The organism is Campylobacter sp. FOBRC14, assembly GCF_000287855.1.
GTDB classification, from domain to species: domain Bacteria; phylum Campylobacterota; class Campylobacteria; order Campylobacterales; family Campylobacteraceae; genus Campylobacter_A; species Campylobacter_A curvus.
The window spans coordinates 228112-284592 of record NZ_ALJJ01000018.1 but is presented as its reverse complement, the minus strand read 5'-3'; the positions used below and the strand labels follow the sequence as shown (position 1 = coordinate 284592).

Here is a 56481-nt window from a genome sequence, read left to right as displayed (position 1 = left end):
CAACAAAACTATGCCAAAATAGGTGGTAAGTCGCCGATCTGCGAGCTCACTCAAGCGCTTTGCGATAAAATTTCAAGCCTTCAAGACGAATACGCGGTAGATTTTGCGATGAACTACACGCCGCCATTTACAAAAGATGTGCTCGCAAAATATCAAAATTTTGACGAAGTGATCGTTTTGCCGCTGTATCCGCATCACTCGGTGACTACGGTGGTCTCTAGCCTAAATGACCTTGAAAAAGCCTGTAAAAAGCTAAATTTTAAGGGCGAGATACGCGTGCTAAAGCCATTTTATGATGAGCAAAGCTACAACGAGCTCATCATAAAAAGCATAAAAGATAAAATTTCAGGCGTTGATATCAGCGATATGAGTTTGATATTTTCGGCCCACTCTTTGCCTCAAAAGATTATCGATAGCGGCGATATATACGAGGTTCACGTCAAAGAGCATGTAAAAATCCTCTCAAAAATGCTAAGCGATGAGGGCTTAAAATTTAAAGAGATCAAGCTAGCCTATCAGTCCAGACTAGGGCCGGTCAAGTGGCTGGAGCCGTCACTAAACGAGGCTTTGAAGGCTTGTGAGAGCAAAAAAGCGCTCATCTATCCGATTTCATTTTGCATCGACAACTCGGAGACGATCTTCGAGCTTGTCATAGAATATAAGCGCGTGGCCGATGAGCTTGGCTTTAGCTTTTACGATGTCGTGGAGTGCCCTAACTTTAGCGATGAATTTGTAAATTTCATCTTGCGATACGCAGTGGAATAAAATTTGCTTGCGTAAAGTATCTCATCTTAAAGGAGATACATGAGAGTCGAGAACAACGATATTGTTGATTATCTGCTTCAACGCGGTAAGACTAACGGCAAAAACAAAAGCAATAGTTTTGATGAAATTTTGAACCTTTCGCTAAAAAAAGTAGCTAGCGAGTCTAAAATTTCAGGCAGCGTCGAGGAATTCAAGCGCAAACTCACCGAGCTTGGAGCCTACGGATATCTCACGCAGCTAAACGCCGACAAGATAGAGCAGAAGATCCAGCAAAAGAAAAAGGAGCTCACCGAGCTTTTGGGGCTCAATGACGCGAGCAAAACGGATAGCCAAAGGGTCGAGCTCGCAAAGGTCGTAGACGAGCTGTTAAGTGAGTATCGCAAGGAGCTAAACGCCGCTATGACGAGCTCGACCTTGCTTGAGAGGCAAAAGAAGCTAGCCGGTACTTCAAGCTCGTCTGTTGATCTGAATTCCGTCCTTTCGGAGTTTGGGCTATTGTAGGCGATTTGGGCGTTGTCGTTTGATGGCGTCCAAATTTTCAGTCTAAAATTTGCTTTTGCGGCTTTGCTTTCTCGTCTTTTTGCTTCTCTTTTTTTGCTTCAAATTCAGCAATGACTTGTTGATCCGGCACGAGGTAGCCCTCTTCTATCATCAGGTCGATCGCTTTTTTAAAGGTCGGTAGCGCACTTTGCGCACCAAAGTAATAATACGGCTTTTTAGGATCGCGCGCTAGTACGCCGATGGTGTAGCTGTTGCCTTTGGTGTCGTTTGCAAAGCCAAAAAACGAGCCGTTATAAGTGTTGCTGTATCCACCTTTGCCGGAGGCTATGTGCGCCGTTCCCGTTTTGCCGCCCACTTCAAGACCCGGTGTCATCGCTTTTAGACCGGTTCCTTTTTCTACGGTTTTGATGAGTATCCTTTTCATGATTTTAGCCGTTTCTTGGCTGATGACTTGCTGGGGTTCAGGCTTTGGTAGCTCGAAGCGTTTGCCGTTTTTCTCCAGGAATTCGACTATATGAGGCGTGACCTCGACGCCTTTGTTATTGAAGGTGTTATAGGCTTTTAAAAGCTGCATGAATGTCGCTTGCAGGCCGTATCCGTAGCTCACGGTCGCTTTATAGGTGGAGGAATTCAGCTTATTTACCGTGGGCATCATGCCTACTTGCTCGTATGGCATATCGATGCCACTCTTTCTTGAAAAGCCGAAATTTAAAAGCCCTTGATAAATTTGCGGACCGTTTAATCGCTCTACTAGCTGTATCATGCCGATATTTGAGCTATGCACGATGACGTCTTCCGCGCTCATAAAGGGCTCCGGGTGAGTGTCTTTGATGATGCGTTTGCCAAGCTGATAGCGGCCGTTGTAGGTATTTACTAGCTCAAAAGGATTTACCTTTTTTTCTTGAAGCAAGAGGGCGAAGACAAAGGGCTTGAATACCGAGCCGGCCTCGTATGCGTATTCTGTCGCGGTAGAATTTAGCGCACCGTAGTCTTGCTTTTTGATATTTGAGGGATCGTATCTGGAGCTTGAGGCGAGGGCTAAAATTTCGCCGTTTTTGCTGTTCATTATGCAGATGACGAGCTCCTTAGCATCTAAAAATTCTCGCCTATCGTCTAATATCTGCTCGATCTTGGTTTGAAATTTCAGCGGTATGGAGAGCACTGCGTTGTAGCCGTCTACTCTGTTTGCCAGATTTGAGTCGCTTGTTAGGATTATGTTGTTGCCTATATCTCTAGGGCCTAAAATTTTGGCGTTTTGTATCGGTGCTAGATAGTCTTCGTAGTATTTTTCGAGCCCTTTTACGCCTTTACTTTTCGTGAGCGCGTCGCTCTCGGTTTTGTTGACGTATCCGATGACTGGTGTCAGCGCACTTTTTGACATGAAAAGCCTGTTTTGCCCACTTTCCATTATGCGCATACCTTGAAAGGAAGCCAGTCCCGTCTTTGGGTCTTGATAGGAGATCAAGATGCTTTTTCTGTTTAGCTTTCTTGAGAGCTCTTGAAGATATGTAGCGCCCTTTGCATCGATACTGTAAGATAGCGTGACAAGCCCTTTGGTGGCGTTTATTATCTTTCTTACTTTATCAGGATCGTCGCCGCTGTAAAGCGAATAAAGCTTGATAAACATCTCTTTTTTGTTAGGATCGATGTTTCTGGTGTCTAGCATGACTTTATAGAGCTTTTGGCTGGAGGATACGCTAAAGCCGTCTTTTGTTACGATATTGCCGCGAAGTGCGGTGTTTATCTCGCTAGTTTGGAGTTTAGGCAGTCTGCGTTCGATCGTCGCTCGGTAAAATACTACCGCGACAAAGATGATGATCCCAAATGTGATAAATAAAAAAAGTATGGTTATTTTTGATTTTTTGGGATTCATAAAGCTTTAAATTTGGGTTCTTGAAATTTCTTTATATGCGCTGAGCGCTTTGTTGCGGATTTCAAGCATGAGCTTCATGCTAGTCTCTGCTTTGCCGATGGCTAGAGCCGCTTGGTGCAGGTCTTTTACCTCGCCGGTAGCTAGATCGGCGATGGCTTTATCGGCATTTTCTTGGACTTTATTGAGCTCTTTTAACGAGTCGTTTAGCATGCTGGCAAAGTCGCTGCCATCTGCTGCCGGAGCTATCTTTTTGCTATTTTGAGAGCCGGATACGCCATTTAGTTTTTCGATATTATTTATCATGATGATTGTCCTGATAGAAGTGTGATAGCACTTTGAGCTATCGTTTTTGCGCTTTGGAAAGCGGCTACGTTTGCTTGATAAGCCCTGGTCGCTTCGACGAGATCGGCCATCTCGATGACCGGATTTATATTTGGAAATGCGACATATCCGTTTGCATTCGCATCCGGGTGGCTAGGATCGTATTTTAGCATAAAATCCTTATCGTCGCGCACTACTTTATCTACTACGACGCTCATTAGCGACGGATGCGCATTTTTGGGCGAGCTTGGATCGTCAAGCGGGTTTTCGTATTCTAGTAAGCCGCCCGAGTTTTTCATCTCTTCGTTCAAAATTTTATCAAAGTCAAATGCCTTAAAGACGACCTCTTGCCTTCTATACGGCCCACCCTCGGCGGTGCGGGTAGTTTGAGCGTTTGCGATATTCGAGCTTATCACGTTCATCCTGAAGCGTTGTGCGCTAAGTCCGTATCCGCTTATGTCAAAATCATTTAAGTATGACATCGTCTCTCCTAAATTTTGCTGCTTGCGTCGATGACGCTTTTAAAGATATTGCCTTGAGTCTTATATGCTCCGTCGATCGCACTTAGCATGATGTTGTTTTTGCTAAGCTCGGTCGTTTCTACGTCAAGATCGACCGTGTTTGCGTCGTTCCTAGCCATATGTCCGTCGCGTAAAAATACCTGCGCGCTATCGTTTCTAGGAAAATCGACCGCCGCAAAATGTGCTTCGTCGGTCTTTGCAAGCTCAAGCTTTTTTGAGCTTTTAGCGTTATAAATTTCGTCCGCTTTTTGCCTTAAAACACTTTCAAAATTTATATCTCGGGCTTTATAAAAAGGAGTATCGATGTTTGCGATATTGCCTGATATCAGCTTTTGGCGCATTTCGCGAGCCGCCATCGCAGCTTCTACCAAGGGGCGTGATTTTGAGGTTTGCACTACAAACATTGCTAGATCCTTTCTAAAATTTCAAATTTCTAAGCAAAATACGTTCCAAAACGGCTTAAATTTTAGTTTGAGCCGTATATCCTTTGCAGATCTTGCTTCATCCTAGATACTTTTATGCCACCAAGATAGTATTTGACGCCAAATTCTCCACTGTCTACGTCGGTGAGAATTTGATATTCGCCGTCTTTTATCACGACTTTAAAGGGCAGAGCGATCTCGTGTTTGTAGCCTATGTCGCGCACTATTTGCTCGCTTAGACGGTCGTTTATGGACTGATCGTTGGTTATGAAGTAATAAGCGTTATATTTTTGCACGAATTCTTTCAAGACGTAATCATCCGTAACGTTTTCAAAATGCGTCAAGCCTATAATGGTGAATTTATCGCTGTTTTCCAGTTGATATTTGGTGAGCTCGGCCGCCTCTTTTTGACAAGGCGGGCAAAATGTCCCGAATATATCTATCATCAAAATTTTACTCTCGTCGCCTTTTATGACAAAAGCGCCGTTTTTACGCACTAAAGTTATCGTTTTACCGTTCACGCCTTTTAGTGCGACCTCCTCGTTTTGTGAAAATTCTTTGAAGCTCGCCGTTTGGTTTTTCTCCTCTGTGCCACAGCCGGCAAAAACAAACAGCGCAAATATCAAAGCTATCAAATTTTTCATTTTTTTCCTTTTATATAAATTTTTTCATCGCTGCGCGCGCCTCCAGGTCGGCTTCACGCTTTTTGAGGGTTTCACGTTTGTCGTGCAGGTTTTTGCCCTTTGCTAGAGCCACGCGGGCTTTGATGATGTTTTTATCGTTTAGATAAAGTGCGAGTGCGACCATCGTTAGCCCGTCTTTGGTGACCGAGCCAAAGAGCTTGTCGATCTGCTTACGGTGCATGAGAAGCTTTCTAGGGGCGCGCTCGTCCGGACGAAAGTGCGAATTCGTAGTGTCTAAATGGCTGATGTGCGCATTTAGTAAGAAAATTTCGCCCTTGATGATGCGCACGAAGCTGTCTTTTAAATTTGCCCGTCCTGCACGCAGAGCCTTGACTTCGCTGCCTTTTAGCACCACGCCCGCCTCAAAGGTCTCAAGGATGCTAAAATCATGCAGGGCTTTTTTATTTTTTGCCAGATCTTTCATCGTTTCACCTCAAATGTCGTGCTCCCGCTACCACTTAGGAATTTATCTCGGTAAATTTTAAGCTGCGGATATAGCGCAAAGCAGGGCGCATAGAGGTCGTTTAGCTCGTAGTTTTTAAAATTTTCCAAAAGCTCGCGCGAGCTTAAATTCTTAAATTCATTCGCCATTTTGACGTTGATGTTTTGCATGAAGTCGCTTCTAAATTTCTTATAAACCTCGGGAGTCGAGCAAAAAACATCCGGAGTGAAAATTTCAAGACTTGGCACGTCGTCGTCAAATTCTTCTACCTTTTCGCCGATGCCGCTCACGTTCGCAGCCTTGAAGCCATGGATAAAAAACGCCACATCGGCGCCTATTTTCGCGCCTATTTCGCAAAGCCTCTCGCGTGAGAGCTTTAAATTTAGGCTCTCGTTCGCCATCACTAAAAAGCTGGCTGCATTCGAGCTGCCGCCTCCTAGCCCTGCGCCCATTGGGATATTTTTACGAAGCGTGATCTTGTGCGAGCTGAAAAACTCGTCTATCTCGTTTGCAAATCCCGCACGCGCAAGCTCATTTTTGGCCTTTAAAATGATGTTGTTTTCGATATTCACGTTACTTTCGAGGCTAAATTTAGGCGCTTTTTCAAAATTTATCTCGTCAAAGAGCTCGCCTAAAAGCACGAAACGCGATAAAATTTCGTGATAATCGCCGCGCACGCCGACGATCTTTAAAAAGATATTTATCTTTGCATAGCTTTTCATTTGCCGATTTTCTTTGCGAGTTCCTCGATGTCCGCGCTTGATGCGATCTTGCTGGCCTCGGCGTTCTCTTTTTTTATATCGCTAGCGAGCTCGCTGCGAAGTATCATCATATTTTTAGGAGCTTCTATGCCAAGCTTCACTCCACTTTTTGAAACGCCGACTACGACGATCTTTATGTCATTTCCGAGTAAAATTTCCTCGTTCTCTTTTCGTGCTAGTATTAACATTTTTCAACCTTATTTAAGCAATAGCTAATTGTATCGTTTTTAATCTCGATTATGCTTAGGAATTTATCGTATTCAAGCAGATAAGTCCCATCCTTTTGCGTGGTAAAGTCGCTTGGTTTCAGACTCTTACCGTCCATTATATCGGCAACATCGCCTAAATATTTATTGCGCGGCAAATTTAAAATTTCGCAGATATCCAGAAATTTCTCGTTCTCAAAGCGAAATTTCCCCTCGCTTATTCGTTTAAGCTCGCTTAGACATACGTCATATCCGAGCCTTTTACCAAAAAGCTGCGCATAAGAGCGCACGTATCCTCCCTCGCTTAGGCTGATGCGAAAGGTGAGGAAGGGGTGGCGGTAGCTTAAAATTTCGCAGCCAAACACTTCCATCTCCTGCTCTTTTAGGCTAAATTCCTCTCCTGTGCGAGCCAGCTTGTAAGCGCGCGTGCCGTTTATGTTTTTGGCGCTAAATTTTGGCGGGATGTATTTTAGCCGTCCAAGTAGGCTTTTGCGCGCTATTTCCAGGCTCTCGTCGGCAAAGGGCTTTAAAATTTTGACATCCGTGATGTTTTCATTGTCGCCGCTTGGGCTACTCGCGCCTATCCACATCGTAGCTTCGTAAATTTTAGGCATTTTGTCTAAAAATCTAAAAAATTTCGTGTAGCTACCAAAAGCCACGATGAGACAGCCGCTGGCAAAAGGATCGAGCGTGCCTGAAAAGCCAGCTTTCTTGACGCCGTATTTTCGCTTGAGACGGCTTAGAAACTGATTTGAGCTAAGGTCTGCCGGTTTATTTGCGACAAAGATCGCGTTCATACGGCTTTTTCCACGAAGCTTGACATTATCTCACGCACATTGCCTGCAAAATTTATAGTGAGCTTGAACTCTTTTTTGACCTTGCTTACGGCCGTCACGCGCCCGATACCGAAAATTTTGTGTTTTACCAGGTCGCCCTTTTTAAATTCATTACTCTCTTCGATGACGAGCGAGCCTTGCGTCGTGCCGCTCTCGCTTAAAAACCTACTCTTGTTCAGGCGCGTCCTTTGGCCTTTATAAAAGCGCGAATTCGCAAAGCTTAGAGTGAGCAGCTTTTTAGCGCGCGTGATAGCCACGTATGCCAGTCGTCGCTCCTCCTCGATGTCGCTACCATCGCCTATGAGTGGGAAAAATCCCTCCTCAAGCCCGATCACGAAAAGATACTCAAACTCAAGCCCTTTGCTTGCGTGCACGCTCATTATGCTGATAGCCTCCGAGCTTATGTTGTCCTGTTCGCTGACAAGAGCCAGCTCGTTTAGAAATTCCTCCAGCTCAAAGTTTGGATTTTGTTTGATCTGATCTTTTAACATAGCATAAAATTCGTCGATGTTGGCTGCGCGTTCGTTGCCGTCAGGTAGGCTCTCGTAATATTTTTTTATGCCGAATTTCGCCTCCATTTTATCGATGAGCTCGTAAAGCGAGTCCGTCTCTTGTAGCTCTTTTAAAATTTGCGTGAATTCCACGAGCGCCGTTTTTATCTTTTTGCTAAAAGCCTCGTCTTTGTCGTCGATATTTAATATCGCATCAAACATCGAGGTCTTGCCCTCGTAGGCCATTTTTTCCAGTTTATCGAGGCTGACCTTGCCAAGGCCACGTTTTGGGCGGTTGATTATGCGTTTTAGCGAAAAGTCATCGTTTTGATTTATTATGAGGCGCAGGTAGCTTATGACGTCTTTTACTTCGGCTCTTTCGTAGAATTTCACTCCACCGACCATTTTGTAAGGGATGCGCTCCTTTGTCAGGCCGTCTTCTAGTGAGCGAGAGAGGGCGTTTATGCGGTAAAGTATCGCGATATCTTTGGCTTGCGCGCCTTTTTCTAAGAGCTCTTTTATGCTTTTTGCTATCTTGCCGGCCTCTACGCTCTCATCGAGGCTTTCTAGTAAATTTACGCCTTCGCCTTCGCCTTTTACGCTAAGAAGCTTTTTGCCAAGGCGGTTGCGGTTATGATCGATGAGTTCGTTTGCAGCTTTTAATATTGGCGTCGTCGAGCGGTAGTTTTGCTCTAGGCGTATGATCTTGGTGTTTTTGAACTGATCTTTGAAATTTAGGATATTTTCTATCTTCGCACCGCGCCAGCCGTAGATGCTTTGATCGTCATCGCCTACGACGCAGATGTTTTCGTGTGTGAGGCAAAGCTTTCGCAACAGCTTATACTGAAGGTCGTTGGTGTCTTGATACTCATCTACCATTATGTATCGGTATCTGTTTGAAATTTCGCGTGCCAGATCCTCGTTCTCGTCTAAAATTTTATACGTCAGCACGAGTAGATCGTCAAAATCGACCAGGTTATTTGCCCGTAGATACTCTTCGTATTTGTCATATATCGCGGCGGCTTTTTGATAGAAATTTTCCTTGCCTTTTTCGTTCGTGAGGAAATTTGCGTTTTTATAGACCTCTTCGACGCTTAGCAAAGAATTTTTGTAGTTTGAAATTTCGCTTGAAAGTATTGCCGTGGAGATCGGGCTCTCAAAGCTTTTTATGATGCGCTTTTTATCATCGGTGTCGATAATGATGAAGTTGTTTTTGCGACCGAGCCTGTCGATATGGAATTTCAAAAACAAAAGCCCGAATTTATGAAACGTGCAAAGTAGCGGCGTGCAAGCTTTGCCGGATTGATTTAGCATGGCAAGAGCGCGCGTTCGCATCTCGTTTGCGGCTTTGTTCGTAAAGGTGAGCGTGAGCGTGTTTGCGGGATCGATGCCGACCTCGCCTATGAGGTAGGCAAGGCGCGTGGTTATCGTCTTTGTTTTACCGCTTCCAGCACCTGCTAGGATCAGCATAGGACCGTCTATGTGCCGCGCGGCCTCACGTTGAGCGTCGTTTAGGTTGTCTAGTAAATTTTCCATTTGCCACTTTTTAAATTTTCTTTTGATTTTAGCTAAAAATACTTAAAAATGGCGAATAAGGCTATTTTTTCTTTTTAAAGATATCCTTGTTTTGCGGGTTTGACATAAACGCGGATATCGATTTTTCAGTGTGATCTTTGTGAGCCGTTTTTGATTTATGTATCGAGAAATTTACCAAGATCGGGCTATTTTCGACCAAGATCTGCACTATCGCGCCAAGCGGCAAAGATACCAGCGAAGCGTAGTCCTGAGCGCCAAATCCGGCCTCAAAGCTGATGTTGTCCTCAGACAGTCTCGTACTCTCAAATGTGTAGCCCGCAAGCGTAAAGATGATGACTGGCATATTAAAACCGGCCTTTATCTCGGCAGGGAGCTCCGGCTCGAAGCTAACTAGCGGTAAATTCGCCATGATCGAAAAATTTATATTTCTTTGCAGTAAAAAGTCGATACACTCATACACGTGCATCTTCATCAAAAGTGCAAATTTCTCATCGTCTAAAATTTCTTCTATCATTTCAATCCCTCAAATTCATCGACTAGCTTCTTGACCTCGTTTATGCCGATCTGCCAAAATTTAGCGTCCTCGATGTCAAAGCCAAATTTCGCCACCAGCTCTTTTGGCGAGCGACTTCCGCCAAGGCTCAAAAACTCAGTGTAAATTTGCACGAAATTTTCGCATTTGCCGCTTTTAAACAGCCCAAATATAGCCAGCACCAAAAGCTGCGCGTAAGAGTAGGCGTAGCAGTAAAATGGCGTGTGGATGAAGTGTGGGATATAACTCCACCAAATTTTATAATAATCATTTAGCACGACGCTTTTACCAAACATTTTCGCGCTTTCTTGTTGCCAAATTTGATTTATCGTTTCGAGCGAAATTTCGCCCTCGTACGCGTGGATACGGCGCTCAAAGGTCGTGAAATTTATCTGGCGATAAAGCGTAGCGAAGATGTCCTCGATCTTGCCCGCAAGAAGCGATATCTTTTCCTTGCCTTTGAGGGTGTTTTTGACGTAGTCAAAGACTAACATCTCGCAAAACACCGACGCCGTCTCGGCCGTGGTGAGCGGTGTCTCGGCGTTTAAAAAGCCCACGCCGTAGGATAAATTTTGATGTATTGCGTGTCCTAGCTCGTGCGCGAGCGTGAAGAGATCGCGCCTACCGTCAGTGTGATTTAGCAGCACGTAAGGGTGCGCATCCGGCGAGCCCGAGTGGCTAAAAGCACCGCCTCTTTTGTTTGGCGTAGGATAGACATCGATCCAGCCCTCATCGAAGGCCCTTTGTGCGATAGCGCCAAATTTAGGGCTAAAGTCCCTGAACGCTTTTAAAACTATATTTTTGCATTTTTGGAATTTATACTCGCTCTCTCCCTCTAGTGGAGCGTATCTGTCGTAGTCGTAGAGCTTTTTGAGCCCTAAAATTTTGCGTTTTTTATCATAAAATTTAGAGACCAGGTCAAAATTCGCCTCGGTGGCTTTTATCAGCGCATCGACGCTTTTTTTACTGGTTTGGTTTTCAAGATGCCTTGGCTCTTCGGGAAGCTTGAAATTTCGTAGCTCACAGCTCGTTTTTAGACTCGTTTTTATCATATTGTAGATGTAGCCAAACAGGTGCTGATTTTTTGCGAGTGTGTCGCTAAGGCTCTTTGCAGCGAGCTTTCGGACGTTTCTATCTTTATCGTGAAGCTTGCTTAAAATTTCCTCCTCGCCGAGCCGCTCGCCTTTAAATTTAAATTTCATCGCGCTCATCGTCTCGTCAAAAAGCCGTGCAAAGCCGTCGCTACCCGTATTTGCAGTGCGAAGCAAGATCTGCTCCTCTTTGACGCTTAGCTGATGAGCCTTTGCCTTGGCGACGTTGCTTAAATAGTACCCGTGTGTTTTCGAGGCTTTGATGATATTTTGTTGCTTGGCGTCGTCAAATTCGTTGAACATTATCTCAAAAAAGAGCAGGTTTTCTTGAGCTTTTGTGCAGATATCCTCAAATTTTGCGTAAAACGCCCCTTTGCTCATATCTTTTGCAAAGACTAAAAAAGCGTATGTCGAGACCTTTGAGATCCTCATGAGCAGGCTTTCGTATATATCAAAGGCCTTTAAAAACTCATCCGTTTTTAAATTTAGAAAATTTTTCTCATATGAATTTTTAAAATTTTGACATTTTGTTCGTAGCTCAAGGGCCGTTTCTTCAAGCTCTTTTTCGTTTTTAAATAATGCAGTCAGATCCCAAGTCGTCATGTAAAATCCTAAATTTTTCTTGACATTTTACATAAAATTTAATTTTAAATTTATAAAGAGATAAATTTAGGGCGAAATGGCCCTAAATTTTAGTTTGAAGTTTCGGATGCGATAGCAGTGAATAAGACGTCTGAGGAGCTATTGAGCGCGGTTTCGACCGAGTCTTGGATGACGCCGATGATAAATCCTACTGCGACCACTTGCATCGCGATGTCGTTATTTATGCCAAAAAGTGCGCACGCAAGAGGTATAAGAAGCAGCGAACCTCCGGCCACCCCAGACGCTCCGCACGCACCGATAGCGGCTATGAAGCTAAGAAGCAGTGCATCGCCAAAAGTCACCGTGATAGACGGGATGGAATTTACCGCTGCAAGCGTCATTATGCCGATCGTCACGGCTGCACCGCCCATATTTATAGTAGCGCCTAGGGGTATCGAAATGGAGTAAAGCTCCTCTTTTAGCCCAAGCTTTTTACAAAGTGCCATATTTACGGGGATGTTTGCGGCCGAGCTTCTAGTAAAAAACGCCGTGATCGCGCTCTCTCTTAGGCAAGTCATTACGAGGGGATACGGGTTTTTCTTTGTTATCAAAAATGCTATCAAAGGATAAATGACGAAAGCTACCGTGAGCATCGCCGATACAAGTATGCAGATGAGTTTGATGTAGCTTTTTAAAGCGTCAAATCCGGTCTCGTGTATGCTTATGGCAACTATACCAAAAATACCAAAAGGAGCGAGACGAATGACAAATTTTACGATCTTTGTAAGGCCGTCGCTGATGTCGCTGAATATCTTTTTGGTTTCTAGCGAACAGCCTCTCATAGCTATACCGCCGCCCACAGCCCAAGTGATGATACCTATGTAATTTCCGGAGCCAAGAGCCGATATTGGATTTTCTACCATTTTAAAGATAAGATCTTTTAGTACAGTTACGACATTTTGTGGAGCGCCCATACTGGCTTTTTCAACGCCTTTTAATAGTATTTCGGTAGGAAAAAGAAAGCTAAATATCACCGCCACGACAGACGCAAGGAAAGTGCCGACGAGATATAGACAGATAACTTTTTGCATGCCCTTTGTATGTCCGAATTCTTTCGTGATGATGGATGTTGCGACTAGGGCAAAAACCAGGACAGGAGCCACGGCCTTTAATGCACCTACAAAGAGGTTGCCAAGTATCGCTATACCGTTTGCTATGCTATTTGCCATTTGGGCTGCACCTTTAACGGCGTCTAATTGTGCAGCATCGGTCACACCATTTTTGATGAGCTCGTTGAAAGGGGCTACCATTTGGTGCGTCCAAAAGCCTACGATTATGCCTAAGACTATGCCGACGAGAATTTGGACTATCAAATTCCCATCAGCATAACGTTTGGTTAGTTTGCTTATCATCATTTACGCCTTGTTTTAAATTTATTGGCTCAAAGTATAGCCAAAAAAGCTGAAAGTTTTAAAATTCATACTTGATTAATCTGAATTTTATTATGAAATGTTACAATCACGAGATTAATTATCGAAAAAAAGGAAAATTTTATGTATCTATTTACCTCAGAGGTAGTTAGCCCAGGTCACCCAGATAAATGCGCGGACATCATCGCAGACAGCATCGTCGATACGATTTTAACGCAAGATCCAAACGGACGCGTCGCAAGCGAGGTCTTTGTCGCGGGTAAAAACATCATCATCGGTGGCGAGATAAACTCAAAGGTCAAGCTTGCCTTTCACGACTACGAGCATATCGTAAAAGAGGCACTTGCGCACATCGGCTACGACGGTAAGTCAAATTTCACAAAAGAGCAGTGCCTGCACCCTGATGACATCGAGGTCAAGGTCTGCATCAATCAGCAAAGTAGCGATATAAATCAAGGCGTGGATCAAAGTGGCGGTGAGATCGGCGCGGGCGATCAAGGCATAATGTTTGGCTTTGCAAGCTGCGAGGCGAAGGAATTTATGCCAGCTGCGATCACGTATGCTAGGATGCTTTGCGATAAAGTTTATAAATTTGCCAAAGCAAATCCCGACAAACTGGGCGTGGATATAAAAACACAGGTCACGATCGATTATGGCACGAAGGATAATTTTGAAAGCTGCCGCCCGCAGCGCATCCACACGATCGTGGTCTCCGCTCCTTGCGTCGAGACGATGAAAATCGAAGAACTAAGAGCGCTGGTGCAAAATTTGATCGATGAAGCTGGCTTGCCAAAAGAGCTTTACGACAAGCAAAATACGCTTATTTACATCAACCCGACAGGCCGCTACGTAAATCACAGCTCGCTTCACGACAGCGGTCTAACTGGACGCAAACTCATCGTCGATAGCTTTGGCGGATACGCTCCTATAGGTGGGGGCGCGCAGTCTAGCAAGGACTACACAAAGGTCGATCGTAGCGGACTTTACGCGGCTCGCTGGATAGCAAAAAATATCGTCGCAGCAGGGCTTGCTAAAAAGTGCATCGTCCAGCTAAGCTACGCTATCGGCGTGGCAAAGCCGACATCTGTTAGCGTCGATACTATGGGCACTCACGTAGCGGGCGTGGATGATGATAAGCTGTCAAAATTTGTGAGCGAGACCTTCCCGCTAACGCCACGCTGGATAACCGATAAATTCGGGCTTGATAAGCCGGGTAAAGATACGTTTTTATACGCCAAGGTCGCAGCCAAAGGTCAGGTCGGAAACGCCAAGTATCCGTGGGAAAAGCTCGACGCAGTGGGTATCTTTAAGGCTCTTGTGTGAAAACGCATAAGTATAAATTTAAGGTTGATTACACCGAGGACAAAGAGGGCAACGCGCAGGATAAAAGCATAAATTTTGATATGCAAACGCACGATGAAATTTTTGCTGTGATCGAAAAAATGGGTGCGAAATTTGAGCTTGACGGCGAGGTGGCAAAGCGTGCATTTACCGCGCTAAAACTCTTTGGCGAGACGATGGACGCAAACAGCGATCATCCGTTTTTCAAGGCAGTAAAGCCGCATTTCATGCAAATACGAAAGATCGTAAAGGGTGGAGTGGAGTGAAATCCTTCCATCTAAATTTAAGTGATTTAAATTTGTAAATTTTGGCTTTGTTGTAATATTTCATTGATTTTTAGCTCTCAAAGCAGGAGAATGCGATCAGCATTCGAGTAAAAACCTTGTTAGCGAGCTTATTACCGCCGATTTTTACTTCGTGCTACGCACTCATAACGAGACTTCGCTACGAGGACAGGGAAGCGGAGCTGACCGCGGTCTGCTTGCAGTTGCGAGTGTAACGAAGCAAAAAATCGTGCTACATGTTCGGCGCTTTGCAGAGTGAGCAAGGCTTGTGAAGCGAGTATCAATGATTTATTATAACAGGGCCTAAATTTTATAGTGGATGGATGAGGGTTCTGTTTATGGGAAAATGCGACAAGCATTCAAGTATCGCTACCCACTCCACCATACTATTTTTCGCTCGTGTAGCAAACGCTGTTCGCATTTGCAAACACACTCGTTCACTACATGACAGGCTTAAATTTACTTCTTTAAAATTTATCAAACACCGAAATTTTTGGCGTTATGATTTCAGATGGCGAGCCATTTACGCTGTGGTATATCGCTTTGACATATTTCGTGGCGTAGTATTTTAGTAGCAAGCGTTGCAGCGCGGGCTCGGTACTAGGCACGAACCAGCCGTTGTTCGTGATAGCGATCATCGCGTCAAATTCGCCGCTAAAAAGCTCGTCTCGCGTCGCCTCGTAGCAGATCGCGTTACGGATCTTCGCCCCTGCTAGCTCGTAGTCGCTCACTGAGCTAGCCGTGGCAAAGTCGCTCGCACCGCTGAAAAATAGCTGGTTTATCGTATCTTTTATAAATTTTGGCAGCGGGATCTCCTCGCCAAAAGGCACGAGGATAAATTTATCCAGTCGCGTCATCTGTCCATCCGAAAATACAAAGGTAGAGTTGTAGCTAAGCTTGTCTTCATATGCCAGCGCGCCCGCTATTATCGTGATTTGGTGCGATTTTTCTTTTAGCTCGGCTACTAAATTTTTCTCATGTGTCATAAAAAGAGGAAACGCGCTCTCAGGCAGCACGATAGCGGTAAAATTTCCATCTATGGCGCGCTCAATCAGGTCTAAATTTTCATTTATAAATTCGTTTTTCATCTCCTTTTGCCATTTTAAATCTTGCGAAATTTGCGTGTTTTCAAGCTTGATTTTAAAGGGCAAGCTCTTGTAAGCTGGCGTATGAAACTGCAACGCGCAAACCAGGCAGACAAAAGCGGCTATAAATTTGTAAATTTTAGGCAAACATGCAAGGGCGATCGCTGCTAAAAATACAAAGATAAGCCCGCGTACGCTAGGCTCGAAAATACCTAAAACAAGGGTCGCTTCGAGGTTTAGCCAGTTAAAGCCAAACGGGTGGATGTAGCTAACTAAAAACAGCATCACCGCGCGCAAGGCAACAAAGCTTGGAAAGCTCGCCAGCCAAAAAATGAGCCCATAAATAAGCCCGACAAAAATGATCACAAAAGGTATCAAAAAGCTCAACTCGTAGTAAATGAAGCTAAAACTGATCCAGTAAAACCATAAAATCCCGGTGAAAAATCCAGCTGTAAAAAAGCCAGCGCGCGGTAAATTTATGATGATATAAATGCCAGCTAACGTGAGAAATGGCGAGCAAAAATCTGCCAGAGAATTTTCAAGCAAGCTTAAAAAAATAAAATTTGCGAGCAAAAATGCACCGACAAAGGCTTTTATTATAATTTTAGTGCTAAAATGTCTGTTTAAAAATTTTAAACACAAGGAACACCATGCAAGAAGGAAATTTCGTAGCTTCATTACTGCCTCTAATCGTGCTTTTCGCGATATTTTATTTTTTGGTCATCAGGCCTCAGCAAAAACAGCAAAAAGCGCACGCTAAGATGCTCTCCGAGCTCGAAAAGGGCGATAAGATCATCACAAACGGCGGACTGATATGCGAGGTGATAAAACCAGAAGAGGATTTTATCAAAGTTAAGCTTAACGACGATGTAATCGTGCGCGTCTCACGCGAATTTATCGCAAGAAAGATCGAAGTCTCAAATGCGTAGTGCAAGGGTGACTTATAGGCTGATCATACTTTTGATCGCCTTAATTTTTGGCTTTGGCTTTTCGATGCCATCTTTTTTGCAAACTCAAAGCGGAGCTAAAATTTCGCTTGGTCTTGACTTGCAAGGCGGTCTTCATATGCTCCTTGGCGTAGAGACCGACGAAGCGATCCACTCCAAGATCAAATCAATCGCCGGCAGCATCAACTACTACGCAAAAAAAGAAGATGTGCTCATCGATAAATTTAAAATAAAAGAAGATAGCGTGGAATTTGCGCTCCTTGACAATGATGAGGTATCTAAAGTAGATGCAGCCCTAAAAGAGATAAATGGTATCAACGTCGAAAAAAACGGACTTTCTTACACGATCACTCTAACGGATAAAGAGCGTGTCGATACGATAGAATACGCCATATCTCAAGCCGTAGAGACCATACGAAATAGGCTCGATCAGTTTGGCCTCGCAGAGCCGACCGTCGCTAGGCAGGGCAAAGACAACATCCTAGTCGAGCTTCCAGGTATCAAAACGGCTGATGACGAGCAGCGCGCACGTGACCTCATCGCAAAAGCCGCGCACCTTCAGCTAATGGCTGTCGATGACAAGAGGCAGGATCAAGCTAGGACTATGAGCCCTACCGAGGCCGAGAGCTACGGCGATGTCATATATCCAGATGCAAAAGATGATCGCATAAAATACGTTCTCAAAAATATCCCCGTACTAGACGGAGCGATGCTTACAGATGCGAAGGTCGCGTTTTCTCAGCAAAATAATCTGCCTATCATAAATTTCACTCTAAATTCCGAAGGCGCTAGGATATTTGGCGATTTTACCGGGGCAAATGTCGGCAAGCGCTTAGCTATCGTGCTTGACGGTAAGGTATATTCGGCCCCTGTGATAAACGAGCGAATAGGCGGCGGTAGCGGTCAGATAAGCGGTGGTTTCACACTTGATGAGGCTCACGACGTAGCGATCGCGCTTAGAAGCGGTGCGCTATTAGCCCCTGTAAAGATGCTGGAAAAACGCAGTATCGGTCCGTCTTTGGGACAAGAGAGCATAAATCAAAGCATGATGGCGCTAGCGGCAGGATCGATAGCAGTCGTGCTTTTCATGCTTGTTTATTATGGAATTTCAGGCGTTTTTGCAAACATTGCTTTGATCGCTGACGTCGTGATACTTGTCGCTGTGATGGCGCTTTTTGGTGCGACGCTCACACTGCCTGGAATGGCCGGTATAGTGCTTACCATCGGTATGGCGGTGGATGCTAACGTCATCATAAACGAGCGTATCAGGGAGCTGCTGCGCGATGGGGTCAGCATCAAAACGGCCGTGCAAAAGGGCTACGAGCATGCGATGAGCGCGATCATAGATGCGAATTTGACGACTATCATAACCGTCGCCGTTCTTTACGCTTACGGCACTGGGCCGGTAAAGGGCTTTGCCGTCACGATGAGTATCGGTATCATCGCTTCGATGATCACGGCGATACTGGGTACTCACGGTATGTTTGACGCGTTCATGGAAAAGATCGAAAAAAGCGGAAACACAAGCCTTTGGTTTGGTTATAAAAGGAGCTAGGGATGCAAATTTTTACAAAGGCTAGAGTTTATGATTTTATGAGATTTAGGTTTATCTCGGTCGTATTTTGTCTCATTTTGTTTGTCGGTTCGATATTTTTGCTGGCTACAAAGGGGCTAAACTACGGTATCGACTTTTCAGGCGGTACGCTCATTCAGCTAAAATACGATACCAAAGCGCCACTTGATAAAATTCGCGAGGCTTTTGCGTCAAATGAAATTTTAAAAAATGCTTCCGTTACAGAATTTGGCACGACAGATGAGGTCGTAGTGCGATTTTCAGGCTCCAGCTCAAATTTAGGCTCTGATATAGGAGTGACCGTAAAAGAGCTTTTGAAAGATACCGGAAACGTCGAGGTGCGCCGCGTGGATATCGTCGGACCTAAAGTAGGCGACGAGCTACGCGAAAAAGGCCTAATGGCGATCCTGATATCCTTTGGTGCGGTGCTCATTTATATCGCGTTTCGTTTCGAGTGGCGTTTTGCTCTTGCAGCGATCGCGACTGAGGTGCATGATATCATCATCACTATGGGGGCGATCTCGCTTTTTGACATAGATGTAAATTTAGACACTCTGGCGGCGATACTGACCGTGCTTGGCTACTCGCTAAACGATACGATCATCATTTTTGACCGTATACGAGAAGGCATAAAAAGTAGTAAGAGGACAGATATCGAGGGCGTGATAAACGAGTCCGTCTCGGCAACGCTTTCAAGGACTATTTTGACCTCAGCGACTACCATGATGACGGTTTTGGTGCTATTTTTGTTCGGTGGAGACATGATACATGGATTTTCTTTCGTTTTGATCGTAGGCATCGTCATAGGAACGATAAGCTCGATCTATATCTCTTCGCCTTTGCTTATTTGGTTTAAATTTAGCATCGAGCATTTTAGAGCTAAAGAGGCGCAAAAGCAAAAGGATAAAAAAGAACGCGATAGAGAGCGGGCCATGTTTGAAAAAGGTGTTGTGTAAGGAGCTAAAATGAACTGGGGAAAAGTCATATACATATTTTTTGCTTTGATGAGCCTTACGACGGCGGTGGAATTTTTATACGATAAAAACGAGATCGCATTGTTTGTCGCGGCTAGTATAAATTTAGTCTCTACGTTGCTTAAGATCGGTGTTAAAAATTTACTCTCGGCCGAGCTTTTTGCCAGCTCGCTGGTGGCTGATTTGCACTTGATACCGGCCTTTGTGATACTACAAGTATCGAGCAATGCGGTACTTTGCTACTCGCTTGTCATCGGTGCCGTGATCGCAAATATCTTTTCTCTTGTGCTAGTTTTGATAGAATCAGCCAAGACACAAGAGGAATTTTAGGAGATAAAATGGCTCAAAATTCAAAATACGAAGCCGCGAAAATCGAGAAAAAATGGCAGGAAATTTGGCATAAAAACGGCGAATTCGAGCCAAAAGATGATTACGCTTTGCCAAAAAAATATATCCTTTCGATGTTTCCTTATCCTAGCGGACGCATCCATATGGGGCACGTGAGGAACTACTCTATCGGTGATGCTTTGGCGCGTTATTACCGCAAAAACGGCTTTAACGTGCTTCATCCCATAGGCTTTGACAGCTTTGGCATGCCTGCTGAAAATGCTGCGATAAAGCACAAGATCCATCCTAAAAAATGGACGTATGAAAATATCGACTATATGAAAAAAGAGCTTTCCAGTCTTGGCTTTTCATTTTCCGATAGAAGGATGCTCGCTACTTCGGATCCGCTTTATACCAAGTGGGAGCAGAGCTTTTTTATAAAGATGTTTGAAAAAGGGCTGGTTTATAGGAAAAGTGCGATCGTAAACTGGTGCGAGCATGATCAAACCGTGCTTGCAAACGAGCAAGTAGAGGACGGATGCTGCTGGAGATGTGGCAACGAGGTCGTCCAGCGCGAATTCCCGGGGTATTATTTCAAGATCACGCAATACGCCGAGGAGCTTTTGAACGATCTTAAAACGCTTGAGGGAAAATGGCCTAATCAAGTCATCGCGATGCAGGAAAACTGGATCGGCAAGAGCTCCGGACTGGAGTTTAAATTTTATCTTGACGATGCTTCGAGCCATGCCTTGGCTGGTAAATTCGACGGATTTGAAGTGTTTACTACGCGCCCGGATACGATTTACGGCGTGAGCTACGTCGCACTGGCACCAGAGCATAAGGTAGTTAGGGCTTTGCTAAGTAGCGAAATTTTAGACGATACAAAGAAAGCCAAGATAAGATCGATCCTCAATCAAAGCCCGCGCGAACGCCAAGCTAGCGACAAGGATGGCGTATTTTTGGATATTTACGTGCTTCATCCGCTCACAAACGAGCCGGTGCCCGTTTGGGTGGCGAATTTCATCTTGGCTGATTACGGTAGCGGCGCGATAATGGCCGTTCCAGCGCATGATCAGCGAGATTATGAGTTTGCGAGTAAATTTGGCTTGCCGATAAAGCAAGTCGTCATGCCAAAAGAGGGCAAATTTGACACGGACAAAGCAAACGCCGAGTATGGAATTTCCATAAATTCGCCGCTTATAAACGGACTTGAAACCAAGCAAGCCAAACAGGCGATAATAGAAAAATTCGAAAAAGACGGACTTGGCAAAAGGATAACAAACTACAAGCTACGCGACTGGGGGATCTCACGCCAGAGGTATTGGGGTGCGCCGATACCGATAGTGCACTGCCCAAACTGCGGAGTAGTGCCTGAAAATGAGCAAAATTTGCCTATCGCACTACCTGATGACGTGGTGATAACGGGCGAGGGCAACCCGCTAGACAAGCATCCTACTTGGAAATACACAAAATGCCCAAAATGCGGACACGATGCCGTAAGAGAGACCGACACGATGGATACTTTCGTCGAGAGCAGCTGGTATTTCGCCAGATTTGCAAGCGACGAAAAGACTTGGCAGCAGACGGCTTTTGATAAAAAGAGCGTTGATTATTGGATGAGCGTGGATCAATACATCGGCGGTATCGAGCATGCGATCTTGCACCTTTTGTATGCGAGATTTTTTCAAAAAGTGCTTAGAGATTTAGGATATTTAAGGGACGATGAGCCTTTTAGCAACCTTTTGACTCAAGGCATGGTGCTAAAAGACGGCAAAAAAATGAGCAAAAGCAAAGGCAACGTAGTAGATCCCGATGATATCATAAACAGATACGGAGCGGATACGGCGCGCCTTTTCATACTTTTCGCCGCTCCTCCGCAAAAGGAGCTCGAGTGGAACGATAGTGCGGTCGAAGGAGCGTATCGATTTTTAAATAGGCTTTGGGACAAGGCCAAAACTATCAAAAAAAGTGAAATTTTGCCCGCTATCGAGCATGCAAATTTAAGCAAAGACGAAAAATATGCACGCATGAAGGTCTATGAGGCGCTTAAGAAATCAAGCGAGGTATTTAACGAAACATTTGCGTTTAATACCCTGATCGCTGCTTGTATGGAGGCACTAAACGCTCTAAATGCTCAGGATAACGACGATATCAATACCGAAGGCTTTTTTATCATTTTAAATTTGCTTGAGCCTATAGTCCCGCATATCGCAAACGAGCTTAGCGAGGAGCTTTTTGGACGTAAGAATTTCACAAAGCTTGAAATTTTAGAGGAAGTATTTGTAAAAGATACGATAAATTTAGCCGTCACCGTAAATGGTAAAAAAAGAGCGGAATTTGAGATAAATGCCGATGCTAGCGAGGCTGAGGTATTGCAGGCCGCTAAAGCTAGTGTGGCAAAATGGATAGAAGGTAAAGAGATAATAAAAGAAATTTACATCAAAGGAAAGCTTGTAAATTTGGTCGTCAAAGGATAAATTTTGAGGTATATTTTAGGAATTTTCATAGCTTTACTCATCGCAGGATGCGGATATAAGCCTGTTTCAAAAATCACGCAAGACATTATGGGCGAGAGTATATACGTAGATGTCATCATAAGTAAAACCGAGCCTAAAAACAGCGTGTGGATAAAAGACGCCGTAAAAGAAGGCATGGTCGCTAGATTAAACAGATCTCTAAGCGACGATAAAAACGCGGACACATCGATAATCGTATCTATAAAATCGCTAAGCTACGAAGCTACGGTTTATGACGAAAAGGGCTACATCACATCGTATAAGGCTATTTTAAATCTCAACTACAAGACAAAATTCAAAGACGGAAGAGTGGTAGATATACCTGCTAGCGGCGAATACGACTTTAGCGTCGCACGCCGTCAAAAAAGCACGCGATACGCAGATAGTGTCATCAGCGATACCGACAAATACGAGGCTATAAAAGAGGCCTCCAAAGAGGCGTTTGATGAATACATCGCAAATTTAGCAGTAAAAGGATACAAAAATGGCAGCCATAACCGTTAGTCAGATCGTAAAAGAGGCGCTTGGCGAGATAAAAAACCGCCATTTGATGCTGACCCCTGAAAACTACACCGATATATTCAATGAAATTTCAAAAAAGCACGGCTTTACCACCGAAGAGAGCCAGAAAATAGAAAAATACATCTCTAGGTTAAGCGGCGAATACAAAAACCAAGCCTTGGGACTAAATATCAAAACGATCGATGAATTCGTCGCGTTCATGATAGCTAGGCTTTGCAGGAACGCCTCGCAAAGCGCTCCAAATTCCGCCGAGGATAAAAAGACGACTCAGGCGCTAAACGCGTTTGCCAGAAAAATTTTACAAGCCATATCCATATTGCATAATAAAAAAGCCAAGGCTCTAGCAGAGCAAGGTATGCAGATCTTGGCGAAAAAATACGATGATAAGACGCTTGAAGCCATGTGCGAGAAGTGGTTTGAATTCATCAGCTCATATAATGACGAATTTCTTGATTTTATGAAATATTACGGTGTCAAGGACTTTGATGACCTTGAGACGATGAGCACCGAGCTTGAGAAATTTTTGATGATAAAAGATGAGGGTTGTGAGGCGGCGAAACTAGCCGAGCTCATCATGTTTTCACTAGAGCCTTCTATCACCAAAGAGCTTGCAGGCGAGCTTCACTCGTTAAAAGATATCATAAAGCAAAATCCGGCTAGCCTAAACTGCTCTGAATTCCAAGACAAGATAAAAAGCTTCGTCGATCGCAGGATAGAAGAGGACAGGGCCGAGATAATAGAAAAAGTAGGCTCGCTAAATAGCGTCCTGCAAAGCATAGGCGAGAAGATCTCAGAGATCGCCGTTAGCTCGCAGACAAATTCCATAAAAGTGCAAAGCATCAAAAATGACCTAAAAGGCATAAATCTAAACTCAAGCAGCATAGATCAGGTCAAAAATATGCTCATCGAGATCGCCGGTGCGCTAGAGATAGAAAGCCGCGAGCTTGGCGTCGAGATGAACAGCAAACAAGCGACCATCTCGCAGCTACAAGATAGGGTCAACACCCTCGAAATAGAGCTCGCCGCAGCCAAGCTTGAAAGCAAAGAGGACTTTTTAACCAAAGTAGCGACCAAACGCGCGCTGATGAGCGAGATACAAAAGATAGAGGAAGCCTACAAGCGCTACGGGACGGACTACTCCATTTGCTTTGTGGATATCGACTTTTTTAAAAAGATCAACGACACCTACGGACACGAGGCCGGGGACGTCATCCTCTCTTCCGTCGCACAAGTGCTCAAAAAACACGCTAGAAAGATAGATTTTATCGGCAGATATGGCGGAGAGGAATTCGTGATCTTGCTTCCTAGCACGAGCCTTAATGACGGAGTGAAATTCGCCGATAAGCTTCGCTTGATGATAGAAAATTTCAAATTTATTTATAAAACGGAGACGATAAAGGTCAGCATAAGCTCCGGCGTGGCGACCAGAAGTGCGAATTTAAGCGATACGATGACGCTTGAAAATGCCGATAAGATGCTATACGCCGCAAAACAAGGCGGTCGCAACCAAGTCATGCCAAAGATAATCGGCTAGGTTTTAAATTTTATGCAGCTTCAGAAATTCCTAGAGAGTAAGCCTCTATTTTACAAAGAGATCGACTATACCCGCATGCCACGCGCTTTTCGTAGTATCAAAGGTGCGCTAAAACCCTTTAGGATCATTCACGTCATCGGCACGAACGGCAAAGGCTCGACAGGGCGCTTTTTGGCTCAAATTTTAAGAAGCACGGGCGCTAGCGTCGGGCATTACACCAGTCCTCATATTTTTAAATTCAACGAGCGATTTTGGCTAAACGGCTGCGTGGCGAGCGATGAAATTTTAGAGGCGGCGCACGAGAAGTTGCAAAATTTACTAAGCGACGAATTTAAGATAAAAACGAGCTATTTTGAATACGCTACCTTGCTTGCTGCGGTGCTCTTTGAGGGGTGCGATCATTTCATATGCGAGGCGGGTATGGGCGGAGAATTCGACGCTACGAACGTGTATGATAAAATTTTGAGCCTTTTTACGCCGATCGGGCTTGATCACATGGCGATGCTAGGAGATACGATAGAGCGGATATCGCTCACGAAATTTAACGCCATGAGCGATACAAATATCCTAAACGATACGATGAACGAGACTAGCCTGAAAGTGGCGCTTGATATCGCCCGCACTAGGCGTGCAAAGCTAAATTTCGCCTCTGAAATTTTAAACCTTGATGAAAAAAATGAAATTTTAGACTACGCACAAAGGTTAGATCTGCCTGATTTTTTGATCTCGAATTTGACTCTGGCGGCTGCAGCGGCGAGACAGCTTGGAGTAAAATTTGATATGAAAAATTTAGGCGCGTTAGATCTTGGCGGCAGGTGCGAGAGGGTGGCGCGAAATTTATACGCTGATGTCGGACATAACGAGCTTGGCGCGCAGGCTATCGCTAGGAATTTCAAAGGCAAAAAGCTCACGCTCATTTACAACTCCTTTTTGGACAAGGACTTTAGAGCTGTCCTAAGCGCGCTAAAGCCCATCGTCTCAAACGTTTTGGTGTATGATTACAAAAGCGAGGAGAGAGAGCTTGGCGGTGAGCTCATAAAAAAGGCCTTGGCGCAGCTAGAGTTGCCTTACCGCGACTTTGCCAGAAGCGATATGACTGAAATTTTAGCCGCAACGAATGGCAAAACCTACCTCGCTTTTGGCTCGTTTTATCTCGTCGAGGCTTTTTTGAGGGATTATGATGCAAGCAAGGGTCTATGAATATCTTTTAAAAAATGACGCTCAAATTTTGATCTGCGAGGACGACAAAGAGGCGAGCCTATGCGCCGATGCGGCGGAATTTGCCGGCTTTAAAGCCTTTAGGCTGCCTGATTTTAGAGCGCATTTTGGCGACGACCTGCGAAGCTTCAGCGAGGAGCTTTTTGAAATTTCAAGCGTGCTTAGCGCTTATTATAAATTTAACGGCAAAAAGCTCATCATCAGCCCCTTTCACACTCTGCTAAACCGCCTGCCAAAGGCAAAACACCTACAAAGCAGGACGATAAATTTCGGCCAAAAGCTAAATTTAAACGAGCTTGCAGACGAGCTCATGCGCTTTGGCTACGATGTCGTTGATATCGTCGAAGGTGCGGGAGAATTTAGCCTTAGAGGCGAGATCATCGACATTTACGGCGTAAATATGAACGAGCCGGTCAGGATTTTGCTCTTTGACGATGAGGTCGAGAGTATCAGAAACTACTCCACCGCCACGCAAATAAGCTCGAAGACGGAGCTAGAAAGCGTGGAGATAACGCCATTTATAGCAAATTTAAGCAAGGCCGAGTTTGAAGACGTTAGCCAAAAGATAGAGCGGATGCAAACGGACGCTTTGGTGAACGATCTAAATTCTCTGGGCTTTTGGGCGATAGATGACTTTGGTGATTATCTAGCCGAATTTGAGTGCAAACTCGTTAAAAAGATCGATCTTAGCGAGCTTGCAGACGATGCAAAAAGGCTTGAAAAATTTGAAATTTTGCCCGAGGCTAAGGTCTATAAAGACTTGGTCGTTACGTTAAACGATGATTTTTTCGAGCTCAATCAAAACAAAAAGATCAGCGTCCTGGCGCGCAACGAAAGCCTCTTTAGCCAGTTTGATCTAAGGCGCTTTAAAAACGTGCAGTTCGTGCAAAGCCCGCTCGTTTTAAATTTGACCTCAAACGAGCAGATCATCGTTTCGCTCAATAAATTTGAGAAAAAAAGACGCGTAAAGCGTGCCAGCCTCGTAGTGGACGAGCTAAAGATAAACGACTACGTGGTGCACGAGGACTACGGCATAGGCAGGTTTTTGGGGCTTGAAAAGATAACCGTTTTGGGTGCGACGAAAGAATTCGTCGTGATCGCTTATCAAAACGACGATAAGCTGCTGCTGCCGGTAGAGCATCTAAACCTGATCGATCGCTACATCGCGCAAAACGGCTCTGTCGCGGTGCTAGATCGTCTGGGCAAGGCAAGCTTTGCAAAGATAAAAGAGAAGGTGCGCGAGAAACTTTTCGTCATCGCTTCAAAGATCGTCGCCATGGCCGCGAAGCGCGAGCTCATAGCCGGCAAAGTGATAGAAAAAAACGATCTTGAATATCTAAAATTCGTGCAAAACGCAGGGTTTGACTACACTACCGATCAGCAAAAAGCGGTCGAGGAGATAATGAGCGATCTAAAAAGCACGCGAGTCATGGATAGGCTTTTGAGTGGGGATGTTGGCTTTGGAAAGACGGAAGTCGCGATGAACGCGATATTTGCCTGCGTCAAATCAGGCTTTAGCGCACTCTTTTTCGTGCCGACCACGCTTCTTAGCGCGCAGCATTATAAGAGCCTAAAGGAGCGGTTCGCGGACTTTGGCGTCAAAATTTTCAGGCTCGATAGATTTACATCCGCTAAGGAAAAATCGGCGATGCTAAAGGTGCTAAAAGACAACGAGCCTTGCGTGTGCGTCGGTACTCACGCGCTTTTAGGCGTAAAGGCGAACAACGTCGGTCTCATCGTCATCGATGAGGAGCATAAATTTGGCGTCAAACAAAAAGAGCAGCTAAAAGAGGTCTCGGCAAATTCTCATATCCTGAGCATGAGCGCCACACCGATCCCTAGGAGCCTGAATATGGCGCTTAGCAAGATAAAAAGCTACTCGGTATTAGCCACCGCGCCAAGCTCGAGGCTCGATGTGCGAACGAGCGTGAGAGAGTGGGACGAGAAGGTCGTCAAAGAGGCGCTCATGCGTGAGATGAGACGCGGCGGTCAGGCCTTTTATATCCACAATCACATCGCAGATATCGAGCAAACAGCGCAAAATTTGCGTAAAATTTTACCTAAAATCCGCATCCTGGTGCTTCACTCCAAGATAAACGCCAAAACCACCGAAGATGAGATGATGAAATTTGAACGTGGCGAATACGACGTGCTGCTTTGCACGAGCATAGTAGAAAGCGGCATCCACCTGCCAAACGCGAACACCATCATCATCGAAAATGCAAATAAATTTGGCATGGCTGATTTGCATCAGCTGCGCGGACGCGTCGGCAGGAGCGACAAGCAGGCGTATTGTTATTTTTTAGTCGAGGACAAAGACGCGCTGGGAGGTGACGCGCTGAAGCGTCTATTGGCGCTTGAAAGTAACTCATTTTTGGGCTCTGGCTCGCTACTAGCATATCATGACCTTGAGATCAGAGGCGGCGGAAATATCGTCGGTGAGGCGCAGAGCGGACACATCGAGGCTATCGGCTACTCGCTTTATCTAAAGATGCTTGAAGACGAGATAAACAAGCTTTTAAACAACGACAGCGCAAAGCTTGACAAGATCGATCTAAAGCTAAGCATAAACGCCTTTTTAAACCAAGACTTCATCCGCGAGGATCGCCTCAGGCTTGAAATTTACAGGCGTCTTAGTAAATGCGAGAGCGTGAGCGCGGTCTACGAGATAGCAAGCGAGCTTGAGGATAGATTTGGCAAGATGGACGTTTATACAAAGCAGTTTTTAGACCTCATAGCGATCAAAATTTTAGCTCTAAAATGCGGCTACAAGGCGATCTCAAACAGCGAGCAAAATATCGTTTTGACGCGCAAAAACGATGAGAAGGTGCGCCTAAGATCTCGCAGCAAAGACGATGACGACGTGATAGATGAAATTTTGATCCATTTAAGGAAGGAGGCTAAATGATAGACTGGAAAAAGCAAAAAGCAGCCGTTTTTAGAGCCGGTAAGGGCGCGCTGGTGGCTGTTAGCGATATTGATTTCGTAGATATGGGCAGTCTGCTTGGTATCGAGGCTCAAAAGAGGCAAATTTTAGAAAATACGCAAAATTTTTTAGACGGCAAAGGGGCAAATCACGCGCTTCTTTGGGGTGAGAGAGGATGTGGCAAATCAAGTCTGGTAAAGGCTGTTTTCACTAAATTTTGCGAACACGGGCTTCGTATCATCGAGCTTGGCTCTGAGGATCTTAGATTTTTAGCTGACATCATCGACGAAGTGCGCGAAAGCGAGTTTAAATTCATCATTTTTTGCGACGATCTTAGCTTTGAAGAGGGAAACAAGGAGTATAAATTTTTAAAGCCGCTCATGGAGGGCTCGATACAAAAAGCCCCGAGCAACGTGCTGTTTTACGCTACTTCAAACCGCAGACATCTAATGAGCGAGAGCAAAAGCGACAATGAAAACACGCTGATCTCTCAAGGCGAGATACATCACGGCGACGCGGTGCAGGAGAAAATTTCACTTGCCGATCGCTTCGGGCTTTGGATAAGCTTTTATCAAGGTAGCTTTGATGAGTATCTGCGCATCGTGGATTTTTATTTTAAAGATCATCACTGCGATAAAGACAAGCTTCACGAGCTCGCCAAAAACTATGCGACACTTCGCGCTAGCCGTAGCGGACGAACGGCGAAGCAGTTTTATCTGGCCTTTAAGGAAAATTTAAAATGACGACGACCGAGCTTTTTGTGGCACTGCTAAATTCTATGAAAGAGCGAAATTTTAAGGAGCTAAAATGGCCTAATGAGGGGACGTTTGAAGTCGTCGTGGGCGCTGTGCTGGTGCAAAATACAAACTGGCGAAACGTAGAAAAGGCGCTTGAAAATTTAAAAAATGCCGGCAAGATGAGCCTGTCTGCGATCTGTGAGCTCGACACCCCAAGCCTTGCAAATCTGATCAAACCAAGCGGCTTTTACAACACCAAGGCAAAGAGGCTTCGCACGCTGTGTCTAGCCATGCGAGAGGGCTTTGATGATTTTGAAAATTTTAAAGAAAATGCAAGCAGGGAGTGGCTACTTGGCGTAAAGGGCGTGGGGGCGGAAACTTGTGACGCGATCTTGGCGTATGCATGCGGTAGGGCGGTCATGGTCGTAGATGCGTATGCTCTTAGGATCTTGGGCTTTTTGGGGTATGAATTTGATAGCTATGATGAGGCGCAGGAGTGGCTAAGCGGGCTTGAATACTCTAAAATTTATAAGATTTTAGACGATGAAATTTATGATGAGGTTGAAATTTTGAAGCTTTATCACATTTTGGTACTGGAATTTTGCAAACAAAATTTCAAAGGTAAAATTTTAAGCGAACGGGGCAGGGCGATACTTGGCGGAGCTGATTAGGCTCGTTGTATTTTGGTTGTAAAATTTACGATAAATTTACAAACCAAATACCTAATATTAAAGGAGGGTAAGATGATTTACCAAAATATCGCGCAAACGATCGGCAAAACGCCCGTCGTCAAGCTAAAAACCGGTGCCGATGAGGCTGAAATTTACGCCAAGCTCGAGTTTTTCAACCCTGGCGGATCGGTCAAAGATCGTATCGCTTTAAATATGATAGAAAAAATGCAAGCCGACGGCACGCTTAAAAAGGGTGACACGATAGTAGAGCCTACTAGCGGGAACACCGGCATCGGTATCGCGATGGTGGCGGCATCTTTGGGCTATAAAGTGGTACTTTGCATGCCTGAGAGCATGAGTATCGAAAGGCGCAAGATAGTCGCAGCTTACGGTGCTCGTCTGGAGCTCACGCCTGCGGCGAACGGTATGAAAGGCGCGATCGCAAAGGCTCACGAGCTAGCCAGCCAGCCAAATCACGTGATGCTAAGCCAGTTTGAAAACAAATACAATCCGCAAGCGCATGAGCTGACGACAGGCGAAGAGGTGGCGGCCGATTTTGCCAGCCTAGACGCTTTCGTAGCCGGAGTAGGCACTGGCGGAACGATAAGCGGAGTCGCAAAAGCGCTCAAAGCAAAGGGCTATGCTACGAAATTTATCGCCGTAGAGCCTGAGGCATCGCCGGTGCTAAGTGGCGGCAATCCTGGACCTCATAAGATCCAAGGCCTAGCGCCCGGATTTATCCCGGCGACGATGGATATGAGTGTCGTTGATGGCATCGAAAAGATCAGCAACGAAGATGCGATGTCCGGCTCGCGCGCGCTGGCAAAGAGCGACGGTATAATGCTTGGTATCAGCGGCGGTGCGGCTTACGTAGCGGCAAAAAGGGTCGCAAAGGCGCTGGGAGCTGGCAAAAAAGTGCTGTTCGTAGCTCCGGATAACGGCGAGCGCTACCTAAGCACAGAGCTTTACGGAGCGTAAAATTTATGTGGGATGGTCTAAAAGAGCTAGTCAGCGTCGTTCGCGAGAAAGATCCGTCGGTCAAAAATTGTTGTTTTGCAGCGATCTTGATAAATACGCCGGGCATTCACGCGGTCGCTTTTCATAAAATTTCACATTTTTTATATCTGCGAAGACGTTTTTTTCTAGCTAGATTTATCTCACAGATGGCTAGATTTTTGACCGGGATCGAGATACATCCCGGTGCTAAGATCGGCAAAAGATTTTTCATAGATCACGGCATGGGCGTCGTCATCGGCGAGACTGCCGAGATAGGCGATGACGTGATGATGTATCATCAAGTCACGCTGGGAGGGACGGGCAAGGAGACCGGCAAGCGCCATCCGACCGTCAAAAATGGCGTGACTATCGCTGCCGGAGCTAAAATTTTAGGCGCTATCACGATAGGTGAAAATGCCAAGATCGGAGCGAATTCCGTCGTGCTAAAAGACGTCCCATCTAACGCCACGGTGGTTGGCATCCCGGCTCGCATCGTGCGTGTTAACGGTGCTAAATTTGAACCGGAATTTATCATATAAAAGCTCTTTTGTTATTTAAATTTGGCTCTATACCTTCAAGCTACTTTTACTCCTTCACTTCTGCTAGCGGTTGCGAGTGGAGCGTTGTGAAAAATCAGCATCACGTCTTTTACTCGGTCGTTTCGCCTCCCTATAAATCGGCGGCAATAAGCTCGCTAACAAGATTTTCATAGGGATGCTGTTCGCATTCTCCTGCTTTGAAATCTGAAAATCAATGAAATATTGTAACGAAGCCTTAAAATTTTGAAAATTAATACTTTTAAAAACAGAGCCTAAGAAAATAAAGTGGAATTTAGCGCCTCCCGTAAAAGGAGGCGCTTTTAGTTAGAGGGTCTCTTTGTATTTTAATACCGCAGCGTAAATTTCGTCTTTGAGCCTGAGTTTCTCTTTTTTCATGGTGTCAAGCTCGGCACCGTCAGGCACATCTTTGCTGTCTATGCGCTTGTTTAGTTCATCGTGTTTGGCGCAGAGTGCGGCGAAACGAGCGTCTTTTGGCTTTAGCTCGTTGATGATATCTGTGTATTCGTGTAACATCAAAGCTCCTTTGAAAAAATTTCAAAAATTTTAACAAAGAAGTGTAAATGCTTGACTAAGAGCGGTAGTCCGCGTTTATGCTAACGTATTTGTGCCCAAGATCGCAGCCGTAAGCGCTAAATTTAGCCTTTGCGATGCCAAGATCGCAGCTTATTTTGTAGCTTGGCTTTTGCATCACGGCGTGTGCGGCTTGCTCACGGATATTGTCAAGCTCCTTGTGTGCGGCGTCATAAACCAGCACATCGTCATAGTAGATGACTAGCTTCTCTTCGTCGCATTCTACTCCGCTAGCGCCGATAGTCGAGGCTATGCGCCCCCAGTTTGGGTCTTCGCCAAAGATCGCAGTCTTTACTAAAAGCGAATTTGAGAGCGCCTTTGCTGCGCGCATGGCTTGTTGGGCGTCCAGTGCGCCTTTTACTTCAAATTCCACTACCTTGCTCGCTCCCTCGCCGTCGCGTACAAGCATGAGCGAGAGCTCTTTGGTTATCAGATTTAAGATATTCGCAAATGCGGCTTTATCGTAGGCGTCACTCTTTCTTGAGGTAAGCAGCATCACAGTATCGTTTGTCGAGGTGTCGCCATCGACGCTTACCGCGTTGAAGCTCTTTTCGCAGGCGATACCTAGTAGCTCGTCCATGTCGGCTTTCGGGATATTTGCATCAGTCAAGATGAAGCAAAGCATGGTCGCCAGGCAAGGGTTTATCATGCCAGCACCCTTGCAAATGGCTGCGACGCTAAATTTTGACCCGTCTTCTAGCGTGACCTCGTAGGCGACTTGCTTTTTGAAGCTGTCAGTCGTCATTATGGCGCTTACTACGGCGTCACTGTCGCGTGAGCTAAAGTCAAATTTACTAAAGGCGGCCGCTATTTTCGCCGTATCCAGCCTATAGCCGATGACGCCAGTCGAGCTCATGATCGGATCAACAAGGCTGAATTTCACGTTTTTTTCAAGCTCTTTAAATAAAAAATTTATATCCTCTACACCGGCCTCACCGGTCATAGCGTTTGCGTTTTTGGAATTTAGCAAAATGAAATTCGTTTTGAAATTTTGAGGATATTTTAAAAAATGTCTGATCGGTGCGGCTTTAAATTTGTTTGACGTAAATTTAGCGCTGACATCGACCGGCTCGTCGCTTCGTATGAAGCCAAGGTCGTTTGCGTCCTTTTTAAAGCCGGAATTCACCCCGCCAAAATAAAATCCCTCGACATTTTCAAGTCCGTTTTCAAGAGGCGTTATCTTAAACATATTTAAATTCCTCCGGTTTATGCTTGCTTTTTATGACGCGCTTTGTAAGCCTTATGCCATCGACCGTGCCGATGACTAAAAGCTTCGTGCCGGTACCTATGAGCGTATCGCCGTTTGGCATCGGGATAAATTTGTTATTCATATCGCGGATGCCAACGACATCGGCGTTTGTGATATTTCGCAGATGCGTCTCTTTTAGGCGCTTAAAACGCACCCAAGAGTAGTCAGGCACCGAGATCTCCTCGATATCGATAGGCGAGTTTTTCTTATACAAAAACTGCTCGAGCATATTTTCCATATCGGGGCGCACGCTCATCGCACTTAGTCGCTGAGCGACTAGACGAGAGGGGCTCACGACATTGTCCGCACCTAGCTTTTTTAGGCGCTGAGTATCGTCCTCGCTGTCTGAATTCGTGATGATGTGATAGGGCTTTCGTCTTGAAATTTCCTTTTCATAAAGGCGTACAGATGCGATCAGGGCGATATTATCAGCGATATTTGGACTAAGCGTGATGAGGCCTTTAGCGCTTGAGAGGTGAGTCTTTAAAAATGCGACCTGGGTGTGAGGCTGGGCTTTGATGAAATAAGGATATTTATAAATTTGTGCGATCTCCGCCAAGTCCTCTCGGTCGTCCACGACCACAAAAGGGATGTGGTTTTCGCGAAATTCCGCGCTTAGCTCGATAGTGTAGAGGTTGTGGTAACAGATGACGAAATGGTTTTTCAACCTTGCGATCTTATAAAGCATGCGTCTTTCCTTTAAAATATTTATTAGCGTGCCTCTTTTCAAGACCTCGATTACGACGCCGATAGATAGCGTGAAGATCATAAAGCCGATCAAAATGAATGTGATGGTGAAGATCCTGCCCTTTGGCGTTATAGGTGCGACCTCGGTAAAGCCGACTGTCGTAAATGTCATGCCCGCTTGATAAAAGGCGTCTATCAGGGAGAAATTGTCTATAAAGACATATCCGAGCGAGCCAAAAAGTAGCAAAAGCACAACGGCTATCAGAGGAAATCTAAAAGGTTTTAACTGTTCGTAAAGTTGGGTATCGAGGCTTATTTCGGGTTTAGAGGAGCTTGACCAGTTGAGGAATTTTAAAAGCCTTGTAAGAAAAGACATAAATTCCTCTTGTTTTGCATGTTAGTTTGATTGCTTTTTCATCGTTCTTAGAGTAGAAGCGGCGACTTTTATCTTTCTAGTCGTGCCATCTTCCAGCGTAACGCGGATAGTTCTAAGATTTGGCAAAAATCTTCTTTTGGTCTTATTGTTAGCGTGACTTACGTTGTTGCCAACCATAGGACCTTTGCCTGTTATAGCGCATCTTCTTGACATATTTTTTCCTTATAAACAAAAATTTCTGCTGATTGTATCTAAAATAAACAAAAGCGACGCTTAAAGAGTATTTTTCAAACGATAAATTTTCTTGTCGCTTTTTTAAGAAAATAATAGATAAAATACGCGTAAATTTTAATTAAATAACCGAGTTTGTGATGATCCCTCAAGAACAGATCGATAAAATTTTAGAAAATATATTCAACGTTCACGAAACCAGCGATAGATACGAGGAGCTACTAAGTATCGGCGATATATCCGCCGTCATTGAAAATTTCAGCGCCGACAAGACCTTTAGAGCCTATTTTTTGACGCTTGCTAGAGCGGCCGATTTTGGCGTAGATACGCAGGATAAAGACATAGTGGCGATCTCTCATTTGCTCGGTGTGGACGTGCTTAGGATGATTATTTACTCTTACTTCGTCTTTTTAAAGACCCCCAAACAATGGAAGGTCTTTGATATAAGCACTTTGCAGCTTGCTGAATTTAACGCTAAATTCCTGTCCGATTGGAACAAGCTTCTTGGCTATTTGCAGCTAAAAAATCAGCGAAATTTGACCCTGGCCTCTTATATGCTCATTAATATAATACTCTGTGAGCTCGTGTTTTCAAGCTATTCGTATAGCTTTGACGAGATCATATCGCTCACCGACACCAGCTATGATAAAATTTTACAAAGAGGCTATGACATCAGCCTTTTTGATACCGCTTGTAAGGCGGCGGGCTGGGATATGCAAAAGCTTACCATGAAGGAAATAGAGGTGATGGGATATCTTAAAATTTTGCTTGCTTACGAGTTTTGCCAGCCTGAATTTTACGGCTTTGGTTTCAATAAAATTTTAGACGTCAGCATCCATGCGAGTGCGGAGATGACGATCGCGCTCAAAAAGGCTTTGCAGCGATGAAACTCACATTTAACGGCTCTTTGGCGATCATCCGCCCGTTTGGATTTTTAGAGGGGAATTTCCTCGGCAAGCATCCGAGTAAAAAAGATATCGAGCTTATCGAGGCCAGAAATACGACATGTGTCCTGCTTTCTTTAAAAGACGTGACGTTTTTTAGCCCTCTTTGGCTAGCTAGCATGATAGGCAAGCTGGTTGAAATTTCAAAGCAAACCGGCGCTCGTATAGGCATTTGCGACTATGACGAGGGCTTTTTTGAGCTGATGATGAAGACCAGCTCGAAGATCATAAATTTCTCGCTTTTTGAGACCGAAGATATAGCGAGCCTGTTTTTTAATAAGATCGCGATGAATGCAGATGAGAAGATAGTCGTTTTCAACGAAAACGAAGAGCATCGCGCCTTTATAGCTCAAAGGCTCGCCCAGCGTGGCTACAAGCCAAGGGTCGCCGGACATTTGAGAGAATTTTTAAGAGTTAGTAAAAATAGACCTTACGCCATAAGCGCACGCACTCACCTCGTCTCGCCCAGAAAATTTATACAATCTTTCGTAAAAGACAATGTCGTGATCTACCGCATAGAGGGCATAATGGACTCTGATTTTGTGGAGGAATTCGACGTAGAATATCATCAAAACATGCTAAAGATCGGCTTTAAATTTTTTATATTTTGGGTAAATATAACGAGCGCGCTAAATATTAGAGGCGGCGAATTTTTGATAAAGCTATCTCAAAGCAGCTCCCAGTTTGGCGCTTTGCTTGGTATCTGCGGGTTAAATCAAAATAATACCTCGATCGATCTGGTAAATAGACTAAAGTCTGCAAACATGCTTTTATACAAGAGCTTGCAGGAGTTTTTCGACGATGACTCAACCGTGTATCTTAAAAAGCGGATATTTGAGATCGCCCCGTCTCACATCACTAAAAATATCGTTGAAATTTTGCCTTTCATCATCTCGTCTACGATCGATACGTTGCTGCCGCTTACGAACGCTCAGATAGTTTGCGCCGATACCAAGGTGCAAACCTACGACGTGAGCAACGAAAACGATTTCGTGCGTGCGTGCGTGCTGTTTTACGGTGATTTTGAGATGAGGTTCATTTTGGGGCTAAAAAAGGACAAAGCCGAGAAAATTTGTAAAATTTTAGCGCCGAAAGACTTAGAAAATGGCTATTTGAGCGGTTATTCTCAGGTCTTTAGCATCATAGTAAATAAAATTTTATCCTCTCTTTTGCAAAAAGAGCCAGGCTTCAAGGTCACGATGCCTAAAATCCTCATAAACGAGAGATTTTTCGATCGTGTCAGCAAGGGCGCTTTAGCAAAACTACATGTCAAAGACGAGGAATTTGGCATGATATTCGTGAGTAAATAAGGAGCTAAAATGTATGTAGCGCCAAGTATTTTGTCAGCTGATTTTGGAAATTTAAAGGCTGAGATAGAAGCGATCTGCGAAGCGGGCTGTGACCTCATTCATGTAGACGTGATGGACGGGCATTTCGTGCCAAATTTGACGATAGGGCCTGTCGTCGTAAATGCCGTCGCAAAGGCCGCTACAAAGCCACTTGACATACACTTGATGGTCGAAAATAATACATTTTTTGCAGATCTTTTTTTGCCGCTTAAGCCTAAATTTCTTACCTTTCATATCGAGGAGGAGAAGCATCCGCTACGCCTCATAGACCATATCAGGAAAAACGGCGTGAGCCCCGGCATTGTGCTAAATCCGCATACGCCGATAAATTCGCTCGAATACATCATAAACGAGGTCGATATGGTGCTTTTGATGAGCGTGAATCCTGGCTTTGGCGGACAAAGCTTCATGCCGCAAGTAATAGAAAAAACCCGCGCTCTTCGCGAGATGATCGATAAAAAAAACGCAAAATGCCTCATCGAAGTAGACGGCGGTATAAACGGGCTGAACGCCCCAGACCTCGAGGAGGCCGGCGCTGATATCCTGGTCGCCGGCAACTATATATTTTCGTCAAATTCCTACGAACAAGCGATTCGTGCGATAAAGCTTGAGTTTTGAAACCGCAAAAGCAGCGCCTGGAAAATTTACTCAACATCTTAGCCGCTCATAGCATGAGCTATCATGAGTTCGTATCGAAATTTTCAGATATAGAGGAGCTTACCGACGGCATAGACGTGAAAAACATCGAGCTTTGGCGCACTTTAGGGCTTGATATCGTTAAAAACGAGCAAAACGAGATCGAGCTACAAACTAGATTTAGAGATATAACGCAGCAGGAATTTTGCATCGTGGATATCGAAACGAGCGGCGGCATAACCAGCGGTCAGATCATCGAAATAGGCGCGCTAAAGATAAAAAACGGCGTGGAGATAGGTCGTTTTGAAAGCTTTGTCGATGCGCCTTTCGTTCCTGAAAACATCACGCAGCTAACTGGCATCAGTCAAAGCGATCTAACGGGCGCACCATCGCTTAAAAGCGTGCTTGAGCGGTTTAAAATTTTCCTTGGTACGAGCGTTTTTGTCGCACATAATGTAAATTTTGACTATGGATTTATCTCGCAGAGCCTAAGCAGCATCGGGCTTGGGATGCTTTTAAACCGCAAGCTTTGCACGATCGATCTTTCGCGCAGAACTATAGCCTCACAAAAATACGGGCTTGGCTCGCTAAAAGAGCTGCTTGGCATAAACAATACTCATCATAGAGCCCTAAATGACGCCATTGCAGCGACTGAAATTTTAAAGATCTGCATCTCTAGGTTGCCTTTTAGCATCCAAAGCGTAGAGGATCTCATAAATTTTAGCAAGACCGCTCCTAGCATGAAACTAAAACCAGAGCCAAGCTTGCAAAATAGCGACGCTATTGCCGACGAAAATTAGGGAAGCCCGCAGGGGCTGAGTAGTTTTTTGCGAAGCAAAAAGATTTCCTTGAAACGCTATCCGCCTCTACGCTAGGTCGCTCCTGGAGCGTATAAGATTTGTGAAGTATTTGCTGCCACAAAGGGCTGAATTCAACTCTCTTTTAATAACTTCGTCGCGATGAGATCGGCCTTTGCCTTGTCGGTATCTTTTTTGAGCGATCTATAAATTTTAGCGATATAGTTTTCTAGGACATCGTGGCTGTTTATGACTTTTGCATCGCTGCTGCGGCCCACTTTTTCATATTCGCCGTCGCTTTTTAGCTCAAAGGCAAGCTCGTTGTCGCTTAGCTGAAGCTCTAAAATTTCAAGCATTCTATCTTGTAGTCTCGCGTCGTAAATCGGCGTCATCAGCTCCAAGCGGCGCTCTAAATTTCGTGGCATCCAGTCTGCGCTCGAGATGTAAATTTTAGGATCGCTGTGTTTAAAATATAAAATTCTAGCGTGCTCGAGGTATTTACCGATGATCGAGCGCACGCGGATATTTTCGCTTTTGCCCTTTATGCCGGGGCGTAGTCCGCATACTCCACGCACGATGAGGTCGATCTTCACGCCGGCGTTTGAAGCCAGACTTAGCTCCTCTATCACGTCCGTGTCGATAAGAGCGTTCATTTTTGCGATTATACGTCCTTGAGCGCCTTTGGACGCCTCGATCTTTATCTTTTCTATGATGCGCTCTTTTATCTGAAAGGGCGACATACTGAGCGTTTTTAGGCGGCGGTTTTTATTGTAGCCAGAGAGGATGTGAAAGAACGTCGTCGTATCGTTGCTAAATTCCTCGCGGCTAGTAAAGAGGCTCACGTCGGTGTAAATTTTAGCCGAGCTACCGTTGTAGTTGCCCGTACCAAAATGCATGTAAAATTTCAGCTTATCGCCGATCTGGCGGATGACCTGAGAGACTTTAGCATGCACTTTAAAGCCCGTGATGCCGTATATCACGTGTGCGCCGGCGTCTTCTAGAGCCTTTGCCCAGTGCAGGTTGTTTTCCTCGTCAAAGCGCGCCTTTAGCTCGACCATGACGGTCACTTGTTTGCCGTCGCTGGCAGCGTCTATGAGAGACTGGATGATAGGCGAGTTTTTATCCACGCGGTAAAGCGTCATGCGTATGGAGATGACTTTGGGATCTTTGCTCGCCTCTTTGATGAAGCTAACGACCGGATCAAAGCTCTCGTAAGGATGCATGATCGCGATGTCCTCTTTGTCGATAGCGTCAAATATCGAGATACCTTCGCCAAACGGCGGTAAGGTCTTTGGCGCGTAAGGAGGATTTGCCAGGTGGCTAAAGTCCTTATTTGAGGCGATCTGCCAAAGTGAGCTGAGCGTGAGCGGGACATTTGAGAAAAAGATATCTTTATGGAAAATTTTCATATGAGAATTTAAAAACTCAAGTATGTCTTTATCTGCGTCCTTTTCTATCTGCATGCGCACAAAAGCGCCTTTTCTACGTAGTTTTAGCCCTTGCTCCAGTATCATCATAAAGTCATCCGCCTCTTCCTCTTCTATGACGATGTCGGCGTTTCTGGTTACTCTAAACGCGCATGAGCTAAGTAGCTTGTATCCGGGGAAAATTTCCTCAGCATGGCGGTGGACGATGGTTTCGATGGGCACATAGACCTTTTCGCTAGGCTGAGTGAAACGCGGCAAGACGCGAGAAATACGGATCATACCGTATTTTAAAATTTCAGGATGCTCGATGTCGGCTAGTTTTACGGCGAGCGAGAAGCTGAGGTTGTTTAGGTGAGGGAAGGGGTGCGTCGTATCCACCGCGATAGGCACGATGACTGGCAGGATATTCGAGAAAAAATATTCATCGCATTTTGCCTTCAGCTCGTCATCAAGTTCGTCGTAGTTTTTGATGAGCAGACCCTCTTTTACCAGCGCGTCTTTAGTATTGTTGTAGTGCGCCTCGACTAGCTTTTGTTCCTCTTGCAGGTATTTTCTGATCTCGCGAAGCTGATCTAGCGGGCTCATGCCGTCGCTTCCGCTAGTCACCACACCGGCGGCAAAAAGTTGCTTTAGCCCGGCGATCCTGATCATGTAAAATTCGTCTAAATTCGTCGTATAGATGGCTATGAATTTTAGCTTTTCAAGCAGCGGTATGTTCTTTTCACATTGGGCTAAGACGCGCGAGTTGAAGCGTAGCCAGCTAAGCTCGCGATTTATAAAAAGGCTCTCGTTCTCACTCATAAATTTCCTTTGATTTTGGCGGTATTTTATGATATTTAGAGTTATAAGATACTTAGTGGATATGTTTTTTGCAGTCTTTTTAAAAATCTGTTACAATAGCGCAAATAAATAAAAGGTTGGTAGGATGTCTGATTACGTTATTCTTGTCGGAATTTTCTTGGCTTTTGTGATTTTATTTGCGATTTTGAAAAAAATATCTTTTTGACGCGTTAGGCTACGATGTAGCCTAATTTGCGCTTGATTTTAAATTTTCATAAGCCTGACAACCTTTGTCGTTTCCCATTTGACAAGCTTTTTGTGATAAATTTTTGGCCTTTTCAAGATCTTTTGCCACGCCTTCGCCGACGTAATAAGCCTCCGCAAGCTTCAAACAGCCCTTATCGTCGTTAAGCTCGCATGAAATTTTAAAATACTCTACCGCTTTTTCAAAATTTTTAGCGTTTAGATTGTATTCGCCAAGTGCGAAACAGCCGTAAGGTAGCTTGCCGTTACATGAAATTTCGTAGTATTTGATCGCGTTTTGCTCACTCTTTACGACGCCGCGCCCCTCTTTGTAGAAGTTGGCAAGATTGTAGCAGTTATACATATTGCCTTTTTCGCAGCTTTGTTTGAAAATTTTAGCCGATTTTTCATACTCTTTGTCGAGCACGACCTCGGAGCTTGGCTTTACGTTGCCAGTCAGGTTCGCATCGCCCATGCCAAAGGCAAAGGCCGATAAGACCGCTAGAAATAGGATTTGTTTCATATTTACCTCCAAATTTTGATTTTGTTAATTTAGCATCCATGCGTAAAAAATAAATAAATTTAGGCTTTGCAAATTTCGCTCGCTTCAGTAGCGACTACGATCGCGGACACAAACGGCGTCTGTGCTGGAGCAAATAGCCGAGCAAAGCGACAACGATAGGCTCGCTAATAAGATTTGACTACGCTAAAATATTTAAATTTTTGACTCTTTTCTGATAAAGCGTTGATTTCTTGAAATTTAAGCGTAGCCAAATAGGATGAGCGGCGACATTGCCCTCCGAAAATCAGGGAAGCCGTAAGGCTGACCGCGATTTTCGTGCTACACGTTAGACACTCTGTCGCAAGCTCATTCTATTTGTGAAGCTTTTAAATTTATCAAGACTTTATCAGAAAAGAGCCAAAATTTTAAAAATCGACACTTTTTAAAATCCTAAATTTTAAACGCCTTTAAATTTCTCCCACCACAAAAAAGCAAAAAGTAGGCCAAAGCCCTTTACTTTGCTCTCGTCAAAGATGAAATTTTGCATATCTTTACGCTTTATGAAGACTAGCTCGATATCCTCGCCGTCTATTCCGCCGCCGCTACTTACGCGCATGCTCTCGTTTATAGGCGCATAAAACATCGTTTGAGTGTTGCCGCCAAAGCCAAACGCTCCGTATGTCATCGTGATGCGCTCTATGCCATTAAGCTTGTATCCGACCTCTTCGACAGCCTCTTCACGAATAGTTTGCTCCTCGCTTAGCCCCTTATCCATGAGCCCTGCGCAAAGCTCATAAGTATAGCCTCGCTCGTTTGTTTTTATATTTTCTTTGCCTTGCGAGTACCAGACCGCCGGACGAAACTGCTTGACAAACAAAAATGCGTCGTGTTGCTCGTGATAAAGAAAGACCGAGACGCTGTTCATCACCTTTACGCAGTCCCAGTTGCGCGTGAGTCCGTTTTGTTTAAATTCTAGCCTGAAAGGCTTTAAGTATTTGGACTCTTCAAGGGGTAGAATTTTAAGATCTGTTATATGAGTATCCATTTTGCAAGTCCTAAAAAGCTGAAAAATCCGATCGCATCGGTGAAAGTAGTGAGTATGACCGCTGAGCCCACTGCAGGATCGATGTTTAGCCTTCTGAGCGTGAGCGGTATGATCGTGCCAAAAAAGCCGGCAAAAAATAAATTTATGATCATGCTAAGCCCGATGACTACGCCAAGTAGCCCTTTATTGAACCAAACCGAGGCTATGACGCCCATAACGCAGCCAAAGATGATGCCGTTTATGAACGAGATGCTCACCTCGCGCTTCAAAACGCTTTTGGCGTCTTTAAATTCTATCTCGCCAAGGGCTAAACGACGCACCGTGACGGCGAGCGCTTGTGTGCCTGTGTTGCCACCCATCGATGCGACTATGGGCATAAGCACGGCCAGTGCTACATAGGCTGCTATCGTTTGGTCAAAAAGTCCGATGATGAACGAGCTAAAGATGGCTGTCATCAAATTTACGCTTAGCCAAATGGCGCGAGCCTTTCCCGCCTTTACGAGAGTGTCGTCCTCTTCGGCCTCGTCATCGACACCGGCTAGGTTATAGATCTGCTCTGTCGCGCTCTCTTGTATGATGTCGTGGATGTCGTCTGTCGTTATACGGCCTAGCAAAACGCCCTTGCTGTCGACTACCGGTATGACGCTTAGGTCGTAGTCTTGCACTACGCTTACGACGTCTTTTATGTTGTCGCTGTCAAGTGCAGTGTGGGGCTTATAATGCTCTGGATCCGTGCTTTGTATGTTTTCTGCGAGCCTTTTTGAGAAGTCAAACAGTATCAGATCCTCAAGCGGGATGGCGTATTGTAAGACGCCGGCGTTATTTATGACAAAAAGCTGCGATACGTTTTCAAGCTCGCCGTCTTGTTTTAGCTGTCTTAGCCTAGCTACCGCGTCTCCTAGCTTTTCATAAAGCTTGGCTGAAAAGAGCTCGGTTTGCATATATGCGCCCGCTTCGTCCTCGTCGTAGCTTCTAAGGCGTAAAATTTCATCTTGATTTTCTCTATCTAGCCCGTCAAAAAGCTCTTTGGCCTTTTCTTCGTCGATCTCTTCGATGTATTGTAAAAGGTCGGTCGCATCGTCACTCTCGAGCTCCTCAAGTGCTTCGACGATCTTTTCTGAAGGAAGCGTGTCGATCACGTCTTTTAGCATGTGATCTGGCATCTCGATAGCCACATCGCCTAGCACTTCCGGATCTAGCTTGCTTAGATACTCGGTAAATAGCTCTTCATCGTGTTTTTTGAGCGTTTTTAGATGCTGAGCCAGCTCGGACGGCGTTAGATCGCTATTTTCTTTTTCCTCGTCTAGGTGCTGGTCTATGAGCTCTTTTGCTTCCTCTAGTTCTGGGTTCATCTTTTATCTTTGGTTTAAAATTCTATGACATTTGGGAAAAATTCCGCCTTTGGCGGCAACGTATCGTCAGCCATCGCCTTTTTTATCAGGGCGTCTTTTTCAGATACGACGGCTTTAAATTTCGCAGCTTCTTTTTTATCCTCTATGCTTTTTACGACTTTTATGGCGCTTTCCGGGTTCATCGGCTTGTTGTTTAGATAAAGGCCAAAATGCAGGTGCGGGCCGGTACTCATGCCGCTCGTGCCTACATAGGCTATGAGAGTGCCTTGTTTGACGCTCATCCCGGACCTTATGCCCTTAGCAAAGCCATTTAGGTGCGCGTAAAGCGTTTCATAGCCGCCCGGATGTCTAATGATGAGCACTTGGCCGTAGCCGCTTTTAGTCCCCATAAATTTCACCGTCCCGTCACCTGCAGCTCGTATAGGCGTGCCGCGCGGAGCTCCATAGTCTACGCCAAGGTGTGCACGATATCTGCGAAGTATCGGATGCCATCTTTTAAGCGTGAAGGCGGAGGTTATGCGAGCGTTTAATAGCGGACGCACGAGCAAGAATTTATCGTTTTTCTTGCCGTTTCTGTCGTAAAATTTATCTTCAAATTTATACATCACGTAGCGTTTATTTTTGGTCTCAAGCAGTGCGGCATAAATTTCAGGAGTGCCAAAAGAGCGTCCCATACGCTTTTTCTGGTTATAGACGATAACGATACGATCGCCTTTGTTTATCTTTTTAAAGTCGATATTCGAGCCCTTAAATACGTCCTTAAAGCCAAGTGCCAGCGTGCCGGATCCCGTGTAGTCGAATATATCTTCCGAGACCGATTTTTCGACCTTTAGGCTTAGCACCTTGTCTTCGCTTTGATAAGAGATCGGGATGTATTCTAGCTTGAAGTTGTCGTTGTCGTCTCTAAAAATATGCATCTGAAGCTCGTCGCTCACAGGGATCAGCACTTGAAGCGTATTGCCGTCGTTGTCTTTTAAAATTTGGTATTTCGTGCCTGCTATTATCTCGGCGGCCAGCTCTTGATCCTCGCTTGATAGGTTGTAGTAAAGAGATAACGGGATTTTGTTGTTTTCCAAGAAATTTAAAAAATGGCTGCCGTTTGGCCAGCTTAGTTCTTTGACGGTAGGTTCAAGCGCGTATAAATTTAAAAATAAAAAAGAAAAAATAATAAGAGCGCGCAGCATCTATATCCTTTTACAGAATTTCGGCTTGATTTTACTCAAAACTTGCTTTAATTTTGCAAAAAATAAAGCATTTTTAGGCTATAATCACCCAAAAATTTCAAACACAGGAGATGATTTTTGAAACGTTTCGCTTTGATTTTATTGCTATTTTTAAACTATGCATTTGCTGCAGAATTTCATTTAAACGAGTATAGAGCGCCTATCATAAGCATAGACGATGACGGCACCGCTACCATCGTCGACAGTCCTGAAATTTTAGTCGGCTCAAGTGGCGTCGTGCTTCATAAATTTAAGACCGAAAGCTCGATAATCGCGCGCGTTAGCGTTATTTCAAAAAGCGGAGGCTTTGCAAAGCTAAGATTTGAAGTATTTGACACCCTGGCTCAGCCCGCACTCCCGCTACCGGGCGTCGCACCCGCAGTCGGCGATACGGCGGTCTTAAACTACCTTTACAACCGCTCTGTCATCGTAGTGCCGAACAAAGAGATATATGAGGAGGTGCTTGCGGCGTTTCCAAATATGATATTCATCCACCCGGACATCGTCGGAGCCTATCTTAGCTACGAATACAAGCCAAACCCGAACCGCGACGATTTTCGCAAGATGTGCTCACAAAGTGCGGCGGGGCTTATCTTTGTCGCGATGGACGGACGCAGCGTGTTTGCCGACTGTCAAAGTTTTAAAATTTTGAAAGAATTCAAAACCGGCGAGGTCGAATACTATCAACTGCCGTTTTATACGCGCGTGAGCGACATAGACACGGTCTTTTGGAAATTTAACAGCGAACACATAAACAACTACGACGCTCACTACGAGAGGCTGTTTGAAGAGGACGAATAATGCGCCAAAACGCTAAATTTCACAGCCTAAAGCCAAACGGACCCGAGAAATGACGAGCCTGGCTAAATTTAAACGAGATATCAAAACAGCTTTAAATTTAGCCGGCAAACCTCAAGACAAAAATACCGCCAAACGCCCTTTAAAGCTTAGCTCTTATGCCATCATAGTCGCTAAATCTACGATGCTTTTGGAGGGCTTTAAAGGACGCAAATGACGAAAGAGAAATTTGACGCTATCAAGCAAACGCTGAAAATTTGGCTATCAGCAGCCGTCAAGATCAAAGACAAAGAGCTGCTGCACTACGCCTCAAGCCTTAGCTTTCACACGATGCTTTCCATCATCCCGGTGCTGCTCATCTCGCTCTCACTTTTCACACAGATGCCTAGTTTTAGCGTTTATTACGCAAAGATCAAGGAGTTTATCTTCGCGCAGCTGCTGCCGTCAAATCAAGAAGCGATCTCAAACTATATCGAGACCTTTTTGCAAAATAGCTCGAGCCTTGGCATCCTCGGACTTGGCGCAATCATTTTTACTTCCATTATGTTTTTTGCCGATTACGAATACGTCATAAACCGCATCATGCACACGAGCGGGCGCAAATTTTGGAACTCCCTTAGCGCCTACTGGACGCTCATCACGCTCGCACCCTTAGGGCTTGGACTTAGTTTTTATCTTTCAAATTTATTTCAGGATATGCTAAATGCGAGCACCTATACGAAGTGGATAAATTTTTTGAGCATATTTCCGTATCTCATCATTTGGGCGATATTTTGCGTGACATATCTCATTTCGATAAACCGCTCATTAGCCCTAAAAAATGTGCTTTTTAGCTCATTTGTCGCCTCGCTCATCTGGTATCTGGGAAAGAGCATTTTTGTATTTTACGCAGTAAATAACAAGACCTATCTTAGCATTTACGGCTCATTTTCGGTCGTTTTGCTCTTTTTTGTGTGGATATACGTCTCGTGGATCATCTTTCTTTACGGAGTGAAGCTGTGCGCGTATCTGGAAAAGGTCGGCGAGATCAAGGAGTAAAAATGCAAAAAGCTATCGGCATAATAGGAAGCGGTATGATCGGCAAGCAAGTAGCAAAACTCGCACTGGATGCGGGCTACAAAGTCGCCATTTGTAATAGCAGATCGCCTGAAACACTGGCTGAATTCGTCACTTCGCTAAAAGGCGACATAAGAGCTTTAAATTTAGAAAGTATGGCAAATTTTACCGATATGCTAGTCGTCGCCATCCCGTTTGAAGCATATACGAAGCTGCCAACCAAGCTTTTAGCGGGCAAGATCGTTGAACTATTACCCGCAAAGAGACGGCGTGATGCAGGAGGTGCGAACGGACGTCATCACGACAAGCGAGCTCGTGCAGCGCCATTTGGTAAATTCTCGCGTCGTGCGCGCTTTGAATAACGTTGATTTCGTGCGGTTACTAAGTCTAGCCAGGGCTGCTGGCTCAAAGGAGTGAAGCGCGCTGCCCGTGGCGGCTGACGATGAGGGTGCAAAGGCGGCGGTAGTGAAATTTTTAGACGACATCGGCTACGACGCGGTCGATATGGGCGTGCTAAAAGACAGCTGGCGCAGCGAACCGACGACGCCCGTTTATGTCTCGCCTTACTGGGGCGTGGATAAAAACAAGCCACTCACCGCCGAGCAGATAGAGGGCTTCATGAGCGCGCCCGGATGCGTAACGGATAAAGACAAGGTGCGTAGTCTGCTAGCGGCAGCCATCAGGCACGATAAGATGTTTGGCATGCTGGGGCAATACGACACCCGCTCAAAGAGGAAATAAATTCGCTCTATTGTAATAAGTCATTGGCACTTACTTCGCTTCTGCTATACAGTTGCAAACGAAGTGAAGCAAAAACCCTGCTCGCTCCGCAAAGCGCCGAACATATAGCACGATTTACGCGGTCAGCTACCGCTTCCCTGTCCTCGTAGCGAAGTTTTGCTTCGACTTCGTCTCGCAACTGCAAGCAGAACGTTACGAGTGCGTAACACGAAGTAAAAATCGGTGGCGATAGCGTCGCTTCACAAGGTTTGACTTCGCTTTTGAGAGTTAAAAACCAATGAGATGTTTTAATAGAGTCAATAAATTTAAAAATTCAACACAAATTTAAACCAACACCGCAAAGCGGAGTAAATTTAACGATACTAAAATGGCGGCTAAAATTTTGCTTTCACTGCTGGCTAGTATAAGTCAAAAATAGCCACGACGAAGCAGCCGGCACCGATGATAGGCGGCAACAGGACTAAAATTTTAAACCTTACGGCCAAAAGCGAGATCAGATTGTAGCTCAAAAATAGAGCAAGCGGGATATATAGCTGCGTGGAAGCGAGCCTGAAATTTAAGAATTCAACCAGCCACCCATCAAAAACAGAGCCTAGATTTAGCGCGTGAAGTAGGGCGCTAAGCGGGTAAAAGACCGTAAAAACGTAGCTAAGCGGTATCACGCCAAACTGCTGGAGGCTGATAAGCGGGAAAAAGTAAAGGACGATGACCTCCATCGCGAAAAACACGTATAAATTTAAGAGCAACGAGTGTGCGAGTAGGCCGAATTTATCCTTAAAATAATGCAGATACAAAAATATATAAAATACTCCGGCGCATGAAAAATAAAAGCCTACATTAAGCGCCAAGGACGGAAACATCGCCACGCAAAAGCAGATCACGATAAAAAGCGTAGGAAAGCTCAAAATTTTGATGCCGCGACAAAGCATATAAAAGCCAAACGCACTCATCGCAAAGGCTCGCAGGAAGCTTGGCACGAAGCCGATCAGATAAAAATAAAACGCCAAGACGCCAAACGCGAGCAAACTTATATCGAATTTATAGCTTCTAAAAGGGAAAAATCTCGCGCAAAGCACCATATAAAGGGGCGCAGCGAGCAAAAACAAAGCGCTTACTATGACGCCTAGATGATAGCCCGAGATCGCCACAAGGTGCGCGACGCCCCAGTGTGCGACATCGTCTCGCAGCTCACCGGATACCGCCGTCGCTAGAAACAGCGCATTATAAAGCTGTGAAATTTTGGCGTTTTCGTGCTGAGCTTGGATAAAATTTAAAATTTTATCTCGAAGTGGTAAGGTGTCTGGCTCGCTTGTCGACTCGTTTAAAATTTCCCTCTGGCTTGAACGCATATAAAACATGCCGCTAAGATAATCTTTAAAGCTCACGTCGATGTTTTGCACGACCAGGCTGATCCTGTCGCCGACTCTAAATTTATCGCTCTTTGCGGCTATGGTGTAGAATTTAAACTCGCCCGTATCCAGGCGTAAAATTCTATATTTTTTGCCTTTCTCGTTCGTCTTTACGTAGTCTAGCTCGACTTTAGCGACGAGCTCTTGCTCGCCCTTATCCATAAAATTTTGAAATTTAGCGTAGCAAATGGCTAAATTTAGCCCCAACAAGGCTAAGCAAAACAGCGCGAAAAAAATGTAATGAACGCGCCTCGTGAAAAGCGGCATCAGCCTTGGAATTCAGCCGTGTGCGCCGCGCCAAAAGGCTTGTCGGCAAAGCGCGAGTGCTGCTTGTGAAAGAGCACGTCGATAGAGCCCGTCTCGCCGTTTCTGTTTTTGCCCACGATGATCTCGGCGCTTTCTTGTAGCTTGTTAAAGACGACCTCGCTTTTATACTCCTTACCCTCGGCTCTGGCGCGCTTTTCTTTCTCTTTTTCCTCTTGTTCGAGATAGACCTCGTCGCGATAAACGAACAATATGATGTCCGCGTCTTGCTCGATGGCGCCCGACTCGCGCAGGTCGCTTAGCATAGGGCGTTTGTTCGCGCGAGACTCGAGGCTTCTGTTTAGCTGGCTTAGGGCGATTATAGGCATGTCTAGCTCACGTGCGAGCAGCTTTAGCCCGCGTGAAATTTCGGCGATTTGTATGTGGCGTTCGGCGAAGTTGTTCGTGCTCATCATGAGGCCGATGTAGTCGATGACGCAGAGTGAAATTTCAGGATGAGTCGCCTTTAGCTTTCGCATTTGCGTGCGTATTTGATGGATATTTACGTAGCCGCTGTCATGCACAAAGAGCTTGCTTGCGGCAAAGTCGTTGCAAGCGTGGCTGAGGCGCGCATACTCCTCGTCGTCCATCTTGGCTGTCATCAAATTTTGAAGCGGTATCGAGGTCTTGTCGGCCAGCATCCTCATCATTATCTGCTCTGCGGGCATCTCGAGCGAGAAAAATACCACACCTTTACCGATGCGAAGCGTATGGCTGATGAAATTTAGACAAAGCGTCGTCTTTCCCATACCGGGGCGCGCCGCGATGATGATGAGATCGCCGTTTTTAAAGCCCTTTATCATCTCGTTTAGCTGCCTAAAGCCCGTATCTAGCCCCACGATGTCCTTGTCCTCGAGCTCGGACTGCTTTTTAAGGTGCTCTAACATCAAGGAGATGATCTCTTTGCTTTGCTTTATCGTGCCGGCGTTGCCACCCTCGACGAGCGAGTAAAATTCTTGGCTCAGCTCATCGATCATATCGCGACTGGCTTTATCCTCGCTCACTTTGCCCGGGATCTCGTGGGCTATTTTTATGAGGTTTCTTTTGATCGATTTTTCGCGCAGCTCGGTCGCGTATTTCTCGATATCTATGACCGAGTTTGTAGCCAGGATGTCGGCGATGAGATTTTCGTCGAATTTATCTCCCAGCTTGTTTTTTAAAAACGATGTCGCGATAGGAACGTCGGAATTTAGGCACTCTATCATCGCGCCGTAAATTTCGGCGTGTCCTTTTAGATAAAAGTCATTTGGCTTTATGATGTCAAAAATTTCGCTTAAAGCATCGTTGTTTAGCAGTATCGAGCTTAATATCGCTCGCTCCATGTCAAGGTCGTAAAGGTTGTGAAAATCCACATCGTTAAATTTATTTTTTGCCACTTTCGCTCCGTTTAAATTTTAATATCCGGCTTCATTTAGCTTTTTGTAGTCGTCGCAGCCAAACTGATCGCCCAGATCGCATGCTTTGCCAAAATACTCTTTGGCCGTTTTGAAATTTTGCTCCACGCCTTTTGCATCAAGATATAAAGAAGCGACATCATAGCAAGCGTCAGCACCCCCTAGATCGCAGGCCTTTTGATAAAGCTCCATTACCTTTTTGTAGTCTTGCTTCACAGCTTTGCCACTCTTGTATGCAAAACCAAGCTGAGCGCAGCCGACGGCGTCTTTTTTATCGCATGTCATTTGCCAAATCTCCATCGCTTTTTTGTAGTCTTGCCTCACACCCTCGCCGTTGTAATAACTGATACCAAGGAAAGAGCACCCATTGATACTTCCTTTATTGCAAGCGCTCTCAAAGTGCTTTGCCGCTCTTGCCAAGTCTTGATAATAAGATGCTTCCAATCCATATTCAAGCTCTTTTTGCGCCGATAATTCAAAGGCGAAGGCGAAATTTAACGAAATAGCCAAAGCCATCACCGCAAAAATAAATTTTCTCACCATTGATCCTTTAAATTTTTATTGATATTTTGATCCGCATCGGTTAAAAAGCTTTCAAATTTATTCTCTTGATTTTATCTCATCATCTATCTCGGCGAGGAAGCGATCGACCAGCTCGCTCTCTTTTAGCCTTGCGACCACTTCGCCGCGGCGCATTATTAGTCCGCTCTCCTTGCCAAAAGCTATCGCCACATCAGCACCCTTTGCTTCGCCGATAGCATTTACCACGCAGCCCATCACGGAGACGTTTAGCGGCTCTTTTATATGCCTCGTCTTTTCCTCGACGATCTTGATCGCTTTCATTAGGTCGCTTTGCAAACGCCCGCAAGTAGGGCAGGAGATGATATTTAGCCCCTCGCGCTGCCGCCCGCTGTCCTTTAAGATCGCTTTTGCGACCTTGATCTCTTCTTCCAGTTCGCCTGTGATGCTGACTCTCATCGTGTCGCCGATGCCCTCTAGCAGCAGCCCGCCAAGCGCGATCGCGGACTTTATCGTCGCATGAAAGCTAGTCCCTGCCTCCGTCACGCCTAGATGAAAGGGGTAGGGTACTTTTGGACGAAGTGTGCGGTAGGCCTGCATAGTGCGCTCGACATCGCTTGATTTGAGCGAAATTTTGATATCGGTGAAGTCAAAGTCCTCGAGCAAATTTATGTTATACATCGCGCTAGCTACCATTGCCTCGACGCTGCGTCCGTATCGCTCCTCGAACTGCTTTTCGAGCGAACCGGAATTTACGCCGATCCTGATAGGGATCTTGCGCTGTTTGCACGCATCTACGACAGCTTTTATCCGCTCTTTTGAGCCGATATTTCCGGGGTTGATGCGTATGGCATCGACGTATTCGCTCACCATTACGGCGTAGATGTGATTAAAATGTATGTCGGCAACCACTGGTAGCGGGCTTTTTGTCACGATCTCGCGCAAGGCTTTGGCGTCCTGCTTGTCAAGCACCGTGCAGCGCACTATGTCGCAGCCCGCAAAATATAGGCGCTGAATCTGCGCTAGCGTGCCTTCAACGTCCTTGGTCTTTGAAAATGTCATCGACTGCACCGGGATAGGCGCGTCTCCGCCGATGGCTACATCGCGAATTTTGATCTGTTTAGTTGGGTATCTTTGCACGTTTTGCCTCGTAAATTTTTAAGCGATTATATAAAATTTAAGGTTTTAAAAGGTTGAAATTTAGTTTTTTGTTTGGCTCTGTTTTAAAAAAGAAAGTATTCTTTTAATTTTCAAAGCAGGAGAATGCGAACAGCATCCCTGTAAAAACCTTATTAGCGAGCTTATCGCCGCCGATTTTTACTTCGTGCTACGCACTCGTAACGTTCTGCTTGCAGTTGCGAGACGAAGTCGAAGCAAAACTTCGCTACGAGGACAGGGAAGTATTAACTGACCGCGCAAATCGTGCTATACGTTCGGCTACTCGCTCCCGCACAAAATCAGCATCGCGTTTTTTGCGAAGCAAAAAAATTTCCTTGAAACGCTGTTCGCGTCTGTGCTAGGTCGCTCCTGGAGTGAGCAGGGTTTTTGCTTCGCTTCGTTCGCAACTGCAAAGCAGAAGCGAAGCTGGTGTCAATACTTTACTATAATAGAGCCATAAAATTTTTTAGCTCTGTTTTAAAAAAAGTGAATTCTAAATGCCCCGGCACAAGCACTGAATTTAGCTGAAATTTACCGGGTCGATGTCGATATCTGTAAATTCGCTCGCGCAAAGATCCGCCGCCATCAAAAGCGGGACGTGGGAGCTGGCGCGCAGTAAAATTTCGTAGCGAAATTTCGAGCCCAAGTATTCGATAGCACATTTGCCGTATCCTACGATGCAAAGCTTCGTTTTTTGCTCTAAAATTTTGATCTTGGCGAGCGACTCGTTCATCGCGTTTTTCGCCGTAGCATCGTTTTTGTGAGAGATGACGATACGAAGCAGGCGCATAAACGGCGGGTAAAGCCCCTGCCTAAAAGGCAACTCGTCGCTTAAAAATTTATCGTAGTTTTCGATATAATTTTCAAAAAATTCTCGCGTCCTACTTTGAACCAGCACGCGGCCGACGCCGTTTCTGCCGGTCCTGCCTGCCACTTGCATGGCTAAAGCCAAGGTCTTTTCGCGCGCCCTGAAGTCAGGATAGTTCAAAAGCTCGTCCACGCCCATTATCACGGCGAGCCCGACGCTGTGGTAGTCGTGGCCTTTGCTTAGCATCTGCGTGCCTACTAATATGTCGATCTTACCGTCGTTAAATTCCTTCAGCGCTCGCACGAGCTTGTTTTGCGTCGTTATCTCGTCGCGATCAAATTTTGCGATGCGAGCGTTTGCAAATTCGCCCTGAAGCTGCTCTAGAAGCTCGCTGGTGCCGATCTTTTTGGCTTCGATCATTTCGCTGCCGCATTTGTCACAAGTTTTTGGTACGGGCATTTTATACTCGCAGTATTGGCATTTTAATACGTTTTGCTTTTTATAAAAGCTCATGCCGACGCTACAAAACGGGCATTTTATCGTCTCGCCGCAGTTTTTGCAGACTAGGTATTTGAAATTTGCCCTTGTCGGCAGGCAGATGACGGCTTGTTTTTTGCTTGCTAGACAAAGTTCGATCTCGCGTTTTAGGCTTTGGCTAAGCCCGGTCTCGCTTTCGTCAAAGATGTATATCTTTTGGGATCTAAAAAACGTCCCTCTTAGGCGAAAAATGTCTTGTTTGTGAAAGCTCGTGAGGCTTGGCGTCGCGCTTCCGAGCACTACTCCGATGTCGAATTTCGAGGACAAAAAGAGCGCCAGGTCTCTTGCGTTGTAATGCGGCCTAGAGCCCGTGTTTTTGTAGCTATCGTCGTGCTCCTCGTCGACTATGATCAGCTTTAGGCGCGTCAATGGCAAAAAGAGCGCCGAGCGCGCACCGGCTATTAGCAAGACCTTGCCGTTTGCGATATTTGCTAAAATTTCGCCCTTTTTTTTGGCGGTTATCTTTGAATGCCAGATCGCTACTGCCTCGCCAAAAAAGCCTTCCAAGCGCTTTTGCATCTGCGGCGTGAGCGAGATTTCAGGCATCAAAAATAGCGCTTGATCGCCGCTGTTTAAGACCTCTCGTATCTTGCTTATATAAACTTCGCTTTTGCCGCTTCCCGTGTCGCCAAAAAGCAGCCCCGTTTTGTGAGAATTTATAAAAGCAAGTGCGTTTTGCTGGGCTTCATTTAGTTGCGGGGCGGCTGTGAAATTCGCTGGATTTCGCTCTTTTTGCTCGCAAACGAGGCTCAAATCTTCAGGCTCGAAAAGCCCTAACGCCAGGCCAAGCTCGCAGGTGTAGTAGTGCGCGATGAAATTTGCCATCTGGGCTTGTGCCGGAGTGAGCCTGATATCTAAAATTTCTAAAATTTCAAGCGTTTTGAAATTTGGCTTTTCGCACTCTTTTATCACGTAGCCTATCGCTTGCTTTTTGTTTAGCGGCACGCTGACGGCTCTAAAAATCTCGATCTTTTGGCTTGAATGATAGGTGAGGGGGGCTAAATTTAGCCCGTTAAAAGCGATCTCGTAATAAAACATACCTATTGCATTTTGTCGCACAGACTACCGCTCGTGCAGTTGAATGCGCCGTTAGTAGGATCGTAGGTGAAATTTGCCGTTTCTCTGCCAAGAGTGAGTGTGTATGTGTTAGCGCCCGTTTTGTGCCAGCCGTTTTTGCCGACTCCTGCGTCTCTTACGCCTAGGTTCGTGACTCCGACGAACAGGCTCGCGCCGTTATCTCCTAGGTTTGCGGGATAGCCCGGGTTTCCTGATAGCAAGCTGTCATTATACGCCAGTGAAATTCCGCTTTGAACGGCGATCATTTGGGCTCTTGCGTTTGCCAGGCTCGCATCGTCTCTCGTAAAAAACAGCTTTGGCAGCGCGACTCCGGCTAAGATACCCAGTATGACGATGACGAAAACCAGCTCTATCATCGTAAATGCGGCTTTTTTCATTGTATTTTTCATTTTAAAGCTTTTTCGACGTCTTTTATGACGTTTTTTACTGCACGTTCGTTCGTGTGGCTTTCGTAGCATTTCTCGATGAAGGCGTTTAGAAGCTCCTTTGGCTCGATGAATTTACGTCCGCCCATAAATTTCTGCCAGTCACGCTCGAAAATTTCCGCAAAATCATCCTCTAAAGTGATGGTGTAGTCACGAGATGAGATCGTAAGCGTGATTTGTTTCATTATTTTCCAAGCACTGCTTCGATTTTCTTAAGAACGTCGTCGGCTTCGCTATTTTTCTTGTCAAGGTCCTCTTCAAGGCGCATTATTTGGTTACTTTTGGCCTCATTTTGCGCTTTTAGCGTTACGATTTGATTGTGCAGCTCTTCGTTCGTTTTGCAAAGCTCTTCGTATTTTGCGATGAGGTCGTTTACCTTGCCTGTAAGGGTGCTTAAAACCGCGCTATCTTCTAACATTTTGATCCTTTAAATTTGGTAGTGAAGCCATATTCTAGCACGCACAGGCTAAATTCTTTTTAAAATTTCAAGGTTTGACAAAGGGGCGGCGTTTGATATAAAATTTAGCCATTAAATTTAAAGGCAAAATGTGAGTAAATTTGAAATTTCGTCCAAATTTAGCCCCAGTCCCGATCAGGCTAGGGCGATAGAAAATATCGTAAAAAGCATAAAAAGCGGCAACAAATACAACACCCTGCTTGGCGTCACGGGCAGCGGCAAGACCTTCACGATGGCAAACGTGATCCGTGAGCTAAACATGCCAACACTCATCATGACGCACAACAAATCCCTCGCCGCGCAGCTTTATAGCGAATTTAAGGGCTTTTTCCCGAGCAATCACGTGGAGTATTTCATCAGCTACTACGACTACTATCAGCCAGAGGCCTACATACCGCGCAGCGACCTATACATCGAAAAGGACAGCTCCGTAAATGAGGAGCTCGAGCGCATGCGACTAAGTGCGACGGCAAGCTTGCTTAGCTTTAACGACGTGATCTGCGTGGCCTCGGTGTCGGCAAACTACGGCTTAGGCAACCCTAGCGAATACCAAGGCATGGTCGCCTACCTAAACGTCGGCGAGCGGCTAAATCAGCGAAATTTGCTCACGAAGCTAGTCGATATGGGCTACAAGCGAAACGACGCTTATTTTGACCGCGGTGACTTTCGCGTAAATGGCGACGTGGTCGATATTTATCCGGCGTATTACAACGACGAAGCCCTGCGCGTCGAATTTTTTGGCGATGAGATCGAAGTGATGTATCATTTTGACGTGCTGGATAACAAAAAGCTAAAAGATGTCGGTAAATTTACGCTTTACGCCACGAGTCAGTTTATCGTGGGTGCGGATCGCCTAAAAGTCGCGATAAAAGACATCGAAAAGGAGCTGGACGAGCGACTAGCAGAATTTAACGCTACGGGCAAGCTAGTGGAGGCTCAACGCCTAAAACAGCGCGTGGAATTTGATCTGGAAATGATGAGTAGTACGGGCATGTGCAAAGGTATCGAAAACTATGCGCGCCATCTCACGGGACAAAAGCCCGGCGAGACGCCCTATTCGATGTTTGATTATTTCGAGCTACTTAACAGCGGCGAATATCTGGTCATCGTCGATGAGAGTCACGTTAGCTTGCCGCAGTTTCGCGGCATGTATGCAGGAGACCGCAGCCGCAAGGAAGTACTCG

Annotated in this window: 58 protein-coding genes (2 of these 58 cut by a window edge); 27 read left to right on the top strand and 31 right to left on the bottom strand. The window is 45.3% G+C overall.

The features are described 5' to 3' along the window. Together hemH and HMPREF1139_RS10330 are read left to right on the top strand one after the other, a co-directional pair. Positions 1-765 carry the 3' portion of a ferrochelatase gene (gene hemH / locus HMPREF1139_RS10335; protein ID WP_009651309.1) on the top strand. 168 nt of this gene lie to the left of the window's left edge, so the window shows 765 of its 933 coding nt (coding positions 169-933); its start codon lies off the left edge, out of view; it ends in the stop codon at positions 763-765. 39 nt (positions 766-804) lie between these two features. After that, a complete protein-coding gene (locus HMPREF1139_RS10330) occupies positions 805-1266 on the top strand; it encodes a hypothetical protein (RefSeq protein ID WP_009651192.1) in 462 nt (153 codons plus the stop codon). Between the two features lie 37 nt (positions 1267-1303). Here the strand turns inward: HMPREF1139_RS10330 and HMPREF1139_RS10325 are convergent, their stop codons facing one another. The 13 genes from HMPREF1139_RS10325 to sstT form a co-directional block, all read right to left on the bottom strand. Further along, entirely contained in the window at positions 1304-3139 is a 1836-nt protein-coding gene (locus HMPREF1139_RS10325) for a peptidoglycan D,D-transpeptidase FtsI family protein (RefSeq protein WP_009651482.1), read from the bottom strand. 6 nt (positions 3140-3145) lie between these two features. Then, the gene (gene fliE, locus HMPREF1139_RS10320) at positions 3146-3442 is read right to left on the bottom strand and encodes a flagellar hook-basal body complex protein FliE (RefSeq protein ID WP_009651390.1); all 297 of its coding nucleotides are present in this window, start codon (positions 3440-3442) and stop codon (positions 3146-3148) included. Then, positions 3439-3942, bottom strand: coding sequence for a flagellar basal body rod protein FlgC (gene flgC / locus HMPREF1139_RS10315; protein WP_009651288.1), 504 nt, complete (start codon positions 3940-3942; stop codon positions 3439-3441). Before flgC ends, fliE begins: the two co-directional genes overlap by 4 nt. A gap of 8 nt (positions 3943-3950) precedes the next feature. Further along, the gene (flgB, locus tag HMPREF1139_RS10310) at positions 3951-4385 is read right to left on the bottom strand and encodes a flagellar basal body rod protein FlgB (protein WP_009651188.1); all 435 of its coding nucleotides are present in this window, start codon (positions 4383-4385) and stop codon (positions 3951-3953) included. Between the two features lie 62 nt (positions 4386-4447). Continuing rightward, on the bottom strand, positions 4448-5047 hold the full coding sequence (locus HMPREF1139_RS10305) for a TlpA disulfide reductase family protein (protein WP_009651274.1): 600 nt from the start codon (positions 5045-5047) through the stop codon (positions 4448-4450). A 10-nt stretch (positions 5048-5057) separates the two neighbouring features. Continuing rightward, complete coding sequence (gene smpB, locus HMPREF1139_RS10300) at positions 5058-5510, bottom strand: SsrA-binding protein SmpB (RefSeq protein WP_009651164.1); 453 nt, start codon at positions 5508-5510, stop codon at positions 5058-5060. Beyond that, positions 5507-6250, bottom strand: a complete 744-nt coding sequence (locus HMPREF1139_RS10295) for a 4-(cytidine 5'-diphospho)-2-C-methyl-D-erythritol kinase (protein WP_009651286.1) — start codon at positions 6248-6250, stop codon at positions 5507-5509. The genes smpB and HMPREF1139_RS10295 overlap by 4 nt, the downstream gene beginning before the upstream one ends. After that, positions 6247-6477, bottom strand: a complete 231-nt coding sequence (gene csrA, locus HMPREF1139_RS10290; protein WP_009651427.1) for a carbon storage regulator CsrA — start codon at positions 6475-6477, stop codon at positions 6247-6249. Before csrA ends, HMPREF1139_RS10295 begins: the two co-directional genes overlap by 4 nt. Further along, positions 6471-7292 (bottom strand): tRNA pseudouridine(55) synthase TruB, encoded by an 822-nt coding sequence (truB, locus tag HMPREF1139_RS10285; protein ID WP_009651483.1) that lies wholly within the window; start codon positions 7290-7292, stop codon positions 6471-6473. Before truB ends, csrA begins: the two co-directional genes overlap by 7 nt. Further along, a complete protein-coding gene (locus tag HMPREF1139_RS10280; protein WP_009651202.1) occupies positions 7289-9358 on the bottom strand; it encodes a UvrD-helicase domain-containing protein in 2070 nt (689 codons plus the stop codon). The genes truB and HMPREF1139_RS10280 overlap by 4 nt, the downstream gene beginning before the upstream one ends. A gap of 61 nt (positions 9359-9419) precedes the next feature. Then, positions 9420-9872 carry a hypothetical protein gene (locus HMPREF1139_RS10275; protein WP_009651304.1) on the bottom strand — a complete coding sequence of 151 codons (453 nt, stop codon included), beginning with the start codon at positions 9870-9872 and terminating at the stop codon, positions 9420-9422. Then, positions 9869-11584, bottom strand: coding sequence for a M3 family oligoendopeptidase (locus tag HMPREF1139_RS10270; protein WP_009651408.1), 1716 nt, complete (start codon positions 11582-11584; stop codon positions 9869-9871). The genes HMPREF1139_RS10275 and HMPREF1139_RS10270 overlap by 4 nt, the downstream gene beginning before the upstream one ends. An 89-nt stretch (positions 11585-11673) precedes the next feature. Beyond that, positions 11674-12975, bottom strand: a complete 1302-nt coding sequence (gene sstT / locus HMPREF1139_RS10265; RefSeq protein WP_009651128.1) for a serine/threonine transporter SstT — start codon at positions 12973-12975, stop codon at positions 11674-11676. 141 nt (positions 12976-13116) lie between these two features. Between sstT and metK the strand changes: the two genes are divergently transcribed. Both metK and HMPREF1139_RS10255 read left to right on the top strand, forming a co-directional pair. Then, positions 13117-14316 carry a methionine adenosyltransferase gene (gene metK / locus HMPREF1139_RS10260; RefSeq protein ID WP_009651217.1) on the top strand — a complete coding sequence of 400 codons (1200 nt, stop codon included), beginning with the start codon at positions 13117-13119 and terminating at the stop codon, positions 14314-14316. Beyond that, positions 14313-14600 carry a DUF3861 family protein gene (locus HMPREF1139_RS10255; protein ID WP_009651417.1) on the top strand — a complete coding sequence of 96 codons (288 nt, stop codon included), beginning with the start codon at positions 14313-14315 and terminating at the stop codon, positions 14598-14600. The genes metK and HMPREF1139_RS10255 overlap by 4 nt, the downstream gene beginning before the upstream one ends. A gap of 485 nt (positions 14601-15085) precedes the next feature. Here HMPREF1139_RS10255 and HMPREF1139_RS10250 read toward each other — a convergent pair whose 3' ends face one another. Then, positions 15086-16345, bottom strand: coding sequence for an apolipoprotein N-acyltransferase (locus tag HMPREF1139_RS10250; protein WP_009651348.1), 1260 nt, complete (start codon positions 16343-16345; stop codon positions 15086-15088). An 8-nt stretch (positions 16346-16353) separates the two neighbouring features. Between HMPREF1139_RS10250 and yajC the strand changes: the two genes are divergently transcribed. The 13 genes from yajC to epsC all read left to right on the top strand — a co-directional run bounded on the left by yajC (position 16354) and on the right by epsC (position 31183). Continuing rightward, entirely contained in the window at positions 16354-16632 is a 279-nt protein-coding gene (yajC, locus tag HMPREF1139_RS10245) for a preprotein translocase subunit YajC (protein WP_009651151.1), read from the top strand. After that, positions 16625-18205, top strand: a complete 1581-nt coding sequence (secD, locus tag HMPREF1139_RS10240; protein ID WP_034966503.1) for a protein translocase subunit SecD — start codon at positions 16625-16627, stop codon at positions 18203-18205. The genes yajC and secD overlap by 8 nt, the downstream gene beginning before the upstream one ends. A gap of 2 nt (positions 18206-18207) precedes the next feature. After that, positions 18208-19179 (top strand): protein translocase subunit SecF, encoded by a 972-nt coding sequence (secF, locus tag HMPREF1139_RS10235; protein ID WP_009651373.1) that lies wholly within the window; start codon positions 18208-18210, stop codon positions 19177-19179. A 9-nt stretch (positions 19180-19188) separates the two neighbouring features. Beyond that, positions 19189-19527 (top strand): DUF6394 family protein, encoded by a 339-nt coding sequence (locus HMPREF1139_RS10230; RefSeq protein WP_009651298.1) that lies wholly within the window; start codon positions 19189-19191, stop codon positions 19525-19527. 8 nt (positions 19528-19535) lie between these two features. Then, positions 19536-22001, top strand: coding sequence for a leucine--tRNA ligase (gene leuS / locus HMPREF1139_RS10225; protein ID WP_009651152.1), 2466 nt, complete (start codon positions 19536-19538; stop codon positions 21999-22001). 3 nt (positions 22002-22004) lie between these two features. Then, positions 22005-22544: an LPS assembly lipoprotein LptE gene (gene lptE / locus HMPREF1139_RS10220; protein ID WP_009651265.1), complete on the top strand. Its 540-nt coding sequence runs from the start codon at positions 22005-22007 to the stop codon at positions 22542-22544. Further along, positions 22525-24096, top strand: coding sequence for a GGDEF domain-containing protein (locus HMPREF1139_RS10215; protein ID WP_009651318.1), 1572 nt, complete (start codon positions 22525-22527; stop codon positions 24094-24096). The genes lptE and HMPREF1139_RS10215 overlap by 20 nt, the downstream gene beginning before the upstream one ends. Positions 24097-24108: 12 nt before the next feature. Further along, positions 24109-25296, top strand: a complete 1188-nt coding sequence (locus HMPREF1139_RS10210; protein ID WP_009651467.1) for a bifunctional folylpolyglutamate synthase/dihydrofolate synthase — start codon at positions 24109-24111, stop codon at positions 25294-25296. Next, the gene (gene mfd, locus HMPREF1139_RS10205; protein ID WP_009651106.1) at positions 25277-28222 is read left to right on the top strand and encodes a transcription-repair coupling factor; all 2946 of its coding nucleotides are present in this window, start codon (positions 25277-25279) and stop codon (positions 28220-28222) included. The genes HMPREF1139_RS10210 and mfd overlap by 20 nt, the downstream gene beginning before the upstream one ends. After that, positions 28219-28983 carry an ATP-binding protein gene (locus HMPREF1139_RS10200; protein ID WP_009651299.1) on the top strand — a complete coding sequence of 255 codons (765 nt, stop codon included), beginning with the start codon at positions 28219-28221 and terminating at the stop codon, positions 28981-28983. The genes mfd and HMPREF1139_RS10200 overlap by 4 nt, the downstream gene beginning before the upstream one ends. Beyond that, positions 28980-29648 carry an endonuclease III domain-containing protein gene (locus tag HMPREF1139_RS10195; protein WP_009651434.1) on the top strand — a complete coding sequence of 223 codons (669 nt, stop codon included), beginning with the start codon at positions 28980-28982 and terminating at the stop codon, positions 29646-29648. The genes HMPREF1139_RS10200 and HMPREF1139_RS10195 overlap by 4 nt, the downstream gene beginning before the upstream one ends. 72 nt (positions 29649-29720) lie before the next feature. Continuing rightward, a complete protein-coding gene (gene cysK / locus HMPREF1139_RS10190) occupies positions 29721-30626 on the top strand; it encodes a cysteine synthase A (RefSeq protein ID WP_009651141.1) in 906 nt (301 codons plus the stop codon). Positions 30627-30631: 5 nt separating this feature from the next. Beyond that, on the top strand, positions 30632-31183 hold the full coding sequence (gene epsC, locus HMPREF1139_RS10185; RefSeq protein WP_009651153.1) for a serine O-acetyltransferase EpsC: 552 nt from the start codon (positions 30632-30634) through the stop codon (positions 31181-31183). Between the two features lie 324 nt (positions 31184-31507). On the opposite strand, the gene HMPREF1139_RS10180 is transcribed toward epsC, so the two are convergent. The 4 genes from HMPREF1139_RS10180 to rpmB are packed head-to-tail and all read right to left on the bottom strand — an operon-like array spanning position 31508 to position 34299. After that, the gene (locus HMPREF1139_RS10180) at positions 31508-31717 is read right to left on the bottom strand and encodes a YdcH family protein (protein WP_009651247.1); all 210 of its coding nucleotides are present in this window, start codon (positions 31715-31717) and stop codon (positions 31508-31510) included. 55 nt (positions 31718-31772) lie between these two features. Then, on the bottom strand, positions 31773-32963 hold the full coding sequence (gene argJ, locus HMPREF1139_RS10175) for a bifunctional glutamate N-acetyltransferase/amino-acid acetyltransferase ArgJ (RefSeq protein WP_009651178.1): 1191 nt from the start codon (positions 32961-32963) through the stop codon (positions 31773-31775). Continuing rightward, entirely contained in the window at positions 32956-34086 is a 1131-nt protein-coding gene (locus HMPREF1139_RS10170) for a potassium channel family protein (protein ID WP_018136520.1), read from the bottom strand. Before HMPREF1139_RS10170 ends, argJ begins: the two co-directional genes overlap by 8 nt. A 21-nt stretch (positions 34087-34107) precedes the next feature. Beyond that, positions 34108-34299, bottom strand: a complete 192-nt coding sequence (gene rpmB, locus HMPREF1139_RS10165; RefSeq protein ID WP_009651385.1) for a 50S ribosomal protein L28 — start codon at positions 34297-34299, stop codon at positions 34108-34110. Between the two features lie 158 nt (positions 34300-34457). On the opposite strand from rpmB, the gene HMPREF1139_RS10160 reads away from it, so the two are divergent. The 4 genes from HMPREF1139_RS10160 to HMPREF1139_RS10145 are packed head-to-tail and all read left to right on the top strand — an operon-like array spanning position 34458 to position 38046. After that, positions 34458-35204, top strand: a complete 747-nt coding sequence (locus HMPREF1139_RS10160; RefSeq protein WP_009651118.1) for a hypothetical protein — start codon at positions 34458-34460, stop codon at positions 35202-35204. Beyond that, positions 35201-36571 carry a hypothetical protein gene (locus HMPREF1139_RS10155; protein ID WP_009651293.1) on the top strand — a complete coding sequence of 457 codons (1371 nt, stop codon included), beginning with the start codon at positions 35201-35203 and terminating at the stop codon, positions 36569-36571. Before HMPREF1139_RS10160 ends, HMPREF1139_RS10155 begins: the two co-directional genes overlap by 4 nt. Positions 36572-36580: 9 nt before the next feature. Continuing rightward, on the top strand, positions 36581-37228 hold the full coding sequence (gene rpe / locus HMPREF1139_RS10150) for a ribulose-phosphate 3-epimerase (protein ID WP_009651325.1): 648 nt from the start codon (positions 36581-36583) through the stop codon (positions 37226-37228). Beyond that, a complete protein-coding gene (locus tag HMPREF1139_RS10145; RefSeq protein ID WP_009651406.1) occupies positions 37225-38046 on the top strand; it encodes a 3'-5' exonuclease in 822 nt (273 codons plus the stop codon). Before rpe ends, HMPREF1139_RS10145 begins: the two co-directional genes overlap by 4 nt. Before the next feature lie 131 nt (positions 38047-38177). Here HMPREF1139_RS10145 and HMPREF1139_RS10140 read toward each other — a convergent pair whose 3' ends face one another. The 5 genes from HMPREF1139_RS10140 to HMPREF1139_RS10120 all read right to left on the bottom strand — a co-directional run bounded on the left by HMPREF1139_RS10140 (position 38178) and on the right by HMPREF1139_RS10120 (position 44576). Further along, positions 38178-40301, bottom strand: a complete 2124-nt coding sequence (locus HMPREF1139_RS10140; protein WP_269479239.1) for an RNA degradosome polyphosphate kinase — start codon at positions 40299-40301, stop codon at positions 38178-38180. Positions 40302-40497: 196 nt separating this feature from the next. After that, positions 40498-41016, bottom strand: a complete 519-nt coding sequence (locus HMPREF1139_RS10135; RefSeq protein WP_009651302.1) for a tetratricopeptide repeat protein — start codon at positions 41014-41016, stop codon at positions 40498-40500. Positions 41017-41452: 436 nt separating this feature from the next. Continuing rightward, on the bottom strand, positions 41453-42040 hold the full coding sequence (locus HMPREF1139_RS10130) for an NUDIX domain-containing protein (RefSeq protein WP_009651379.1): 588 nt from the start codon (positions 42038-42040) through the stop codon (positions 41453-41455). Beyond that, positions 42025-43392: a magnesium transporter gene (mgtE, locus tag HMPREF1139_RS10125; protein ID WP_009651393.1), complete on the bottom strand. Its 1368-nt coding sequence runs from the start codon at positions 43390-43392 to the stop codon at positions 42025-42027. Before mgtE ends, HMPREF1139_RS10130 begins: the two co-directional genes overlap by 16 nt. Before the next feature lie 14 nt (positions 43393-43406). Then, on the bottom strand, positions 43407-44576 hold the full coding sequence (locus HMPREF1139_RS10120) for a peptidoglycan DD-metalloendopeptidase family protein (protein WP_009651181.1): 1170 nt from the start codon (positions 44574-44576) through the stop codon (positions 43407-43409). A gap of 117 nt (positions 44577-44693) precedes the next feature. Here HMPREF1139_RS10120 and HMPREF1139_RS10115 point away from each other — a divergent pair, with 117 nt between their 5' ends. From HMPREF1139_RS10115 to HMPREF1139_RS11930, 5 genes are all read left to right on the top strand, one after another. Further along, entirely contained in the window at positions 44694-45416 is a 723-nt protein-coding gene (locus HMPREF1139_RS10115) for a plasminogen-binding N-terminal domain-containing protein (RefSeq protein ID WP_009651252.1), read from the top strand. A gap of 49 nt (positions 45417-45465) precedes the next feature. Then, on the top strand, positions 45466-45630 hold the full coding sequence (locus tag HMPREF1139_RS11770; protein ID WP_009651336.1) for a hypothetical protein: 165 nt from the start codon (positions 45466-45468) through the stop codon (positions 45628-45630). After that, positions 45627-46451, top strand: a complete 825-nt coding sequence (locus HMPREF1139_RS10110) for a YihY family inner membrane protein (protein ID WP_009651108.1) — start codon at positions 45627-45629, stop codon at positions 46449-46451. The genes HMPREF1139_RS11770 and HMPREF1139_RS10110 overlap by 4 nt, the downstream gene beginning before the upstream one ends. A 2-nt stretch (positions 46452-46453) precedes the next feature. Further along, positions 46454-46831 (top strand): NAD(P)-binding domain-containing protein, encoded by a 378-nt coding sequence (locus HMPREF1139_RS11935; protein WP_009651170.1) that lies wholly within the window; start codon positions 46454-46456, stop codon positions 46829-46831. Positions 46832-46898: 67 nt separating this feature from the next. Further along, entirely contained in the window at positions 46899-47210 is a 312-nt protein-coding gene (locus HMPREF1139_RS11930; protein ID WP_009651222.1) for a hypothetical protein, read from the top strand. Between the two features lie 398 nt (positions 47211-47608). On the opposite strand, the gene HMPREF1139_RS10100 is transcribed toward HMPREF1139_RS11930, so the two are convergent. The 8 genes from HMPREF1139_RS10100 to HMPREF1139_RS10065 all read right to left on the bottom strand — a co-directional run bounded on the left by HMPREF1139_RS10100 (position 47609) and on the right by HMPREF1139_RS10065 (position 55258). Next, positions 47609-48886, bottom strand: coding sequence for a ComEC/Rec2 family competence protein (locus HMPREF1139_RS10100; RefSeq protein WP_009651323.1), 1278 nt, complete (start codon positions 48884-48886; stop codon positions 47609-47611). Next, complete coding sequence (locus HMPREF1139_RS10095; RefSeq protein WP_009651289.1) at positions 48886-50298, bottom strand: replicative DNA helicase; 1413 nt, start codon at positions 50296-50298, stop codon at positions 48886-48888. Before HMPREF1139_RS10095 ends, HMPREF1139_RS10100 begins: the two co-directional genes overlap by 1 nt. An 18-nt stretch (positions 50299-50316) precedes the next feature. Further along, positions 50317-50859, bottom strand: coding sequence for a tetratricopeptide repeat protein (locus tag HMPREF1139_RS10090; RefSeq protein WP_009651261.1), 543 nt, complete (start codon positions 50857-50859; stop codon positions 50317-50319). Between the two features lie 57 nt (positions 50860-50916). Then, positions 50917-51975 carry a flavodoxin-dependent (E)-4-hydroxy-3-methylbut-2-enyl-diphosphate synthase gene (gene ispG / locus HMPREF1139_RS10085; RefSeq protein WP_009651448.1) on the bottom strand — a complete coding sequence of 353 codons (1059 nt, stop codon included), beginning with the start codon at positions 51973-51975 and terminating at the stop codon, positions 50917-50919. Between the two features lie 538 nt (positions 51976-52513). Then, positions 52514-54376, bottom strand: coding sequence for a primosomal protein N' (locus tag HMPREF1139_RS10080; RefSeq protein ID WP_009651335.1), 1863 nt, complete (start codon positions 54374-54376; stop codon positions 52514-52516). 2 nt (positions 54377-54378) lie between these two features. Next, complete coding sequence (locus HMPREF1139_RS10075) at positions 54379-54804, bottom strand: type II secretion system protein (RefSeq protein WP_009651484.1); 426 nt, start codon at positions 54802-54804, stop codon at positions 54379-54381. After that, positions 54801-55025, bottom strand: coding sequence for a hypothetical protein (locus HMPREF1139_RS10070; protein WP_009651364.1), 225 nt, complete (start codon positions 55023-55025; stop codon positions 54801-54803). Before HMPREF1139_RS10070 ends, HMPREF1139_RS10075 begins: the two co-directional genes overlap by 4 nt. After that, positions 55025-55258: a hypothetical protein gene (locus tag HMPREF1139_RS10065; protein ID WP_009651195.1), complete on the bottom strand. Its 234-nt coding sequence runs from the start codon at positions 55256-55258 to the stop codon at positions 55025-55027. Before HMPREF1139_RS10065 ends, HMPREF1139_RS10070 begins: the two co-directional genes overlap by 1 nt. 130 nt (positions 55259-55388) lie before the next feature. Here HMPREF1139_RS10065 and uvrB point away from each other — a divergent pair, with 130 nt between their 5' ends. Further along, positions 55389-56481: the 5' portion of an excinuclease ABC subunit UvrB gene (gene uvrB, locus HMPREF1139_RS10060; RefSeq protein ID WP_009651281.1), read on the top strand. Its footprint extends 887 nt past the window's final position; the window shows 1093 of its 1980 coding nt (coding positions 1-1093); it begins with the start codon at positions 55389-55391; the stop codon falls past the right edge of the window.

What these genes read in the sequence shown, in the direction of transcription:
- leuS (WP_009651152.1), top strand. Translation starts at nt 19,536, where the DNA reads ATGGCTCAAAATTCAAAATACGAAGCCGCGAAAATCGAGAAAAAATGG.
- secF (WP_009651373.1), top strand. Translation starts at nt 18,208, where the DNA reads ATGCAAATTTTTACAAAGGCTAGAGTTTATGATTTTATGAGATTTAGG.
- fliE (WP_009651390.1), bottom strand. Translation starts at nt 3,442, where the DNA reads ATGATAAATAATATCGAAAAACTAAATGGCGTATCCGGCTCTCAAAAT.
- HMPREF1139_RS10160 (WP_009651118.1), top strand. Translation starts at nt 34,458, where the DNA reads ATGATCCCTCAAGAACAGATCGATAAAATTTTAGAAAATATATTCAAC.
- HMPREF1139_RS10090 (WP_009651261.1), bottom strand. Translation starts at nt 50,859, where the DNA reads ATGGTGAGAAAATTTATTTTTGCGGTGATGGCTTTGGCTATTTCGTTA.
- HMPREF1139_RS10110 (WP_009651108.1), top strand. Translation starts at nt 45,627, where the DNA reads ATGACGAAAGAGAAATTTGACGCTATCAAGCAAACGCTGAAAATTTGG.
- HMPREF1139_RS10120 (WP_009651181.1), bottom strand. Translation starts at nt 44,576, where the DNA reads ATGCTGCGCGCTCTTATTATTTTTTCTTTTTTATTTTTAAATTTATAC.
- HMPREF1139_RS10330 (WP_009651192.1), top strand. Translation starts at nt 805, where the DNA reads ATGAGAGTCGAGAACAACGATATTGTTGATTATCTGCTTCAACGCGGT.
- HMPREF1139_RS10155 (WP_009651293.1), top strand. Translation starts at nt 35,201, where the DNA reads ATGAAACTCACATTTAACGGCTCTTTGGCGATCATCCGCCCGTTTGGA.
- HMPREF1139_RS10080 (WP_009651335.1), bottom strand. Translation starts at nt 54,376, where the DNA reads ATGTTTTATTACGAGATCGCTTTTAACGGGCTAAATTTAGCCCCCCTC.
- smpB (WP_009651164.1), bottom strand. Translation starts at nt 5,510, where the DNA reads ATGAAAGATCTGGCAAAAAATAAAAAAGCCCTGCATGATTTTAGCATC.
- truB (WP_009651483.1), bottom strand. Translation starts at nt 7,292, where the DNA reads ATGAACGCGATCTTTGTCGCAAATAAACCGGCAGACCTTAGCTCAAAT.
- csrA (WP_009651427.1), bottom strand. Translation starts at nt 6,477, where the DNA reads ATGTTAATACTAGCACGAAAAGAGAACGAGGAAATTTTACTCGGAAAT.
- yajC (WP_009651151.1), top strand. Translation starts at nt 16,354, where the DNA reads ATGCAAGAAGGAAATTTCGTAGCTTCATTACTGCCTCTAATCGTGCTT.
- HMPREF1139_RS11770 (WP_009651336.1), top strand. Translation starts at nt 45,466, where the DNA reads ATGACGAGCCTGGCTAAATTTAAACGAGATATCAAAACAGCTTTAAAT.
- HMPREF1139_RS10065 (WP_009651195.1), bottom strand. Translation starts at nt 55,258, where the DNA reads ATGTTAGAAGATAGCGCGGTTTTAAGCACCCTTACAGGCAAGGTAAAC.
- HMPREF1139_RS10195 (WP_009651434.1), top strand. Translation starts at nt 28,980, where the DNA reads ATGACGACGACCGAGCTTTTTGTGGCACTGCTAAATTCTATGAAAGAG.
- epsC (WP_009651153.1), top strand. Translation starts at nt 30,632, where the DNA reads ATGTGGGATGGTCTAAAAGAGCTAGTCAGCGTCGTTCGCGAGAAAGAT.
- HMPREF1139_RS10100 (WP_009651323.1), bottom strand. Translation starts at nt 48,886, where the DNA reads ATGCCGCTTTTCACGAGGCGCGTTCATTACATTTTTTTCGCGCTGTTT.
- HMPREF1139_RS10230 (WP_009651298.1), top strand. Translation starts at nt 19,189, where the DNA reads ATGAACTGGGGAAAAGTCATATACATATTTTTTGCTTTGATGAGCCTT.
- rpmB (WP_009651385.1), bottom strand. Translation starts at nt 34,299, where the DNA reads ATGTCAAGAAGATGCGCTATAACAGGCAAAGGTCCTATGGTTGGCAAC.
- flgB (WP_009651188.1), bottom strand. Translation starts at nt 4,385, where the DNA reads ATGTTTGTAGTGCAAACCTCAAAATCACGCCCCTTGGTAGAAGCTGCG.
- HMPREF1139_RS10275 (WP_009651304.1), bottom strand. Translation starts at nt 9,872, where the DNA reads ATGATAGAAGAAATTTTAGACGATGAGAAATTTGCACTTTTGATGAAG.
- sstT (WP_009651128.1), bottom strand. Translation starts at nt 12,975, where the DNA reads ATGATAAGCAAACTAACCAAACGTTATGCTGATGGGAATTTGATAGTC.
- HMPREF1139_RS10295 (WP_009651286.1), bottom strand. Translation starts at nt 6,250, where the DNA reads ATGAAAAGCTATGCAAAGATAAATATCTTTTTAAAGATCGTCGGCGTG.
- HMPREF1139_RS10170 (WP_018136520.1), bottom strand. Translation starts at nt 34,086, where the DNA reads ATGTCTTTTCTTACAAGGCTTTTAAAATTCCTCAACTGGTCAAGCTCC.
- HMPREF1139_RS10180 (WP_009651247.1), bottom strand. Translation starts at nt 31,717, where the DNA reads ATGTTACACGAATACACAGATATCATCAACGAGCTAAAGCCAAAAGAC.
- rpe (WP_009651325.1), top strand. Translation starts at nt 36,581, where the DNA reads ATGTATGTAGCGCCAAGTATTTTGTCAGCTGATTTTGGAAATTTAAAG.
- HMPREF1139_RS10075 (WP_009651484.1), bottom strand. Translation starts at nt 54,804, where the DNA reads ATGAAAAATACAATGAAAAAAGCCGCATTTACGATGATAGAGCTGGTT.
- HMPREF1139_RS10215 (WP_009651318.1), top strand. Translation starts at nt 22,525, where the DNA reads ATGGCAGCCATAACCGTTAGTCAGATCGTAAAAGAGGCGCTTGGCGAG.
- HMPREF1139_RS10270 (WP_009651408.1), bottom strand. Translation starts at nt 11,584, where the DNA reads ATGACGACTTGGGATCTGACTGCATTATTTAAAAACGAAAAAGAGCTT.
- HMPREF1139_RS10210 (WP_009651467.1), top strand. Translation starts at nt 24,109, where the DNA reads ATGCAGCTTCAGAAATTCCTAGAGAGTAAGCCTCTATTTTACAAAGAG.
- secD (WP_034966503.1), top strand. Translation starts at nt 16,625, where the DNA reads ATGCGTAGTGCAAGGGTGACTTATAGGCTGATCATACTTTTGATCGCC.
- flgC (WP_009651288.1), bottom strand. Translation starts at nt 3,942, where the DNA reads ATGTCATACTTAAATGATTTTGACATAAGCGGATACGGACTTAGCGCA.
- HMPREF1139_RS10135 (WP_009651302.1), bottom strand. Translation starts at nt 41,016, where the DNA reads ATGAAACAAATCCTATTTCTAGCGGTCTTATCGGCCTTTGCCTTTGGC.
- argJ (WP_009651178.1), bottom strand. Translation starts at nt 32,963, where the DNA reads ATGTTTAAGATAACGCCTCTTGAAAACGGACTTGAAAATGTCGAGGGA.
- HMPREF1139_RS11935 (WP_009651170.1), top strand. Translation starts at nt 46,454, where the DNA reads ATGCAAAAAGCTATCGGCATAATAGGAAGCGGTATGATCGGCAAGCAA.
- HMPREF1139_RS10070 (WP_009651364.1), bottom strand. Translation starts at nt 55,025, where the DNA reads ATGAAACAAATCACGCTTACGATCTCATCTCGTGACTACACCATCACT.
- mgtE (WP_009651393.1), bottom strand. Translation starts at nt 43,392, where the DNA reads ATGAACCCAGAACTAGAGGAAGCAAAAGAGCTCATAGACCAGCACCTA.
- metK (WP_009651217.1), top strand. Translation starts at nt 13,117, where the DNA reads ATGTATCTATTTACCTCAGAGGTAGTTAGCCCAGGTCACCCAGATAAA.
- HMPREF1139_RS10325 (WP_009651482.1), bottom strand. Translation starts at nt 3,139, where the DNA reads ATGAATCCCAAAAAATCAAAAATAACCATACTTTTTTTATTTATCACA.
- HMPREF1139_RS10130 (WP_009651379.1), bottom strand. Translation starts at nt 42,040, where the DNA reads ATGGATACTCATATAACAGATCTTAAAATTCTACCCCTTGAAGAGTCC.
- HMPREF1139_RS10305 (WP_009651274.1), bottom strand. Translation starts at nt 5,047, where the DNA reads ATGAAAAATTTGATAGCTTTGATATTTGCGCTGTTTGTTTTTGCCGGC.
- cysK (WP_009651141.1), top strand. Translation starts at nt 29,721, where the DNA reads ATGATTTACCAAAATATCGCGCAAACGATCGGCAAAACGCCCGTCGTC.
- HMPREF1139_RS10280 (WP_009651202.1), bottom strand. Translation starts at nt 9,358, where the DNA reads ATGGAAAATTTACTAGACAACCTAAACGACGCTCAACGTGAGGCCGCG.
- mfd (WP_009651106.1), top strand. Translation starts at nt 25,277, where the DNA reads ATGCAAGCAAGGGTCTATGAATATCTTTTAAAAAATGACGCTCAAATT.
- HMPREF1139_RS10200 (WP_009651299.1), top strand. Translation starts at nt 28,219, where the DNA reads ATGATAGACTGGAAAAAGCAAAAAGCAGCCGTTTTTAGAGCCGGTAAG.